Consider the following 48,727-nt stretch of genomic DNA (forward strand, 5'->3'; position numbering starts at 1 on the left):
GCCCAATGCCACCGTGGCCGAAGTGATCACCCTGCCCACGCCCGAACCGGTGGAAGGGGCGCCTGCCTGGCTGCTTGGCCGTATTGCATGGCGTGGCTGGCGCGTGCCGTTGCTGTCGTTCAGCACCCTGGCCGGGGCCAACGACGGCGATAGCGAGCAGGCCGTGCGCGTGGCCGTATTGAAGGCGTTGGGCGGTCATGCCGAACTGCCGTTCGTGGCGGTGATCACCCAGGGTTTTCCGCGCCTGACCACGCTCAACGCCGAGCTGATCATTCCCACCCATGACGGCGTACCGTTGCCGCCGGGCGTGCGCGCGCAGGTGCTGGTGCGTGACGACGTCGCGGTCATCCCCGATCTGGAAGGCATCGAAGCGGAGCTGGTCGAGCTGCTCGACCTGGCCAGCTAGACCGCCTTGGCACACGGCGACTAGACGTCGCCGTGCAGCGCCTGCAGCGCCGCCAGGGCGGCCAGGCCGGCGGTTTCCGTGCGCAGGATGCGCGGGCCCAGCCGCAATCCCTGGAAGCCGGCCTCGGTCAGCGCGGCCACGTCCCGGTTACCCAGTCCCCCTTCCGGGCCAACCACCAGGATGCCCCCGGCCGGTGCGAAACGCAGCTCGCCGGCCCTGTGCGTGCCTTCCGGCAGCAGGGCCAGGCGCAGGGCGCCGTGGTTCTCCAGGGAACCCAGCCACGCATCGAGCGCGATGGCCGGCATGACCTCGGGCAGGCTGGCGCGGCCGCTTTGCTCGCAGGCGCTGGCCACCACGGCGCGCCAGTGGAGCAGGCGTTTCTCGGCGCGTGCCGCATCCAGCCGCACTTCGGAACGCTCGGTGAGCAGCGGCACGATGCGCGCCACGCCAAGCTCGGTGGCCTTCTGCACGATCAGGTCCATCTTCTCGCCCCGCGCCACGCCCTGCGCAAGGGTCAGCCGCAGCGGCGATTCGTTGTCGATGGGCTGCGACGACAGCACCTGTACGCTCACGTCGCGCTTGCCCACCGCCTGGATGACGGCGGGGTAATCGTGGCCGTCACCGTTGAACAGCGTGATGCCATCCCCGGCGACCAGCCGCAGCACGCGCGCCACATGCTCCCCGGCCTGCGCGGGCAGGCCCAATTCAAGGCCGACGGCCAGGGGATGGTCGACATGGATGCGGATGGTGCGCATGGAGCGATTCGTGCCGTCAAAACGGCGAGCATAACGGACGCGCGAAGCGCCGTCCCGCGCGGGTTGCGGGGCAAAAGCTGAACGAACGGGTGAGGCAAAGGTAGGAGCCATTGCCTGAAGGACTACATCGGCGCAGCATGAAGTCAGGCCCGTTCCCTTCCGGAGGCGGAAGTCATGTCCAAGCCCACTCAACCGACCCTGCTCGCCTTGCTCATCGCCCTGGGGGCGACCACCGCAGCCGTGGCGCAGGACACCACGGCGCCCGCCGCCGACGCGTCCCATATGCACGCCTTGCCGGGCGGGCAGATCAGCCCCTATACGCCGACGCAGGCCGATCAGCAGCCGGTGCCCAAGCCGGGCGACCGCAACTGCCTGCAGACCACCGGCAGCCTGATCAAGCCCAAGCCGGGCAACTGCCTGCCGGTACACGGCAACAGCTACAGCAAGGAAGACCTCGATCGCACGGGCCAGCCGAATGTAGGGCCGGCACTGCAGATGCTCGACCCGAGCATCACCGTGCGCGGCGGCCACTGACGACCGCGGCTGACCGTGGCGCGGCCGCTCAGCCCGCCACGGCGCGTTCGATGCCGCTGGTGGCGACGTCCACCAGGTGATCGATGTCCTGCGTGGTGACCACATAGGGCGGCATGAAATAAATCACGTCGCCCAGCGGACGCAGCAGCGCGCCGTTTTCCAATCCGTGCAGGTACACGCGCAGCCCCCGTCGTTCGCCGGGCGGGAAGGGCTGGCGGCGGCGCTTGTCGGCCACCAGTTCCACCGCGGCGATCATGCCGGTCTGGCGTACGTCCGCCACATGCGGGTGATCGCGTAGCGGGGCCAGCCGCGATGCCAGGTGGGCCGCCAAGGCCCGGTTGCGTGCCAACACCGGTTCGTCCCGGAAGATGTGCAGGGTTTCCAGCGCCACCCGGCAGGCCAGCGGATTGCCGGTGTAGCTGTGCGAATGCAGGAACGCCTTGCCGGCGCTGTATTCGGCATAGAACGCCTCGTAGACGTGCGTGGTGGTGAGCACCGCCGACAGCGGCAGGAAGCCACCGGTGAGCCCTTTGGACAGGCACATGAAGTCCGGCGCCACCTTGGCCTGCTCGCAGGCGAACAGCGTGCCGGTGCGGCCGAAGCCCACGGCGATCTCGTCGGCGATGAAATGCACCTGGAACTCGTCGCACAGCGCGCGCAGTCCAGCCAGGTAATCCGGGTGATACATGCGCATGCCACCGGCGCATTGCACCAGTGGCTCGACGATGACCGCGCACACTTCGTGGGCGTGCCGTTGCAGCAGCTGCCGCAGCTCGCCGAGCCGGCGCTGCGCCAGCTGTGCGGCGCTCTCGCCGGGCTCGGCCTCATAGGTATCGGCGGAGGGCGCGAGAATCGGCGTGAGCAGCAAAGGCGCATAGGTCTTGCGATACAGCGCCACATCGCTGACCGACAGCGCGCCCAGCGTCTCGCCGTGATAGCTGCCGGTAAGCGCGATAAACCGCGTCTTCTCGCCATGGCCCTGGTTGAGCCAATAATGGAAGCTCATCTTGAGCGCCACCTCGATCGCCGCCGACCCATTGTCGGCGTAGAACACGCGTTCCAGGCCGGGCGGTGTCACGCGCACCAGCTCCTCGGCCAGCGCCACGGCCGGCTCATGGGTGAAGCCGGCGAATATCACGTGCTCGAGCGTGCGCGCCTGCTCGGCCAGTGCTGCCGCCAGGCGCGGATTGGCATGCCCGAACAGGTTGGTCCACCACGAACTGATGCCGTCCAGGTAACGGCGCCCATCGGTGCCGACCAGCCAGGCGCCATCGCCGCGGGCGACCGGCACCATCGGCACCGTTTCGTGATCGTGCATTTGCGTGCAGGGATGCCACAGGTGTTGCAGGTCGCGGCGCACCAGCGCATCGACGGCGGGGAAGGTATTCATCCGGCTATGATCGGTGCTTGGAGCACCTTCACTCAAGTCCGGGAGTCGTTTTGAAGCGTTGGCGTATGGGGCTGGCCGGCCTGTTGGCCTTGCTGGCGATCGGCTTCCTGCTGCTGTGGTTCCTGCCCGCGCGCTGGGCCATGCCCTGGCTGGCCTCCCGTTTGCCGGGCGTGCGCCTGCAGGCGGTGAGCGGCCTGCTGTGGGATGGCCGTGCCGGCCAGGTGCTTTCCTCCCGCGGCGAGAACCTGGGCCAGGTCAGTTGGCAGCTATCCCGTCGCGCGCTGCTCGGCGATACGTTGTTCAGCGTGAACCTGAGCGGTCCCCGGGTGGATTTCAGCGGGCAAATGGCGGGGCGCAACGGCGCCGATGCGCTGTGGACGGACGTCCATTTGCATGCCGACCTCAATCTGCTGCCGGCGAACATCACGCTTCCCATGGGGCGGCCCCGGGGCACCGTCGAGCTGACGGCATCGCGCATCCAACTGCATGGCGGCTGGCCGTTGGAACTGGAGGCCCAGGTGCAATGGCAGCGCGCCACGCTGCTCACGCCGCGCCATGGCGAGGTATCGCTGGGTACGCTGCAACTGGCCGTGCAGGGCAGTAACGGCGTCATCGGCGGACATCTGCAGGATGACGGACAGGGGCCGCTGCATATCGATGGGGAACTGCAGCTCAGCCCGCTGGCTCGCCGCCTTACGGCGCAGGCATCGACGCGCGGTGCGAATGCGCCGCTGCAACGTTGGCTGACCAGCCTGGGCAGCACCGATGCCGGCGGCATCACGCATATCAACTACAGTGGCGGCCTGGCCGCCGCGATACCCGAGGGGAGACGATGAGCGAACTGAATCTGCCGCATGCCCTGCAGGCCGCGCGCGAAGCCGCCCAGGCGGCGGCCGAAGTGCTGCTGCATTATTGGCGTCGCGGCGTGGACGTGGAGCTCAAGAGTGACGACACGCCGGTGACGGTGGCCGATCGCGAGGCGGAGCTGGCGATCCGCAAGGTGTTGCAGGCCGCGCTGCCGCAGGCCTCCATCTATGGCGAGGAATTCGGCCGCGACGGCGACGGGCACGAACTGCTGTGGCTGGTCGATCCGCTCGACGGCACCAAGAGCTTCGTGCGGCGCACGCCGTTCTTCTCCACGCAGATCGCGTTGATGCATCGCGGCGAGCTGGTGCTTGGCATTTCCAGCGCCCCGGTCTATGGCGAGACGATGTGGGCCAGTGCCGGAGCCGGCAGCTGGTTCGAAGGCGAGCGCGTGCAGGTGGCGGCGACCGCCGAGTTGGCGCAGGCATCGCTGTCTACCGGCAACCTCAAGTCGCTCACCACCGATGCGCGCTGGGACGCGCTGGGTGCGTTGATCCGCGACAGCAACCGCATTCGTGGCTATGGCGATTTCTGCCACTACCACCTGCTGGCGCGCGGCGGCCTGGACCTGGTGCTGGAGTCGGACGTGAATATCCTCGATATCGCCGCGTTGGCGGTGATCGTGCGCGAGGCGGGCGGCGTGTTCACCGATCTGGACGGCCAGGCGTTGACCCTGGACACGCGCAGCGTGCTGGCGGGCGTACCCGCGCTGCATGGCCTGGCCCTTTCCCGGATGGCCGAAGCGCTTAGGCGCTAGAATGCCCGAATGCGCAAACCACCGATCATCCATGCGACCCGGGACGTGCACGACAGCGGCTTCCTGCATGTCGAGCAACTCGACCTCGAATTCTCCAATGGCGAGCGTCGCACCTACGAGCGCCTGAAGGGCAGTGGATTGGGCGCGGTGATCATCGTGCCGATGATCGACGATGAGACCGTGCTGCTCGTGCGCGAATACGGTGCCGGCGTGGGGCGCTACGAACTGAGCCTGCCCAAGGGCCGGCTGGATCAGGACGAGACGGCCGAGCAGGGCGCCGACCGCGAGCTGAAGGAAGAAGTCGGCTACGGCGCGCGCAAGCTGAAAATACTGCACAACCTGTCGTTGTCGCCCTCCTACATGACGCATATGGCGCATGTGGTGCTGGCGCAGGACCTGTACCCCGAGCGCCTTGACGGCGACGAGCCGGAAGAACTTGAAGTGGTGCCGTGGAAGATGGACGAACTGCACAAGCTGATCGCGCGCGACGACGTGACCGAAGGGCGCTCCATCGCCGCGCTGTTCATGGCCCGCGAGTATCTGGCCGGGCGCTTCCAGCCATGAGCGGCGACGCCCCTGTTTCCGCCTTGCTGCAAGCCATCGCCGATATCGCGCGCCGCGCCGGCGCGGCCATCCTGGACATCTACGGCCAGGATTTCGCGGTGGAGCACAAGGCCGATGCCTCGCCGCTGACCGCTGCGGACCTCGCCGCACAACGCGTGATCATGGCTGGGCTGGCCGAGCTCGATCCCGCGCTGCCGGTACTGTCGGAAGAGGCGCGCGCGGCGTCCTGGTCGGAACGTCAGCGCTGGACGCGTTACTGGCTGGTCGATCCGCTCGATGGCACGCGCGAATTCGTCAAGCGCAACGGCGAATTCACCGTGAACATCGCACTGGTGGACGCGCACGAGCCGGTGCTCGGCGTGGTGCTCGCGCCGGTGACCGGTGAGCTATACGCCGCGGCGCGGAACGAGGGTGCATGGCTGCAGGTGACCGAAGACGCACCGTGGCTGGCACTGCACACGCGCGACCTGGCCGAGCCCGCCGTGGCGGCCGGTAGCCGCTCGCATGGCGCCAATACCCACGAGATGCTGCAGGCGCTGCTGGATGCGGAATATCAGCCGCTGCCGATGGGCTCGTCGCTGAAGTTCTGCCTGATCGCCCGGGGCGATGCGGATATCTACCTGCGCCTGGGCGCCACCAGCGAGTGGGATACCGCCGCCGCGCAATGCGTGCTGGAGGAAGCCGGCGGCGCGCTGCTGAACCTGGCGGGCGACCGGTTGCGCTACAACACGCGCGACTCGCTGATCAATCCCGAGTTTCTTGCGGTGGGCGACAGCGCCATCGATTGGTCGGAGCGTCTGCGCCACGTGGTCACGCAAGGCTGACCGGCACGGCGCTCAGTTGAGTGCCGTGCTTACGACGTCTGCGCGGATCTTGCCCGGACTCATGCCGCTGACCCGTTTGAACAGCCGCCGGAATGCCGCTTCGCTGCTGTAGCCCAGTTGCTGGGCGATGCCGGCGACGGATTGTTGTCGATCGCGCAGCAGCTGCGCGGCGATGCTTACCCGCCATTGCGTGACGTACTGCATCGGCGGCATCTTCATCAGTTGGGTAAACCGCTCGGCAAACGCCGAGCGCGACATGCATGCGGTGGCTGCCATCGACTGCATGGTCCAGGCTTGTCCAGGGGCGTCGTGCACCGCGTGCAGCACTTTGCAGATGCGCGGATCGGCAAGGGCGGCAAATAGCCCGCGGCGCTCATCGGTGTAGCGGGCGTAATGACAGATAGCCAGGGTGAATAGCGCATCGGCCAACTTGTTCAGCAGCACCTGACGACCGACCAGTCCCTCTTCGACGATGCCCACCATCATGGAAGAGAGCTGCCGAAAGGTGGGGCCGGCCTCCTGTGAGCGAACGACGAAGCAACTGGGCAGCGCGTGGCTGAGCGGGTGATGCGCGTTGCCGAAGAAGCGCAGTTGGCCGCAGATCATGCTGGTACGGTCGGTGTCGCGTGACGGGCCTTCAGCGCTGGCACTCAGGCAGTGGGGATCGCCGTGCGGCAATACCACCAGATCACCGGCCTCCAAGGCTAGCGCGGACTCCAGGGCTGGGCCTTCGAGCCGGCAGCGACCGGCGCCTACCAGGTGGAACAGACCGCTGGTATAGCGCGGCGCATTGAGGAACCACGAGCCGCAGCGATGCAGTTCGGCGACCACCTCCACGCGTAGCATCGACTGATTCAGCAGGGACTCGAGCGCCGGCTCGATCAGCGAGGGCCGGGGGCGATCGGCCAATGCCGGGTGCGATTCGATGTACATGGCGATCCTTCCGTCGTGATGCGCTATGACATCTATTCGCCGGAAGCCGCCGGGGGTTACATGCCGGGCTAAGACAGCTCCATGCAAGCAATCAATCCATCGTCCAGCCAGCGGTGTAGCAACTGGGCGGCACGAGGCATGGCAGTGGCGGGGCCATGACGGTCGGACAGCCGCTCACAGAGTTGGGAGAACGTCCCGCCCTGGATAAGGGTGGTCAGCGCAAGCCTTTCGTCATCAGCGACAGGCCGATAACGCACCGCCAATGCCTGCCGCCATACCAGTAGATGGCGGCGCTTCGCGTAGCGGCGCAGATGGGGCCTTGGCATGCCGCGGTCGGCGGCACGGCGGAACGCGTCGATATTGCACTCGTATGGCAACAGCTGCAGATGCCCCTGTGTGCGCAGCCGCAGATTGACCCAGGCGTCACCGGGCAGTTCGGCCAGATCGTCCGGGGCAATGACCGCCTCATCGGCCGCATCAAAAACGGTCGATATGGCCCAGTCGAGACGCGCCATATCCGCCAGTGCCGGCTGCCTGCTCCACGGCAGGCCATAGTCGAGAAACGCAGCCAGCCCGGCGCCGTGCCAGCGGATGTTGTAGTGCCCGGACGGATGCGCCTCGATGTAGCCAGTGAGCAGATGCTCGAAGCGCCTCCCCGCCATCAGCGCCAGGCCCGGGAATTCCGAGGCCAGGGCGTCACGCAGGCGGATGCGATAGCCGTGACGATAGACGTCCAGACGGTCGGATGAGCTGGCCAGTCCGTCGCCGGGCCAGCCATCCGGAAGGTGCGACTGGTCGGCCAATACCGCCTGCTGCACCTGTTGCTGTAGCGCCCGCAGATCGCTCACGCGGCCTCCTGCAGCAACGGCTCGGCCAGCTGGCGCGCGTGCGCCAACTCGGCCAGCAATGCGTCGAGCGGCGGAATATGGTCGTCGCGCTCGATCATGGTGGATACGCGGCCGAAGCGGCGCACCGCCTCCACGTAGAGCTGCCATACCGGGTCGACGATGGGGGCATCGTGCGTGTCGATGATCAATTGACTGGCATGTTCATGCCCGGCCAGATGGAACTGCTGCACGCGCGACGCCGGTATGCCATCGAGATAGGCCAGTGGCGAGAAGCCATGGTTATGTGCGCTGACATAGATGTTGTTGATGTCGAGCAGGATCAGGCAGTCGGCCCGCGTGGCGACTTCGGCGAGAAATTCCCATTCGGTCAGTTGCGACTCGGCAAAGCGCAGGTAGCTGGAGACGTTCTCCAGCAGGATGCGTCGCCCCAGTCGCTCCTGTACGCGCTGCACGCGCTCGACCACATGCGCGAGGGCTTCCTCGGTATAGGGCAGCGGCATCAGGTCGTGAAGATTCACCCCTTGCACGCCGGTCCAGCACAAATGATCGGAGATCCACTTGGGTTGAACGTGGCGCGCCAGTTCGGCCAGTCGTTGGAGATAACCCTCGTCCAACGGATCGGTGCCGCCGATCGACATGGATACACCATGCATAACCAGCGGAAAGCGTTCACGGAAGCGCTCCAGCCACGCCAGCGGCCGTCCGCCGGGGATCATGTAGTTCTCGGAAACAATCTCCAGCCATTGGACCGGGCCGGGGCGTTCGAGCAGGCTCTCGTAGTGATCGACGCGCAGGCCCAGGCCGTAGCCAAGGCAGGGCAACTTGGGAGTGTCGTGAATGTTCATGAGAGGAGGGCGGGGCCTGCAGGTGACAGGCCCCGCCGTGGCGATCAGGAGGCCTGCTTCGCCGCTGCCTGTGCAGCCGTACAGTCCTGCTGGGACTTCTGCATGGTGAAGCCCTGGCCCTTGCACGAGTTCTGGCCCTTGCAGGAGTTGGTGGCCTGCTTGCAGGCACCCTGGCCCTTGCAGGAGGACGAGTTCATGCATTTGACCGAGGCGGTGTCACCGCTGGTGCTGGTCTTGTCGGCTGCCGTGGCGGACAGCGAGGTCATGGCGAACAGACCGGCGACCATGATGGCCATGGCGCCGCCATTGAGCTTGTTGGTCTTCATGAGTGGATTCCTGTAGTCGGTGGCCGCCATCAGGTGCGGCATGGAGGGATGTCTTGCCGGGTCGCGTGATGGTGCCGATCGGAACCCGACCGTTGCATTGTCGATAGCCACGCGCGTCGCTGGCTGCCTCTGTGCATCCCGTTTTTGTGCCCGATCGTCCGGCTTTGCGGGGCCACTGACAGGACTGGACGCGCGGCAAGAAAGCATGGACGAAGAGGCATGGCGAACGCGTGAAACGCGTGAGCATGATGTCGACCACTCAATCTTTCCCGGGACTCCTGCGATGCAACGGTTCATTGCTGACAATGCCACTCGCGTACTGGCCATGCTGCACCGCGTGCGCTGGCTGGGTCCCCTGGTGATGCGCGTAGTGTTCGGCTATTTCTGGCTGGAAACGGGTATCGCCAAGGTGCAGAACATCGCTGGTTTTACGCAGCGCTTCGTGGGCTGGGGCATTCCGTTTCCGGCTTTCAGCGCGACCTTGTCGGCCTGGACCGAACTCATCGGCGGGCTACTGTTGATGCTAGGCCTGTTCACGCGGCTGGTGTGCGTTCCCATGCTCATCAACATGGCGGTGGCTGTCACCTTGGTCGTCTCGAGCAACCTGATGGGCCTGGACGATTACGTCGAGGCGGATGAAGTGGTGTACAGCCTGATCTTCCTCTGGCTGCTGATCGCCGGTCCTGGCAAGGTCAGTGTCGACACGCTGCTGGCGCGCTGGCTGGGCATTCGAACCCAGAGTTGACCGACACGGATGACGCGCGGCAGCACCCTCCCCAGGTAACCCCTGCAGTCACCGCGGCGAAGAACCTGATAGCGGGATAGACCATCATCACAAGGAAATACACCGTCATGAAACCGTTGGCAAAAACGCTTGTTTGCTCGCTGCTGTTGCTGCTGGCCTCCGCTACGCTCGCCGATGAGGTGCCGTTCAACCGGGCGCAGTTCGACCGCGACAAGGCGGCGGGCAAGCCGGTGGTGGTGTACTTCCACGCTGACTGGTGCCCCACCTGTCGAGTGCAGAAACCCATCGTGGACAAGTTGGCGATGGAGCCTTCGCTGCGACCGATCACCATCTTCGTGGCGGATTACGACACGGAAACCGCGCTGGAGAAAACACTGAAGGTCGGCTCGCAGTCGACGTTCGTGGTGTTCAAGCAGGGACATGAGGTCACCCGTTCCACCGGCCAGACGCAGGAGTCGGTCATTCGCTCGGTGCTGCAGCAGGCGCTGTGATGGATTTTGGCGCAGGCACCTATGCGGTGAGTTTTGCGGCAGGCGTGGTGTCGATCCTGTCGCCCTGTGTGTTGCCGATCCTGCCCATCCTGATCGCATCCGCGTTGTCGCGGCATCGCCTTGGCACGGCGGCGCTGGCGCTGGGGCTGGCATTGTCGTTCGCGGTGGTGGGCACGTTTATCGCCACCGTCGGCGCATCGATTGGCCTGGGGGCGGAGACGCTTCGGCGCGCCGCTGCCGTACTGCTGGTGTTGTTTGGCGCGGTGATGCTCTCGACGCGTTTGCAGGGGCTTTTTGCCCGGCTCAGCTCGCGGCTGGGTTCGTCCGGACAGCGGGCCCTTGGCGCGATCAAGGGCGAGGGCCCGGCGAGCCAGTTCCTTATCGGCTTGCTGCTGGGCCTGGTGTGGAGTCCTTGCGTAGGGCCTACGCTGGGTGCGGCCACCACGCTGGCGGCACAGGGACGCGACCTCGGCCAGATCGCCTTGCTGATGGCGGTATTTGGGCTGGGAGCCGGATTACCGCTATTGCTGCTGGGTGGCGTGTCTCACGCCACCATGATGCGGATGCGCGGCTCACTGGCCTCGTTCGGGCACACGGCCAAGGCGGTGATGGGGGGCTTGTTCGTGCTGTTTGGCACGCTGATCCTGAGCGGGCTGGATCGCAAGCTCGAAGCCGTGCTGCTGTCGATCAGCCCGGACTGGCTGACCAGTCTGACCACCTCGCTGTGAACCCGCTTCGCCGGGCAAGGCGTTCTGGGGCATGATCGTGGCTCCCCTCGCCACGCGTAGCCCGACCTTCATGACCCGTCACAGCCTCGATGATCTGCTCGCCATCATGGCCCGTCTGCGTGATCCACAGAACGGCTGCCCGTGGGATGTGAAGCAGAATTTCGCCACCATCGCGCCGTACACCATCGAGGAAGCCTACGAGGTGGCGGACGCGATCGATCGCCAGGATTGGCGCGACCTGCGCGATGAACTGGGCGATCTGCTGCTGCAGGTGGTGTTTCACGCGCAGATGGCGAAGGAAGCCGGCCTGTTCGATTTCGCCGATGTGGCGCACGCCATCAGCGACAAGATGCTGCGCCGTCATCCGCACGTGTTTGGCGACGAAAGTTACGCCGACCTGGAGGCCCAGAAGCGGGGCTGGGAAGACATCAAGCAAGCCGAGCGCGCCGCCAAGGGCGAGCAGCATGACGACAGCGCCCTCGCCGGCGTATCGCGCGGCCTGCCCGAATGGAAGCGTGCGCTCAAATTGCAGGAGCGTGCGGCCAGGGTCGGTTTCGACTGGCCCGATGAACGTCCCGTGCTCGACAAGCTGCTGGAAGAAGTGGACGAAGTGCGCGCCGAGTTCGCCGATGGCCGCGATCCGCAGCGCTTGCAGGACGAGATCGGCGATGTGCTGTTCGTGGTGGTGAATCTGGCGCGCCACGCCGGCGTCGATTTCTCGCAGGCGCTGCGTCACGCCAACGCAAAGTTCGAGCGGCGCTTCCGCCGGATGGAACAGCTGGCGCGCGACGATGGCCAGCCTTTGCCGCAGCGCAATCTGGTGGAGCAGGAGGCGCTGTGGCAACGCGTCAAGCGCGTGGACGAAGCGGCCACCTGAAAAAGGAGGCACGGGCTCTGGGGTTCCCGTGCCTCAGGACAGGGCGCTGCCGGACGGCAGTGCCGATTCTTCTTCTGGTTATGGCTGGGCGGCCGGCGCCGGAGCCGGCTTGATCGGGCCGCGGTGCTGCTCCCAATCGCTGCGCATCTTGTCGAACTCGGCGCGCTGCCTGGCCTCGTTCGCCAGGTTCTCGTCGAGACTCTTGCGCAGCGTGGCAATCGCCTGATCCGGATTGGCCGGTGCCGACTGCGCGCGGGCGAGCTGGTGGTAGACGTAGGTGCGCACGCGCGGATCCTGCGACTTGGACAACACCTCGTTGTACAGGGCCGGCAGCTCCTTGCTGCGGCCGCTTACCTTGTACAGATGCTCCAGGGCGCGCAGGTCATCGATGACGGCCGAGCCCGGCCCGCCAAAGCCGGGACCAAAGCCCGGGCCACCCCGGAAACCGTCGCCGCCGTGACCCGGTGCCGGTGCCGCCTTGGGGGCCGCCGCCGGCGCGTTCGGGGCCGCGTCCTGGGCGACGGCGAGTGCGGCCGTGCCGGCAATCAACAGGGCGAACGTGGAAGCGAGCAAGGTCTTGCGCTGCATGGTCGTGGCTCTCACGATGGATGTCCTGCCTCAAACGTATTTTCGTCGTGCCGGTTGACCATGCAGGACATCGCGGGTGGTTTTTCAACCTTTTGCCCGCCTGGCACATCCCATGTGGGACTGATGACCCCAAGGAGTTCTCCATGCGCCGCCTTCTTCTCGCCGCTCTTCTGCTCGCACCGCTGGTCGCGCAGGCCGACAATTGCAAATACCAGGCGCCACGCAATCTCACGCTCGACCTCAATGGCGTGCGCGAAGTGGAAGTGGATATACACAGCTACGACCTGCACCTCAGCGGCAGCGACAGCGCCAAGGGCGGTACGTTGACGGGGCGGGCCTGTGCCTCCGATCCCAAATTGCTGGATGACCTGGTGGTGACGCAGCGGCGCGAGGGTGATCGACTCATCGTCGAGGCCGGCGGCAAGAGCCACCTCGTGTTCGGCTTTTTTGTCTACACCAGTCTCGACCTGAACCTGCAACTGCCCACGCAGATGCCGGTGGTGCTCAATGTCGGCTCGGGCGATGCATGGGTGACCGGGCTGCAGCGGTTGAACACCCAGGTTGGCTCGGGTGATCTGCATGTGAGCAAGATCGGTGGGGCGTTTGCCAGCAGCGTGGGCTCGGGCGATGTGGACGCGAATGACGTGGGTAGCCTCGACCTGGGTTCCGTGGGTTCGGGCGACGTCAAGGTGAATGGCATCCGTGGCGACGCGCGTGTCGGCAGTGTGGGTTCCGGTGATGTCACCCTGACCCAGGTTGGCGGCAGCGTGCGTGTCGATACGCTGGGTTCGGGTGATCTGCGCGTGCGCGATGTGCGCGGCGATTTCAGCGTGGGTGCCAAGGGTAGTGGCGATATCAGTCACTCGGGCGTGCAGGGCAAGGTCAGCGTACCGCACGATCGCGATGACTGAATCTGGGCAAGCGCGAGGCGCGCTCGCTCTTGGCCCGTCGTCCCTGCGGAAGCGGGGACCCAGTGGCTGTGCGCTTGATGGTGGCGTTATCGCCGCAGGCGAGTCCAATCGCCATATCGCGACAACCCGGCACACAGCCACTGCTGAATGACCCGCTACGCTCGCCCCTTCGGGCATTCCGCACGCTATCCAAGCCAGCGCCACACCCCATAGACCAGCGGTGCGCACACCAGCAGAAAAGGCACCGACACCAGATGGAACAACCACCCACCGCGCGGCTGTTTCGCCAGGCGCAAGGCGATGAGATTGGCCAGTGAGCCGATGGCCATGCCAAAGCCGCCTACGTTGACCGCCACGGCCAGCGCCGCGGCATCCGGCGCGTGGCGCAGCAGCAATACGGTGGCCGGTACGTTGCTGATCAGCTGCGAGGCGACGATACCGCTCACGTATAGCGTGAGCGGGTTGTCCAGGTTCAGATCATCCAGAGCGTGTTGCACCGGTGCCAGCTCGGCAAAATGGCCCAGGCCAACGAAGATGGCGGCGAACGTGGCCAGCAGCAGCCAGTCCACGCGCAGCAGCGTGCCGCGCTCCAGCAGCGCGAACGGCACCAGCAGGAGCATCGCACCCAGCACCGCGTGACCGTGCTCCATCATCAGCACCATGCTGGCCAGCGCGCCCACCGACAGCATGGCCTGCGCAATCGATACCGGATGGCCGTCCACATCTTCCGCATGCAGCTGCACACGCCCGCGCGGCATCCACAGCACGGTCAGTGCGACCACCAGCACGAACATGGCGGCGAACACGGGCAGCATGGCGCGGGTGAAAGCGAGGAAGGGCAGCTGGCCGTACTGCCATAGCAACAGGTTCTGCGGATTGCCGATGGGGCTGAGCGTGGAGCCGGCGTTGACCGCCAGCGCTTCCAGGATCACTGCGCGCAGCACCGGCAGGTTGGACATGCCGCCGATCGCCAGCGTCAACGGCACCAGCAGGAACAGGCTCACGTCGTTGGTCAGCACCATCGACAGCAGGGCGGCGCTGCTGACCAGCAGCAGGCCCAGCCCGCGCAGCGAATGCACGCGAGCCACCAGCGCGGCGGCGGCGCGCTGCACCAGGCCGCTGTCGCGGATGCCCTGGATGCAGATGAGCAGGCCCAGCAGGCCGGCCAGCGTGGGCAACTGCAGCCAGCGCCGGTAGTCGCTTACCGGGCGTGGATCGGCCACGGCGAGTATCAGCGCCAGCAGCGCGAAGCCGAGCAGCAGGCGTTCCTGCGCGAGACGTTTGATCCCAGCCAGCGCCGGCAAAGCTCAGTTTTCCCGCAGCAGGCGCATGGGCGAGGTATGGCTGACGCGATAGGTGCCGGCCAGGCCCAGCAACATCACCACCACGGCGGCGGCAAAGGCGGCCAGCAACAGCGCGCCCAGCGGCGGCACGAAATGCTCGATATGGAAAATCGCATGCCCCAGCCACATCCCGGTGCCGGCCGCACCGAAGGCGGCGGTGAGTCCGGCCACGAGTCCGAGCAGCGCGAATTCGCATGCCGCCGCCGCGCGCAATTGCGAGCGGCGCGCGCCCAGGGTGCGCAGCAGGGCGGCCTCGTGGCGGCGCTCCTGCGCGCTGGCCGCGAGTGCCGCCGCCAGCACCAGGGCGCCAGCCAGCAGGCTGAAGCCCAGTACCCAGCGCACCGCGGCGCTGACCTGGTCCACGATCTCGCGCACGCGGTCGAGCATGGCATCCACGTCGATCAGGCTGAGGTTGCTGTAATCGCGCGAGAGCTGCGCCAGCGCTTCCGCATGCCCACGCGGCAGGTAGAAGCTGGCGATCCAGGTATGCGGCAGGTCGCTGGCATGGGCCGGGTCGAGCACCAGGAAGAAATTGACCCGGAACGAACTCCAGTCGACCTTGCGAATGCTGCCCACGCGCGCGTCCAGGCTGCCTTCGCCCACGTTGAAGCGCAGGATGTCGCCCACCTTCAGCGCAAACATGTCGCGCCACATGGTGTCGATCGACACTTCGGCCTGCGCCGGATGCTCGCCCGGCCAGCGGCCGGCGACCACTTCGTTGCTCGGCGGCAGCTCGCCGGCCCAGGACAGGCGCAGCTGGCGGTCGGCCCAGTCCTTGGCGCGTTCGTCCTGGAAGCTCAGCTGGTCGATCGGCTGCCCATTGATGGCGGTGAGCTTGCCCACCGCCAGCGGCAGCATGTTCAGCCGCTGCCCGCCCATGTGCGCAAGCGCTTGTTCGAAGCCATCGCGCTGGTCGTCCTGCAGGTTGAGCACGAACCAGTTGGGGGTGTCGGCCGGCAGCTCCTGGCGCCAGCCCTGCAGCAGCGCCGGTGCCACGATGGCCAGCAGAAGCAGGGCGACCAGGCCCAGGCTCAGCGCGGTGGCCTGCAGCAGGCTCATGCCCCGGCGCCGCGCCAGCGCGGCCAGGCCCAGCCGCAGTGCCGGGTGCGCACCGGGCGCCACCCGACGTGCAATCCACAGCAGCAATGCTGATAGCAGGGCCGCGATCACGGCCACGCCAAGCAGGCTCACGGCCAGCACGCCGGCCAGCCTGGCCGAGCCGCTCTGGCTCCAGATCAGCAACAAGGCGACCAGGGCGGGCACCAGGTACAGCGCATCGAAGCGCCGTACGCGCCGCGCCGCGCTTTCGCGGAACACCGCCACTGGCGGCACCTCGGCCAGCCGGGTCAGCGGTGGCAGCGCGAAGCCGGCCAGCACGGCCAGCCCCATCAGCGTGGCGGCGCAGGCGGGGCCGAGCGGCAGCACCGTCGGAACGGTGGCGAACAGCTGGCTGGCGAAGCCCCACACCAGTTGGGACAGCGCCAGCGCCACCAGCGCGCCGACGATCACCGCGGGCAGCGCCAGCAGTCCCAGCGTACCGACCAGCAGGCCCAGCACCTGCCGGCGCGGCGTGCCCAGGGCACGCAACAGGGCCACTTCGTTGGTCTTGCGGCGCGCATAGCGTTGCGCGGCAAGGGCGATGGCCACGCCGGAAAGCAGCGCGGAGAGCAGGGCGGTGAGGCGCAGGAAGGCGCTGGCCCGGTCGAAGGCGCTGCGCATGCGCTCCTGCGTCTGCTCCGGCGTGATCAGTTCGGCACCCTGTGGCAGGGTTTGCGCTTGTACCCAGTCGCGCCAGCCTTGCACCTCCGTCGGCTCGCCAGCGACCAGCAGGCGATGGCGCGCGCGGCTGCCCACGCCGAGCAGGCCCGCCTGTTCGGCGTCGCCGATATTCATCAAGGCGCGCGGCGCCATCGCCACCAGCTCGCCGCCATCGGGCTGGCGTACCAGCTCGCCGGTGACGCGCAGTTCGCGGCCGCCCAGTTGCACGGTGTCGCCCAGGCGCAGCTTCAGCGCGACCAGGGCGCGGTGATCCAGATAGGCGGCGCCGGCGGGCGGCCCGTTGCCGATGACGCTGTGGCCTTGCGTATCGAGCAATTCCAGCGTGCCGCGCAGCGGATAGGCGCGGTCGGTGGCCTGCACGTCCAGCAACTGGCTCTGGCCGTTGGCGAAGGCCACGCTGGGGAAGCTGGCGCCGGTGGTGAGCTTGAGCCCGCGTTGCGCGGCCTGGCTGGCGTAGGTGGCTGGCAACGCCTGCGGCGAGCTGATGCCCACGTCGCCGCCGATCAGTTCGGCCGCGCTGGCCAGCACGCCGCGTTCCATGCGGGTGGACAGCGTGGCGACCACGCCCAGCGCCACCACCGCCAGCAGCAGCGAAGCGCCCAGCGTGCGCAGCTCGGGCAGATGCCATTCGCGGCGCAGGCTGCGCAGGGACAGCGCGAGCAGCTTCATGGGGCCACCGCCGCCGAGGTGCGCGATGGTGTCACCACGCGGCCGTTTTCCAGTTCCACCTGGCGGTTGCAGCGCGCTGCCAGCTTGGCGTCGTGGGTCACCAGCACCAGGGTGGTGCGGTGATCGTGGTTGAGCGCGAACATCAGGTCGCTGATGTGGTGGCCGGTGCGCTGGTCGAGGTTGCCGGTGGGCTCATCGGCAAACAGCAGGCGCGGGCTGTGCACGAACGCCCGCGCGATCGCCACGCGCTGCTGCTCGCCGCCGGACAACTGGGCCGGATAGTGGCGGCGCCGCGCCGTCAGCCCGACCGCCTCCAGCGCTTCGCGGGCGCGGGCGCGGGCATCGTCGCGGCCTTCCAGCTCCAGCGGCAGCATCACGTTTTCCTCGGCGGTAAGCGCCGGCAGCAGATGGAACGACTGGAACACGAAGCCCACCAGGCGGCGTCGCAGATCCGCTCGGGCCTCCTCGTCGAGTTGTTCGAGCGCATGTCCATCCAGCGCGATATGGCCGCTGGTGGGCGTATCCAGGCCGGCCAGCAGGCCGAGCAGGGTGGTCTTGCCCGAGCCGGAGGCGCCCACGATGGCGAAGCTTTCGCCCTCGCGCACCTGCAGGGACACGCCGCTGAGGATGTCCAGCCGTCCTTCGGGGCCCTGGACCGACTTGCTAACATCGACCGCGTCCAGAAGGACGTGGCTGGAAAAACCGGAGGCATTGCCACTCATGCGTCGTTTCCTTTGCTGGCTGCTGCTGGCTGCCGTCGGTACGGCCCATGCGGCCCCGCCGAAAACCGTACTGGTGTTGGGCGACTCGCTGTCCGCCGCGCACAACATTCCGGTCGAGTCCGGTTGGGTGCATCTGCTCGGCGACCGTCTAGCCAAGATGGAGCCGCCCTGGTCGGTGGTCAATGCCAGCATCAGCGGAGAAACCTCGCTGAGCGGCCGCAACCGGCTTCCGGCGCTGTTGGCGAAGGTCCACCCGGCCGTGCTGGTGATCGAGCTGGGCGCCAACGATGGCCTGCGCGGCCTGCCGCTGGCGCCCTTGCAGGACAACCTGGCCGCCATGATCGACGCGGGCCGGCAGGCCGGGGCCAAGGTGCTGCTGCTGGGCATCGAGCTGCCGGTGAACTACGGCCCGCAATATCGCGATGGGCTGCGCGCCGTCTACGCCGACCTGGCACGCGACAAGCAGGCCGCGCTGGTGCCGTTCCTGCTCGATGGCGTCGCACTGAAGCCTGAGCTGATGCAGGAGGACGGCCTCCATCCGGTCGCCTCCGCCGAGCCGCAAGTCCTGGAAAACGTGTGGAAAGGACTGCAGCCGCTATTGCACTAGACGTGAAGCCGATCACAACTTACCGTGAACCGGTGATCGTCATTTCACATGACGCTCACGATGCGGATCGTTAGCTGTTCACCTTTGTGAAGTCTGCTTCAGGAGGTAAGGATGAGCTCACGCGACGAACAATCAGGATTGATTCTGCTGGTGGAAGACAACCGCCAGATCGCGGAAATGGTCGGCGAGTTTCTGGAGCGGCGGGGTTATTCGGTGGACTATGCCGCCGATGGCGTCAGCGGTTTGCACCTGGCCGTGTCCAACAGTTATGACGTGGTGGTGCTCGATCTGATGATGCCGGGCATGGATGGCCTGGACGTGTGCCGCAAGCTCCGCCGCGACGCCAAGAAATCCACCCCGGTACTCATGCTCACCGCCCGCGACACGCTGGAAGACAAGCTGGTGGGGCTGGAAGCGGGCGCGGATGACTACCTGGTCAAGCCCTTCGAAGTGCGTGAGCTGGAAGCGCGCCTGCGTGCGCTGATCCGCCGTGACCGCCGGCAGGTATCCACCGAGATCCTCACCGTGGGCGACATGACGCTGGACACCGCCACGTTGCGCCTGGTGCGCGGCGGGCAGGAACTGACCGTGTCGCCGATCGGCCTGAAGTTGCTGGCCATCCTCATGCGCGAATCGCCGCGCGTGGTGAGTCGCCGCGACATCGAGCGGGAGATCTGGGGCGACACGCTGCCCGATTCGGACACGTTGCGCTCGCACCTCTACAACCTGCGGCGGGTGATCGACAAACCGTTCGAGCGCCCGCTGCTGCATACCATTCACTCCGCCGGTTATCGCCTTGCCGATCTTGAATCGGAGGTAGCTTCTGCCTCGCAGCCGGCATGATCGCGCCCGTATGAGTTGACTATGGCCAGCAGGGGTAGTGCGCAGCCCGCGCGGATGTTTCGTCGCGGGCTGTTCCATCGGCGCTTGGCGATCATCTTCGGCCTGCAGTTGCTGGCTCTGGTGATCGCGTGCCTGATGGGTTTTTATGATGTGGCGCCCGTCAGCGCCGTGCTCGTGCTGATCGTGATCATCAGCGTGCTCGCGTGGCTGGCCGCCCGGCGGCAGTGGGCGCCAGTCAGCCGGCTGGCGCAGGCGGTCAGCGACTGGGACGAACAATCGCCCGACCTGATCGGCTGGCGTCCGGACGAACTGCCGCGCCGTACCGATGCCGATGTCGCCACGCTGGCCAGCAGCCTTTACGGTTTTGCCAACCGCATCGCCGGATACAACCAGCGCGAGCGCAACTTCACCCGCGACGCCAGCCACGAGCTGCGCAGCCCGCTCACCGTCATCAAGATGTCCGCCGACATGCTGGCGGACGATCCGATGCTGGGTGAATTCGGCCAGCGCTCCGTGCAGCGCATCAAGCGCTCGACACGTGAAATGGAGGCGCTGGTCGAGGCATTGCTGATACTTGCGCGCGAGTCCGACAACGGGCTTACCGAGGAAGACTTCATCGTCAACGACGTGATTCGTCACGAGCTGCCCGACGTGCTGGACATGCTCGAGGGGCGTCCCATCACGCTGGAGCTGGAAGAGCCCGCGCGCTTCATGCTGCATGGTTCGCCGCGCGTGTTCGCGGTGCTGTGCTGGCAGCTGATCCGCAACGCCTGCCAGCAGGCCGAGGGTGGCACGGTGGTGGTCGCGGTGATGCCCGGCGTGGTGACGGTGACCCATCGCGGCGAGATGATGGCCCCATCGGCGGCAGTGAACCGCCACGGCTTCGAGCTGGCCATCGCCCAGCGCATCAGTGAGCGGTTCCATTGGCCGCTGGAATTGCAGACGCGCGAAGGCCGCCGGCACATCGCGCGTATCCGTTTCCCGGATTCGACGCCGGTGGCGGCCTAAAGCCTGGACGTGCATGGCTTCGCGCAGTCATGCATGCTGCGAGGCCACGTGAGGCATGCTGGCGTTGCGATGTAGCCGCTTCGTTGGCCGTTCGATGCAGCAAGGTGATGAACCTACAAGGTTCGCCGGTTCCGGCCAATTGAGCGCCGGGTCGAAAGCGACGTAAAACCCTGAGACCTTGTATTCCCCATGGTTAGCACGTTGGTACCCGGTGAGTACGGGGCATAGCGCGTGGCCGCATGGCGCGCGCTTCCATCGGTATCCATTGACCAGCCGGCAGTTGGGTGCCTTCGCTTGAGAGACCGGGTATCGCCATGGAACAACGCAAGCTCATCACCTGCTGCGCCAGCACCGACCATGACGGCTATGTCATGGAGGGCTACGCCACCATGCGCGAGAAAGGGCATCGCGTGGCCGGCAAAGGCCATCGCGTGTTCTGCCCCCGATGCAAGGGCATCTACCCCATTACCGACGGCATCGGCCTGGTGTTTGGCTACGCCCCGGCGGTGGAGGAGAAGCGTTTGCTGAGTCGCCGCCACCTGCACCAGTCCGCGCACTGGACGCGGATGGGCTGGCAACCCACCTACACAGAACCCGCCACCCGCAATGCATCGACCAAGGCTACGTTGCCTGAACCTGGGGCTGGCCCCGGGCTGATCTTTCCCATGCGCCCCGCGAACCGGCGTGAGCGTCTGGTGTTCGAGCCCAAGCCGGACCATTGAGCAAGGAAGAAACTCCCTATGGATTGGCGTTATTTCGGCGCGTTGCTGCTGTTGGTGTCGCTGTCTGTGTGTGCTGGCCCGTCACCTGATGCTATGGATGGCAAGTCTGAATTCTGTCCGCAATGGACGGTAGGCGTTGTCACCCCCGCGTACATGGAGACCTGGGTGGAGGCGCTGGAGGTGCGTGATGACCGCGGAGGTGTCTTCAATATTCCGCAAGGCATGGCGGAAGAACTGGATCAGACCGTTGGCTGGGGACGTATCGGCCCCGGTGCCAACACCGGTGTGTATATCCGCAAGAGCGCGCCGGAGGAGATCTATGTGCGTTGGCAATCGCTGGTCGAACCGCAAACCTATACCTGGCGTTTCATCGTGCCCGATAGTTTGCGAAAGGCGCTGACAACCGAAGTCCCCATGGTGTGGCAGGGCAAAAGCGTGCAGGGCTGCCGTACCAACATCGCCATTGGCGTAGCTCCCGGTGGACATGTCGTCGTGTGGAACGCGGGACTGGGCTTCGAGCCCGTGGAAGTCATGCGCGGTCAGGCGGACGTGGAGCCGCTAGGCCCCGACCAAGGAAAGTATGGCGGGCGCTATGTACGTATAGGTGGCAAGGCCAAGCAGTACATCGCAGAACATGGCATCCCCTACGATTCCTGGGCTCCCCCGGCCTCCGCCACCATCGTCACCAATGCAGACGCGCTTGCCCACCCCGCGCCTGAGCCGCCGCTGATCGATATCGCCGCGCACCCGGAAGGCACTTATGTGCTGAGCGACCTGATGGAAGTGGCTTCCCGCGTGGTGCTGAAGGCGGACGGCAGCTTTCAGGCCGGCATCGAGCTGGGTGCTGCCTACGGTACGGCAACGGGCCGCTGGATAAAGCAAGGCAACACCATCACCTTGCAGCGCACATCACCGGGTCAGCCGCGCCCCACCCGTGGAGGCGCGGACGATCTCTCGCCGCTCTTTGATCGCATGCAGCTGACCATTGACGGTCCATGCCTGCGTACCGGACTCATGGGCGCTTCCGCCTGTTACCTGCGCCGTTGATGAATCAGGGAAGAGGGCGAACTTGTGGGGATGCCTCCGGGAGCGGTTAATCAGGGCCTGTCGTTGCATCGGAAAGTGCGGCCTCCGGCATGCGCCGGAAGGCCGCGCTGCGGATTTACGCCTTCAGTGAAGGGCTTACGGCGAACGCGCAACCGGTCTTGGCCTTGACGTCGTCCAGCGTCACGCCATCCTGCAGCTCGATCAGGGTGAGGCCCTTGCCCTTCTCGACCGCGAACACGCACAGGTCGGTGATGATCAGGTCCACGCACTCCTTGCCGGTGATAGGCAGGTCGCACTGGTCCTTGATCTTGGGCGAGCCGTCCTTCGCGTTGTGTTCCATCAGCACCACCACGCGCTTCACGCCGCTGACCAGGTCCATCGCGCCGCCCGGGCCCTTCACCATCTTGCCCGGCACCATCCAGTTGGCGAGGTCGCCATGGCAGGAAACTTCCAGGCCGCCCAGGATCGACAGGTCGATATGGCCACCGCGGATCATGGCGAACGATTCGGCACTGGAGAAGAAGCTCGAGCCCGGCAGTTCGGTGATGGTCTGCTTGCCGGCATTGATCAGGTCCGGATCCACTTCCCGCTCCTGCGGGAACGGGCCGATGCCGAGCAGACCGTTTTCCGACTGCAAGGTAACGTCCATGCCCGGCGGAATGTAGTTGGCCACCAGCGTCGGGATGCCGATGCCGAGATTCACGTAGAAGCCGTCCCGCAATTCCTTCGCGGCGCGCTGCGCCATGGCGGTGCGGATCGGGCTTTCCTTGCCGGTGTTGGCGCCGGCCACGGTGCGGAATTCGATACGCTTCTCGTACGCGGGGCCTTGGATGAGGCGGTCGACGTAGATGCCCGGCACATGGATGGTGTCCGGATCGAGTTCGCCCACGTCGACCAGTTCTTCCACCTCGGCCACGCAGACCTTGCCGCAGGTGGCGATCATCGGATTGAAGTTGCGCGCGGTCTTGCGGAACACCAGGTTGCCCAGGCGATCGCCCTTCCATGCCTTCACGATGGATACGTCCGCGTGGATGGCTTCCTCCAGCACATATTCCTTGCCGTCGAACAGCTTGGTTTCCTTGCCCTCGGCCAGCTTGGTGCCGAACGCGGTGCGCGTGTAGAAGCCGGGGATGCCGGCGCCGCCGGCGCGCAGTTTCTCGGCCAGCGTGCCTTGCGGCACCAGGTGCAGTTCCAGTTCGCCGGCCAGCACCTGCCGCTCGAATTCCTTGTTCTCGCCCACGTAGGAGGCGTACACGCGCTTGACCTGGCGGGTCTTGAGCAGCGGACCCATGCCGAAGTCGTCCACGCCGGCGTTGTTGCCGACGATGGTCAGCCCCTTGGTGCCCGCCGCCAGCAGCGCCGCGATCAGGTTCTCGGGGATGCCGCACAGGCCGAAGCCGCCGGCGGCGATGGTCATGTCGTCGAACAGCAGCCCGTCGAGAGCTTGCGCTGCGCTTGCATAAACCTTGTCCATTGCGATGCCTTCTTGCAGGGGAGAGCCAGCTGCCAAGGATACGACGGATTGGCGGCGGCTCGTGCTGTACGAAGGTCTGAGAGGCCCATCTGGATGCCACCATCCGGATGAGCATGGTCGGGCGGCTGGCTATACTCGGTGCCAGTGCCCCGGGGAGTATCGTCAGTGAAGCTGTGCCGTCTTTTCGCCGCGATTGCGGTGTTGGGAATCGCATCCGTGAGCCATGCCGCCTCGCCGATACTGGTCATCCACGGCGGTGCGGGCGTGATCAAGCGCGAGATGAGCCCGGCCAAGGAGAAGGCCGTGCGCGCCGCACTCGCCCAGGCCCTGCAGAACGGCTACGCGCAGCTGAAGGCGGGCAAGACGGCGGTCGATGCGGTCGCCGCGGCGATCACCGTGCTGGAGGACGATCCGAACTTCAACGCAGGCAAGGGCTCGGTGTTCACCCATGACGGCAAGAACGAGCTGGACGCCGCCATCATGGATGGTTCGACGCTGGAGGCCGGCGCGGTCGCTGGTGTGCATCGCGTGAAGAATCCGATCCTGCTGGCCCGCGCGGTGATGGAAAAGTCGCAGCATGTGATGCTGGTGGGCGATGGTGCGGAAGAGTTCGCCAAGTCGGTGGGCATCGAACTGGTCGACCCGGCCTATTTCCGCACCGAGGAGCGCTGGCAGCAGTTGCAGAAGGCATTGAAGGAAGATGCCGATCACGCGAAGCATTCGGACGTAGAGACGGCCAAGCACTTCGGTACGGTCGGCGCGGTGGCGCTGGATGCGCAAGGTCATCTTGCCGCAGGCACTTCCACCGGTGGCATGACCGACAAGCGCTGGGGCAGGGTGGGCGACTCGCCTATCATCGGTGCTGGCACCTATGCCAATGCCGGCTGTGCGGTGTCGGGCACCGGCTGGGGCGAGTACTACATTCGTACCGTGGCCGCGCACGAGATCTGCATGCGCGTGACGCAGATGCGTGTGCCGCTCAAGCGCGCGGCGGCCGAAGTGATCAACCAGGAAATTCCGTCGATGGGCGGCAACGGCGGCGCCATCGCCCTGGATGGCGACGGCAATGTGGCCATGCCTTTCAACACCGATGGCATGTACCGGGGCTGGATCGGCGCGGACGGCGTGCCACACGTAGCCATCTACGGTGATGAGAACGACGGCACGGCCGATCCGCTGCCGGCGGCGGCCGATTCGTCAGGGCAACCCTGACGAATCGACTTGAGCGGGCCGTTTGGGCGCGACCCGCGGCACGATGCGGGTCAATCTTCGCTATCGGGCCGTTCCCGCACCGGATGCTTGCTCAGCTTGCGCTGCAGCGTACGGCGATGCATGCCGAGGCGGCGTGCCGTTTCGGAGATATTGCCGTCGCACTCGGTAAGCACGCGCTGGATGTGCTCCCATTCCAGGCGCCGCAGCGCCAGGGGCGCTTCCGGGGCGTCGATGAGTTCGTCGTCGCCTGCATTGGTGTCGCCATCGAGCAGGGCGCGCACCACGGCGTCGGCGTCCACGGGCTTGGACAGGTAGTCGTGGGCGCCACGCTTGATCGCTTCCACGGCGGTAGCGATCGACGCGTAGCCGGTGAGCAGCAGCACGCGGATTTCCGGAACCAGCGCCTGCAGTTCCGGGATCAGCCGCAGGCCGTTTTCCTCGCCCAGCTTCAGGTCGAGCACGCAATAGCGAGGCTGGTGCCGACGGGTCAGGGCGCGGGCCTCGTCGGCGTTGCTGGCGGTGATCACCTCGAAGCCGCGCGAGCCCAAGGCGCGTGCAAGCACGCGGGCAAAGGTGGCGTCGTCATCGATGATCAGGAGTTGCTGGTCGCTCATGTAGTTCTCCACCGGCCTGTGGCCGAATGCGCCCATTGTTCCGGATGCGGCAACGCATGCACATGCGTCCATGCATCCCTGTGGCTATCTGCCGCAGGTGATTATGGCGCCGCGATGACCGCCAGGGGCAGGCGCAGACTCATCTGTGCGCCGTTGTCGGTGTTGTCGGCGGTCAGTTCGCCTTCCAGCCGTTCAGCGGTGGCTTCGGCCAGGGCCAGTCCAATGCCCAGCCCGGTCTGCTTGAGGGACTGGCCCAGCGCCGCCGGCTCGCCGGTTACGGTAAAGCCCGGGCCATAGTCGCGCACGATCAGTTCCAGCCAGCCCTGGTCGCATCGGGCCGTCAGCGCGACGGCCTGCGAGCCGTTCACGGCGGACGCATCCACGGCGTTGTTGAGCAGGTTGATCAGGGCATGCCGCAGGCCACGGGGCGTGCGCAGCAGCGTGCGTGCGTCGTCCTCACTCATGCTGAGTTGCAGGTCTGCTTCCGGACGCAGCAGCTGGAAGCGCTCCAGGCAGCCATGGATGAAGCTGGCCAGCGTGAGCTGTTCCGGCACCTGCGAAAGCTGTGCCTTGCCGAAGGCGACCATCTCGCGAAGGATGGTGCGGCAGCGATCCACCTGGCCCTCCAGCAGCGCGAGATCCTCCGCCAGCGGTGCGTCGCCCGCATGTTCGCGCCGGATTTCGGGCAGCAGCGTGCGCATGGTCGACAGCGGCGTATTGAGCTCGTGCGCCGCGCCAGCGGCTTGCGTGGCAATGGCCAGAATGCCCTCGTCGCGCAGGCCGCGCTCGCGCACGCGCTGGATTTCCAGCTGCTGCAGGCGCACCGCGCGCGCCAGCCGATTGATGAAGAATGCCAGCAGCAGCGCCATGATCACGAAATTCACGCCCATGCCCAGCACGTGCAGCGAAAAGCCGCTGGCGGTGGTGCCCTGCATGGGCGTTGGCAGCGGCACATACCAGAACAGCAAGATGAGATAGGCCACGCCCACCAGCGCCGCCACGGCGAACACCGCGCCCACCGACAGCGCCGCCGCACTGAGGGCAATGGGCACCAGCAGCAGCGTGATGAAGGGGTTGCTGGCGCCACCGGTGAAATGCAGCAGATAGCCCAGGATCAGCGTGTCCACCGCCACGTGCAGGATGGTTTCCCATTGCCGTATCGGCCAGGGCTGGGCCAGCCGCCAGGCGGCAAACACGGCGAACACGGCCAGCAGGCCGATGCCCACCAGCAAGGGCAGCAGCGGTATGTCCAGCCTCATCCACAGCGCACAGACCAGCACGGCGGCGCTCTGTCCGGCGATGGCGCAGATGCGCAGCCAGGCCAGGCTGCGGAAAAGGGTGCGAGGGCCGATGCGTTGCTGGGAGGTGGGGCGTTTCATGGGCTTCCCTTCCTCTCCCCAGGGGGAGAGGAGCGAGGTGAGGGGCGGATGCTCGCGACAAGGCTGCAACAAGGCGGCCTTCGAATAAAGCTTTATCGCAAGACCGCCCCTTCGACCCCAGCCTCTCCCCCGAAGGGGAGAGGGCGGTGAAGCATCAAGCCTCTTCGCTATGCACGGCCGGCAGCGGCGTGTGCGCTTCGGCGTGGCTGCGCGACAGGCGGCTCATCAGCGGCAGCATCACCACGGCGACGAGCGTGCAGGCGATGCCCACGAAGCCGAGCTTGTTGAACAGGCTGATGTAGATGTTCAGCGACTCGACCGGGTTGCTGATGTTCTCCGGCATGGCGGCGAGGTTGGCCACCACGCTGCCCAGGTATTGCGAAATGCCCACGGCCACGTAGTAGGCGCCCATCATGAAGCCGCCCATGCGCGCCGGCACGTAGCGGGCGATCATGGCCAGGCCCAGGCCGCTTACCAGCAGTTCGCCCAGTGAGTACAGGCCATAGCCCCACACCATCGTCCACGACGACACCTGGCCGTCGACGGCGTTGATCGCGCCAAAGCCGTACATGAAGAAGCCCAATGCCACGGCGCCAAAGCCCAGTGCGAACTTGAAGGCGACGGACGGATCCTTGCCGAGGCGACCCAGCGAGTTGTAGATGAGCACCAGCACGGGGCTGAGGATCACGATCCAGATCGCGTTGAGGTTCTGGTACTGCTCGGGGATCCAGTTGAACAGGTGAGTGCCAAACACGTCGAACGAGAGGTTCACGTTCTTCTGCGCGAACAGGTTCAGCGAGGTCGCCATCTGCGCATAGAAGATGAAGAAGAAGATCGTCTGCACGGTGAGTACCAGCGCGGCGATCAGGCCGGCGCGCTCGCTTTTCTCGGCGCCGCGGATCAGGTGGGCGAAGATGCCCAGGATCACCAGGCCGGCCAGGTACACGCAGATCTTCGCCGCCAGCAGGCTTTGCAGGATGAAGGCGGCCACCGCGACCAGCACCAGCGATGCGGCCACCAGGGCGAGCACGCGCTTGCCCTGCACGGGCTGTTCGTCGGACGGCGAGCCGATGTGCGCCAGCGTGCGATGCATCAGCGAGTAGTTGATCAGGCCCAGCGCCAGGCCCACGGCGCAGGCGCCGAACGCGGTGTGCCAGCCCATCGCGTCACCGTAGTGCTCGCCCACGTAGTTGCGGATCCACGGCGTCGCCGTCATCGAGACCATCGAGCCGATGTTCACCGCCATGTAGTAGATGGTGAAGGCGCTGTCGATGCGCACGTCGTCGCCCTCGTAGATCTTGCGCACGAGGTTGCCGGCATTGGGCTTGAAGAAGCCGTTGCCCACGATGATCACGCCCAGCGCGGTGTACAGCAGTGTCGGGTTGTTGGACGGAATCCACAGCATCGCGTAGCCGAGCGCGAGCACGACGGCGCCGGTGACCATGGTGCGGCGTGTGCCGATAAGCTTGTCGCCCACCCAGCCGCCGATGGCGGGCGTGGCGTAGATGAGCGCGGCGGCCGCGCCCCAAACCAGGTTGGCCTTGCTATCGACAAAGCCGAGCTTCTTCATCATGTAGGTGACCATCAACACCTGCATGCCGTAGAAGCCGAATCGCTCCCACATCTCGATCAGGAAGACGGTGCTGAACGAGCGGGTCTGGGAGACCGGTGGATTCTGGATTGCCATTCAATTGTCCGTACACGTTTTCATACAACGACCGCGGGGCGGCCGGCTCGCGCAACCCGGAACCGGGTCACAAAGGCCCGAAGGGTAACCCATCCGTCATTCAGGCGGCATTGCACCGCCGCACGCAGGAACCTGCGATCCCGCCGGCTGTGGCATCATTGCCGGCTTGTTGCCCGCGCTTGCGGGCGCGGCTGTGCCGCAGGCTCAAGAGGACGACGACACCATGGCCGCCAACGGTTTTCGCGGGCCCAGACAGATATGGAATGCCTTCAGGTGGTCCATGAAGGGGTTGCGCGCCGGCTGGCGCCACGAGGCGTCGTTCCGGCTGGAGGTCTGCCTGGCGGTGGTGCTGGTGCCGCTGGGGCTTTGGCTGGGCAACGGCCCGCTGGAAAAGATCGCCCTGGTGCTGCCGCCCGTGCTGGTGCTGTCGGCCGAGCTGCTCAATTCGGCGGTGGAGGCGGTGGTGGACAAGGTCAGCCCGGAATTTCACGAGCTGGCCGGCCGGGCCAAGGACATGGGCTCGGCGGCGGTCTTCCTGCTGCTGATGATGACGGCGCTGAGCTGGGGCCTGATCCTGGCGCCCCGCCTGTTTCCCTAGATTGACGGGAGCCGCATTGCGCCGGTCACGGCGGGATGCTGCAATGGTGCATCCACCGGATCGGAGCACCCCCATGAAATTCCTTCGCGCGCTTGCATTGCTGCTGGTCGTTACTGGCCTCTCAGGCTGCGGCTATAACGCCATCCAGCGCCAGGATGAGGCCGTCAAGGCAGCCTGGTCCGAAGTGCTCAACCAGTACCAGCGGCGCGCCGACCTGGTGCCCAACCTGGTCAATACGGTGAAGGGCTATGCCCAGCACGAGGAGCGGGTGCTTACCGAGGTGACCAACGCGCGCGCCAAGGTGGGCAGCATGCAGCTGTCCACCGACGACTTGAACAACCCGCAGAAGCTGCAGCAGTTCCAGGCGGCGCAGGGTGAGCTGTCCAGCGCGCTGTCGCGCCTGATGGTGGTCAGCGAGAACTATCCGCAGCTCAAGGCGGACGGGCTGTTCCAGAACCTGCAGGCGCAGCTGGAAGGCACCGAGAACCGCATCACCGTGGCCCGCAATCGTTATGTGCAGGCCGTGCAGCAGTACAACTCGATGATCCGCACCTTCCCCAACAATCTCACCGCCAAGATCTTCGGCTACCAGGTCAAGCCGAATTTCTCGGTGGAAAACGAGAAGGCCATCTCCACCGCGCCGACGGTCGATTTCGGCAACACGCCGGCGCCTGCCGCCTCGGCACACTGACATGACCCGGCGCTTCACGCGCCTGCTGCTGATGCTGGCGGTGGCCCTGCTGCCGCTGGCATGGCTGCATGCCCAGGACCACACCGTGGCGGTGCCGACGCTCACGCGTCATGTCACCGACCTTACCGGCACGCTTACGCCGCAACAGGTCGACCAGCTCGATGCCCAGCTGGTGGCGCTGGAAAAAAGCAAAGGCGCCCAGCTGGTCGTGCTGATGGTGCCCACCACCCAGCCGCAGGACATCGCCGAATATTCCCTCGCGGTGGCGGAGGCCAACAAGATCGGCCGCAAGGGCACGGATGACGGCCTGCTGCTGCTGATCGCCAAGAACGACCGGCGCGTGCGCATGGAAGTGGGATACGGGCTGGAGGGGGCGGTGCCGGACGCCGCCACCGCACGCATCACCCGCGAATACATCGCGCCGAAATTCCGCACCAATGACTATTACGGCGGCATCAGCGACGCGGTCGGGGCCTTGACGCAGCTGATCAACGGCGAGGCACTGCCACCACCGGTGGAAAGCGCCAACCATCAGCAGCATGGTTTCAATTTCGGCAATGTGCTGCTGATCGGCGTCTTCGCCGCCTTCTTTCTGCGCGGCATCTTCGGTCGTTCGTCCGTGTGGTTCCGTACGCCGCTGGGCGCGGCGATCACCGGTGGCCTGCTATGGCTGCTCGCCGCTTCGGCGGGGGCGGGCATCATGGGTGCCCTGATCGGCGGCGTGCTGATGTTGTTGCCTGCCGGCGCCGGACGCTCGATTGGTGGTGGTGGCTGGGGTGGCTTCGGCGGCTGGGGCGGCGGCGGTGGTTTTGGCGGCGGCGGCCTGGGTGGCGGTGGCGGTTTCAGTGGCGGCGGTGGCAGTTTCGGTGGTGGCGGTTCATCAGGGAGCTGGTGACATGGCGCGTATGCAACGTCTGCTGATGAACCTCTTCGACGGCTGGTTCCAGCTGCGCCGCCGCTTTCCCAAGAGCCTGCTCGACGAGATGGCCGTGGCCATCGCCAGCGGCGAGCGCGAGCATCGTGGCGAAATCTGCTTCGCCATCGAATCACGCCTGGCACCGATGGCCGTACTGGAGGGGCTGGACGCGCAAGCGCGCGCGCGGCAGGTATTTGCCCAACTGCATGTGTGGGATACCGAGCACAACAGCGGCGTACTGTTCTATGTGCTGATGGCCGAGCATCGCGTGGTGATCATGGCCGACCGCGGCGTCGCCGCGGCGGTCAGCCGGCAGGAGTGGGACACGATTCGCGACCACATGCTCAGCAGTTTTGCCAGGGGGGCGTGGCGCGAGGGTTGCCTGGATGGCATCGCCGAGGCGCATGCGCTGCTACTGCGGCACTTCCCCGGCAACGACAAGGATCAGCCGGACGAGCTGCCTGATCGACCGGTGTTGCTGTAAGACGCTTGCGCCGCAAAAAAAGCGCACATAAAAAAAGGCGGGCCCGAAGGCCCGCCCATCAGAAAGCCAAACGCTTGCGCGCTTAGAACTTCTGGTTGTACGAGATGTACCAGTAACGGTCGATGTCGAACGCCGGGTTGTACGGCGAGCTGCCGGTGCCCGAGGTGGTCACCGAGTAGTAGTACGGGCCCTTCTTGTTGAAGATGTTGTTCACGCCGACGGTGAACACGCCCTTCCACGGCGCCGTGTAACGGAACTGGGCGTCGTTGAACGCCACCGAACCCTTCTGGCTCATGCCCGGGCCGTAGCTCCACCAGGGATTGGTGTAGTTCGGCGAGCTGCACTCGTCCAGTTCACCCGGGATGTTGTCGTAGCACATGTCCTTCAGACCCGAGTAGTAACGGATCGTCCAGCTGGCGCCGAACTGCTTGTAGTCCCAGTCGACCTGCAGGTTCGAACGCAGGCGATACATGCCGTCTTCGCCATACATGAAGCCGACCGGGGTCTTGGCGACCGCGCCCGGACCGCTGACGATCTCGTACTTGGTCAGGTAGGTGCTGTCCGATGCGATGCGGAAGCGGCCGAACGAGGTTTCCGGCAGGCGGTAGTGGATACCGACGTCGTAGCCTTCGGTCTTCAGGGTGCCCAGGTTGTACAGGCTTTCCGTCAGGGTGGCGACCGAGCCCGCGGCCAGGCCGGTAGCGGCATTGGCGGTGGGGGAGCGGGTGAAGTCACCGCAGAACGACGGATCGTTCTGGACGTAGCAGTAGTTCAGCGTGTCCTGTGCGTCCACCGACGTGATGATGTTCTTCACGTAGATGTTGTAGTAGTCGACCGTGAAGTCGAGACCTTCCACCTGATGCGGGCTGTAGACCAGGCCCAGCGTGCGGGTGATCGACGTTTCCGGCTTCAGGTTCGCGTTCGAGGAAGACAGGAACGCAACCGGGGTCTGGCTGCCGTTGTTGTTGGTGATCGGCTTGCCGGTGGTGCTGTTGACCTGCTGATAGCCAGCCGGCACGCCGGAGGTGGCGCAGCGCTGCGCAACGGCCGCATTGTTCGCGGCGGCACCGAACACGGAATCGCACGGATCCAGGAAGGTCTCGAAGCTCTGGCCGCTACCGCCGTACAGGTCGCTGATGGTCGGCGCACGGAAGCCTTCGGCGTAGGTGCCACGGACCAGCAGGTCCGCGAACGGACGCCAGCGGAAGCTGTACTTGTTGTTGGTGGTGCTGCCGAAGTTGCTGTAGTGCGAGTAGCGGCTGGCAACGTTCAGGCCGAGTTCCTGCGCACCCGGCAGGTCACGCAGCAGCGGCACGTCCAACTCGGCGTAGGCTTCGTTGGTGTTGTAGGCGCCGCTGGTCGGGGCTGCCGCGAGGTCGGTGGTCAGGCCGGCCGAGACATTGGCATCCGGGCGGAAGTTGCCCTTTTCGCCACGATGCTCGACGCCCACGGCGAGGTTCACCGTACCGGCCGGCAGATCGAACAGGCCACCGGACACATTGGCCGTGTAGTCGTCGGTCGAACTGGTCTGGCGGTTGGTTTCGATGTAGTTGATGTAGTTCAGCACCGACTGCGGCGTGGCGCCCGGACCGGCCAGGATGTTCCACGGTACGCAGCCCGCGGCACGTGCGGCGGCGTTGGCGCAGACGAGCTGGCCGTTCAGCATTTCGGTCGGGCCCAGGGCGTTCTGGGCGTTTTCAAGGTTCAGGTTGCCCGAGCCGACCTGGCGGATCTTGTTCTGCGAGTAGGTATAGCCCGCATCCCAGTTCCAGTCATGACCGAGGAACTGGAAGTAGCCTTCCACGCCGACGTCGATATGGGCCAGCTTGGAGTTGCCCCAGGTGATACGCGGCAGCTCGGTGGTGCGGCGGTAGAACGACACGTCCTGACCCGGGAACGGGTTGTAGGCGTTGTCGCCGCTCAGCACCACGCCGGTACCGCCCGTCGAGAACGGGTAGCCGGCGAGCTGCGACGAGGTATCGCGCGTGCTGTAGCTGGCCAGGCCGTGCAGGGTGATGTTGTCGGTCAGCTTGTAGCGATCCTGCACGAACAGGTTCTTCAGCTTCGAACCCGCACGGAAGGTCATGTCCTGCTGCGAGTTGTAGGAGTCAGCAACGGAGCCATCGTACAAGTGGTAATTGGCGAGGTTGCTGGAGTCGGTGGCGCCGTGATTGATCACGTACTGATTGGGCACCCACTTGCCGGCGGCATTGTAGGAGCCCGCGCCCGGCGTGCCATCGGCACGCGGATCGATGATGCGGCCATACGGGCCGGTGCCGCTGAAGCCATCTTCCGGATGACGCGGGCCATCGGCATAGCTGGTCTCGCTACGCTCGCTGTTCCACATCGGGTCGGTGTTCTGATACGAGGCGCCGATGATGAGCGAGTTCTTCTCGGTGCTATGGCCCCAGGTGAAGTCGTAATTGGTCGTGGTGCCGTCGCCTTCGCCGTTCTGGCCGTAGTAGACGTTGGCTTCGGCGCCGTCGAACTTTTCCTTGGTGATGATGTTGACCACGCCGCCGATGGCGTCGGAGCCATAGATGGACGAGGCGCCGTCCTTGAGGACGTCGATGCGGTCGATCATCGAGACGGGGATGGTCGACAGGTCGGTCAGGCCCGAGAGGCTGGTGCTCCAGCGACGTCCATTGACCAGCACCAGGGTACGGTTCGAACCCAGGTTGCGGATGTTGACGTAGCGGCCGCCGACGTCAGCACCGGAGGACAGCGTGTCCTGCGGGGTGATGTCCGGAGTGCCCGCGGACGGCATGCGGGCGATGATGTCGTTGACGTTGGTCAGGCCGGTGGCCTGGATCGCGGCACGGTCCATGGTGAACACCGGCTGCGAGGTTTCCACATCCACGCTGCGAATGCGCGAACCGGTCACCGTAACGGTTTCGAGGCTCTTGGCCGAGCTCTGGTCAGCCTGAGCGGGGGCAGCATCCTGTGCAGCCACCGACCACGTCTGCAGCACGAGCGCTGCGGCGATGGCAGTAGCCAGCAGTGTCTTTTGCTTCATTGTTGGAACTCCGAACAAAAAATAGCCATCAGCCAGCGCGCGAGGGCTGGGCAGCTGGATATGGGGATGGCGCGTAACGCCCTGGGGAAGGGCCTCCGTGCCGTGGCATCGCCGGGCTTGGGGGACAGGCGATGTAATCCCGAAGTTAAAACAAAGTGACGTGTAGGTGCAAGCCGGTTGTCACGTTCAGGTGGTAGCCATTTGATCAGTGGGTTTCGATCAAATAAGCGCCCGGTTTGGGATGACTGCCGGAGCAGTCCCGGGCATGGCGCGAGATGGGAATGCTTTCATCGGAGGCATGTCTGACAAGGCGTGGCCCGTTACACTGTCGCTTTGTTGCCGCCTTAGTTGCCCATGACGCAGCCCTACACCGTCGCTTTCGACCCTGTTGCCTTCCACGTGGGGCCGCTTCAGATCCACTGGTATGGCCTGATGTATCTATGCGGATTTCTGGGCGCATGGCTGCTGGCGGAATACCGCCGCCGAAAAGGCCGCCTGCCGGTTACCAGCGAAGCGCTGGGTGATCTTGCCTTCTACGTGATGATGGGTGTGATCGTTGGCGGGCGCGTCTGGTACATGCTGTTCTACGCGGATATCCATTGGATCTGGACCGACCCGCTTGCGCTGTTCCGCGTATGGGACGGCGGCATGAGCTTCCACGGGGGCCTGCTTGGCGTGCTGGTGGCGGGGCTGTGGTGGTCGCGCCGGAACGGGGTGCATTTTTTCGACACCATCGATTTCGTGGCGCCGATGGTGCCGATCGGCCTTGGCCTGGGCCGGCTGGGCAACTTCATCAATGGCGAGTTGTGGGGCAAGCCGTCGGACGTGCCCTGGGCGATGATCTTTCCCAACGCGCCCGATCGCCTGCCACGCCATCCCTCGCAGCTGTACGAGCTGTTGCTGGAAGGCGTGGTCATGTTCACGGTGCTGTTCCTGGTGTCGATGAAGCCCCGGCCGCGCTACCTGATCTCGGGCCTGTTCGGGCTGATGTATGGCTGCTTCCGTTTCGCGGTGGAGTTCGTGCGCGTGCCTGACCCCCAGCTCGGCTACCTGGCGTGGGGCTGGCTGACCATGGGGCAGATCCAGTCGCTGCCGTTGATCATCATCGGCATCGTGCTGCTGGTGCTGTCGCGCAAGGCGCCCACGCTGCGGCCGTACACGGTTTCGCTTCCGGGCAAGGAGTAAGCGCATGCGTGCCTATCTGGACCTGTTGCAGCATGTGCTCGATCACGGCACCGAGAAGGCCGATCGCACCGGCACCGGCACGCGCAGCGTGTTCGGCTGGCAGATGCGCTTTGACCTGTCCAAGGGGTTCCCGCTGGTCACCACCAAGAAGCTGCATCTGAAGTCGATCATCCACGAGCTGATCTGGTTCCTGCAGGGCGACACCAACACGGCGTACCTGAAGCAGCACGGCGTCAGCATCTGGGACGAATGGGCCGACGAGCATGGCGAGCTGGGCCCGGTCTACGGCAAGCAGTGGCGTGCCTGGCCAACGGCCGATGGCGGTGTGGTGGACCAGATCCGCTGGGTGGTGGACGAGATCAAGCGCAATCCTGATTCGCGTCGCCTGGTGGTAAGCGCCTGGAACGTCGGCGAGCTGCCCAAGATGGCGCTGATGCCGTGCCATGCGCTGTTCCAGTTCTACGTGGCGGACGGCAAGCTGAGTTGCCAGCTGTACCAGCGCTCGGGCGATATCTTCCTGGGCGTGCCGTTCAATATCGCCAGCTATGCGCTGCTTACCCACATGATCGCGCAGGTCTGCGACCTGGACGTGGGCGATTTCGTGCATACGCTGGGCGACGCCCATTTGTACAACAACCATGTGGAGCAGGCGCACCTGCAACTGTCGCGCGAACCGCGGCCGTTGCCCCGGTTGCAGCTCAACCCGCAGGTGCGCTCGCTGTTCGATTTCCGCTTCGAGGACGTCGCCATCGTCGGCTACGAACCCCATGGGGCGATCAAGGCGCCAGTGGCGGTTTAACGCAATTGGCAAGGTATCAAACGGACGTGGATGCGTCGGCGCATCCTGTTAAGATCTGTCGGCGCGACGCCGTCGGCCGGCGGCGCGAGCCGCCCTGACGCCGATGACTCAAGGATTTACATGGCTATTTCGCTAATCGCCGCGCTGGATGAGAACTTTGCCATCGGCCGTAAGGGACAGCTTCCCTGGCACCTGCCGGACGACCTGCGCTGGTTCAAGCAACTGACCCTCGGCAAGTACGTGCTGATGGGCTACAACACCGCCGTTGCCGTGGGGCGCGCGCTGCCGGATCGCACCAACCTCGTGCTGAGCCGCAAGCATGAAGCGCCGTTCCCGGGCCAGGTCACCGTGCGCTCCCTGGCCGAAGGGCATGCGCGCGCCGGCGGCACGGGCCTGATGGTGATCGGCGGTGGCGAGGTGTATTCCGAGGCGTTGCCGCACGCCAGGCGCCTGTATCTCACCTGGGTCAATGCCGCGGTGGATGGCGCCGATACGTTCTTCCCGGGCGTGCATTTCAGCGATTGGACCGAAGTGGCGCGTACGCACCACAAGAAAGATGCCGAGCACGCGTACGATTTCGATATGGTCGAGTACATCCGCAACGACTGACGGGGCGCTGCGCCGTTGTCTCCCTGCCTGGACCAGCCGATGCACGTCATGGCCGGCGTCATGCTCGACGCGCGTAGCCGCGTGCTGCTGGCGCAGCGGCCACCGGGCAAGCATCTGGCCGGTCTGTGGGAGTTTCCCGGTGGCAAGCTGGAGGCCGGCGAATCCCCCGAGGGTGGCCTGGTTCGCGAATTGCGCGAGGAGCTGGGCGTCGAGGCGGTGATCGCCGAGCCGCTGATCCGGGTGCCTTGGCGCTATGGTGAGCGATCGCTGCTGCTCGATGCCCGGGTGATACGACACTGGCAGGGCGAGCCGCATTCGCTGGAAGGGCAGGCGTTGCAGTGGTGCGCGCCAGATAGCGTCGACCTGTCCATCCTGACGCCAGCCGACCGTCCCATCCTGCGCGCGCTGCAGCTGCCGTCGCTTTACCCCATCACTCCCGCTGACGTGCCGCCCGAGGCGTTCGCCGCCTGGCAGCAGCGCCTTGGCACCGCTATCGAAAACGGCCAGCGCCTGATGCTGTTGCGATTCCCCCTATGGCCAGTGGAGCGCGTGCGCGAGCTGGCCGCGGGGCTGCTGCCGCTGGCGCGGGCACGCGGCGCACAGTTGTTGCTGAGTGGCGACATAGCGGGGGCGTTGATGCTGGGTGCGGGCGTGGGGGTGCAGCTCAAGGCACGCCAGCTCGCCTCTCTGGATGAACGGCCGTTGCCACTGCAGCAGTGGGTCGGGGCCAGTTGCCACGATGACACGGAACTGGCCCGTGCCTTGCCGCTGGCCGATTTCGCCACGTTGTCGCCGGTGTCTGCCACGGCATCCCACCCGGATGCCGCCCCCTTGGGCTGGCCGGCGTTTCAGGCGATGGTGGAAGCCGCTGCCGTGCCGGTCTACGCGCTGGGCGGCATGCGTGCTGCCGATGCGTCGGTGGCAAGGCAGGCCGGCGGGCAGGGCGTGGCCGGTATTCGCGGGTTCTGGTGACGCGGGCTTAGCCCCTGGCTTCGGCCAGTGCCAGATAGCGCGCATGCAGGTGGGCGACGGCCCGATCGAGCTCGGCCTCGTCACCGCTGTTTTCGATAACGTCGTGGGCGATGGTCAGTCGTTCGGTGCGGCTGGCCTGGCGTTCGATCATGCGTCGCGCCAAGGCTTCATCAATGCCGTCGCGTCGTACCAGGCGATCGAGCTGGACGGCTTCGGGGGCATCGACTACCAGGACCCGGTCCACCCAGCGATAGTGCCCCAGGTTTTCGGCCAGCAACGGAATCGCCAGCAGGCAGTAGGGGCCGCGATCGGCCATCACGCGTTCATGCAGCCAGGCACGCACACGGGGATGGATGATGGTCTCCAATGCACGCCGCGCCTCGTCGTCACCGAAAACGCGCTGGCGCATGGCGGCGCGATCGAGCTGGCCACTGGCGTCGAGCACTTCGGCGCCGAAGCGCTCGATCACAGCGTGCCATCCTTCCGTGCCAGCGGCGATCACCTCGCGCGCGGCGACGTCGGCGTCATAGACATGGATGCCCAGCGATTCGAAGCGACGCGATACGGCGCTTTTGCCAGCGGCGATGCCACCGGTCAAGGCGACCACATAGCTATGCCGCTTCGCGTTCATCGCAGCCCTGTCAGCTGGGCGTAGTGCAGCCACAGCCAGTCACCGGCGACAAACCACACCCAACCTGCCGCGGTGATAAACGGACCGAACGGCATGGGAATGTCGCGCTGATGCTTGCGCAACAGAATCAACGAACCGCCGGTCAACGCGCCAATCAGCGAGGACAGCAGGATCACCGGCAACAGCGCGCTCGGCCCCATCCATGCCCCCAGCGCGGCCAGCAGCTTGAAGTCGCCATAGCCCATGCCTTCCTTGCCGGTGAGCAGCTTGAACAGCCAGTACACGCTCCACAGGCTTAGGTAACCGATGGCGGCGCCAAGGATGGCTGCCGGCGGCAACACGAACATCGGTAGCAGGGAGAGCAGCAGGCCCAGCCACAACAGCGGGTAGTTGAGCTGATCGGGCAGATACTGCGTGCGGAAATCGATACCCGACAACGCAATCAGCATCCAGGTAAACACCAGCCCGGCCAGCGCCGGCCACGTCGGCCCGAACTTCCACACGATGATGGCGCTGAGTACACCGCTGAGCAGTTCGACCAGCGGGTACTGAATGGAAATGGGCGTCTTGCAGTAACGGCAACGCCCACCCAGCAGCAGCCAGCCGAACAACGGGATATTGTCCCGAGCCGACAGCGGGTGCTTGCAATGCGGGCAATGCGAGGGCTCACGCACGATGCCGGGCGGCAGCGGCTGCTCATCCGGCTGCATCTCCAGCGTGTCGAGCGCATCCAGCCGCCACTCCGCCTTCATCCGTTCCGGCAGGCGCAGGATCACCACGTTGAGAAAGCTGCCCACCAGCAAGCCAAGCACGCCAGCAGCAAGGATCCAGGCCCACAGCGGAAGTTCGAACATGCGCGGTTCCAAAGGCTATAAAAAAAGCCCCCCTCCCATAGGGAGAGGGGCTTGGATTCGAGAGCTTACACCGTGCCGGCGAGCTTGAAGATGGGTAGGTACAGCGCTACCACCATGCCACCGACCAGTACGCCGAGGATCACCATGATCAGCGGTTCAAGCAGGCTGGAAAGCGTGTCGACGGCGTTGTTCACTTCCTCTTCGTAGAATTCGGCCACCTTGAACAGCATGTGGTCCAGCGCGCCCGATTCCTCACCGATGCCGACCATCTGGATCATCATGTTGGGGAACAGGCCGGTTTGCCGCATCGACAGCTGCAGTTGGTGGCCCACGGCGACGTCGTCGCGCATCTGTTTCACGGCATCGCCATAGACGATGCTGCCCGTGGCGCCGGCCACCGCATCCATCGCTTCCACCAGCGGCACGCCCGCGCGGAAGGTGACGCCCAGCGTGCGTCCGAAACGGGCCAGAGCGGACTGCCGCAAGATGTTGCCGATGACCGGCAGTTTCAACATGACGCGATCAAGAAAATGGGCGAACTTGGGCGAGCGCTTCTTGCCCATGACGAGGGCGATGATGCTGCCGGCAATGCCGATGAGAAGCACCCACCAGTAGGACTTCATGAACTCGGAGGCGGCAACTACCACCTGGGTGGGCGCCGGCAGCTCGGTGCCGGCGTCCTTGAAGGTCTGCGCGAAGACCGGCACCACGAATAGCAGCATGATGACGCAGACCAGGAAAGCCACTGCCATCACCATCACAGGATAGAACAGGGCCTTCTTGATCTTGGCCTTGATGCTCTCCGTGCGCTCCTTGTACGTCGCCACCGTATCGAGCACGGTATCGAGCACACCCGCCGATTCACCCGCGTGGACCAGGTTGCGGTAGAGCTCGTCGAACTGGACCGGATACTTGGCCAGCGCCTCATGCAAGGCCGAGCCGCCCTCGATGCCTTGCTTGACATCGTTGAGCATGTTCTTGAAGCGGACGTTCTTCTGGCCGTCCGCGATGATTTCAAACGACTGCACCATCGGCACGCCCGAGGCCATCATGGTGGCGATCTGGCGACTGAAGATGGCCACGTCGCGGGGCTTGACCGTGCTGCCGCTGGCGCCGAACAGCGGCTTGCCGCGCTCGCGCACCGTCTGCGGATTCATGCCTTGCCGGCGCAGCTCGGCCTTGACGAGCGAGGCATTCTTTGCCGACATCTCGCCTTTCATACGCTTGCCGCGCTTGTCCAGCGCGACCCAGTCGTACATGGTCAGCTTGCTCACCTCGGCACGCTGGGCACCAAGCGACTTGACGTTTTTAGCGGTGGCGGTGGCCGTGGCCATTGCGATTCCCCCTGCTGGTACGGTCGGGTTGCCTCAAATAAGGCGCCCCCTGAATTTTTGCAGCGTAAATCATTATGTTGGAGCAATTCGTGGAGCCAGGCGCAACTTTGATGTGACGGGGCGCCCTATCTGGATGGCCAGGGCGTTTTCCCATCCAACTCAATCCTTGGTGACGCGGTCGATCTCCGCCAGGCTAGTCAGGCCCTTCTTGACCTTGAGCAAGGCCGACGCCCGCAAATCATTCACGCCAGCCTTGCGAGCGGCCTCGGCGATCTGCAAGGCATTGCCACCCTGCAGGATGATCTTCTGAATGTCTTCCAGCATCGGCATTACCTGGTAGATACCCACGCGGCCCTTGTAACCCTCATTGCAGCTATCGCAACCCACAGCCTCGTAGACGGTAAGGCCGGCGTCGATGTCTTCCTGGGTGAAGCCTGCCGCGAGCAGGGTCTGCGGCGGCAGATCCATGGCCTTCTTGCAGTCATGGAGACGGCGCGCGAGGCGCTGCGCAATGATCAGGGTTACCGACGAGGTGATGTTGTAGGGCGCGATGCCCATGTTCATCAGGCGGGAAATGGTCTGTGCTGCGTCGTTGGTATGCAGGGTGGACAGCACCATGTGGCCGGTCTGCGCAGCCTTGATGGCGATCTCGGCGGTTTCCAGGTCGCGGATTTCGCCGACCATGATCACGTCCGGGTCCTGGCGCAGGAACGAGCGCAGCGCCGCGGCAAAGGTCATGCCGCGCTTCACGTTCTGCTGGACCTGGTTGATGCCCTCGACGCGGATTTCCACCGGGTCCTCGACCGTCGAGATATTGCGTTCGGCGGTATTTAGGATATTGAGCGCGGTATACAGCGACACCGTCTTGCCCGAGCCGGTGGGGCCGGTCACCAGCACCATGCCGTAGGGCTTGTGGATGGCGTCCAGGTAGAGCTGCTTTTGCACCTCTTCATAGCCGAGCGCATCGATGCCGAGCTTGGCGGCCGAACCGTCGAGGATACGCAGCACGATCTTCTCGCCGAACAGCGTCGGCAGCGTGCTCACGCGAAAGTCCACCGCGCGGCTCTTGGACAGGTTGAGCTTGATGCGGCCGTCCTGAGGCACGCGGCGCTCGGCGATATCGAGGCCGGACATTACCTTGATACGCGAGGAGATGCGCGAGGCCAGCTTCATTGGCGGGCTGGCCACCGCGCGCAGCATGCCGTCCATGCGCAGGCGGACCCGGTACTGGGTCTCGAACGGCTCGAAATGGATATCCGATGCACCGCGCTTGATCGCATCGACCAGGATCTTGTTGACGAATTTCACCACCGGCGCGTCGTCGTTGGCGTTGGCGTCGATGCCGGTCATCTCGGCTTCTTCGTCGCCGCTTTCCAGCGCCAGATCGTCCAGATCACCACCGCCCATGTCGGGGACAGCGTTGCTCATCGTCGTGAGGACGTTCTCGATGGTGCGCAGCAGCTGGCCGCGCTCCACCAGGATCGGCTCCACCATGCAATTGGAGTGGAACTTGATCTCGTCCAGCGCGTGCGACTGCATGGGGTCGGCGATGCCGACAAACAGCCGCTTGCCGCGCTTGAACAGAGGCAGCGCATGGTGCTTGTTGATCAGCGCCTCGCTGATCAGGTTCACCGGCATTTGCGTGGGCGCCAAGGCGCTCACATCCATTACCGGCATGCCGAACTCGTCCGAGGCGATACGGGTGAGACGGGCGCTGTCGACCAGGTTGTGGTCCAGCAACCAGGCGGCGAGGGTGGTCTTGTGCTGTAGCGAATCGGCCATCGCCTTGCGCACGTCGGCCTCGGGCAGCACATCTTCCGACACCAACCTGCGCGCCATGCCTGATAGGCCCGCGAGCGAGGGTTGCATTAGCGTTGACATAGCGATACTGGCTCAGCCCCCTGATTGGCGAGGAATTTACCCGAGTTGGGCGGGTTGGTCACGCAGCGATCACGGTGAATGACTCCGAGGGTGATGGGGTGCACAGATCCCCAGAGGCTCAAACCCGCCCCCATTGTCATGCAACAGGCGTGCCCTGCCTGGCAAGAAGGACATGGACGTTCCGGCGGGCTTGGGATAGAAAGGCCGTTTTTACCCAGAAGTCTTGCCCGTGTCGAACCCTGATTCCCAGCCCCCTTTCCTGGTTTTTGGCGCCCCGCGTATCGAGGAGGCTGAGATCGCCGAGGTGGAGGCTTGCCTGCGTTCGGGCTGGCTGGGCACCGGGCCCCGCGTGGCCCAGTTCGAGCGCGATTTCGCCGCCTGGCGGCGCGTAAGCCCCTCCCAGGTGGCCGCCGTCAACTCCTGCACGGCGGCCTTGCACGTAAGCATGGTGGCGGCTGGGCTGGAGCCAGGCAGTGAGGTCATCACCACGCCGCTGACCTTTTGCGCCACGGTCAATGCCATCCTGCATGCCGGGCTCACCCCCGTCCTGGCCGACGTGGATCCGGTGACCCAGAACATCGACCCCGATGCCATCGAGGCGGCCATCACCCCGCGTACCCGGGCGATCCTGCCGGTTCATTTCGCCGGCCGCCCCTGCGCGATGGACCGAATTATGGCCATCGCCGACAAATATGGGCTGATGGTGATCGAGGATTGCGCCCATGCCATCGAAACGGAATACCACGGCCGCCCGGTCGGTACCTTTGGCGATTTTGGCTGCTACAGCTTCTACGTCACCAAGAATGTGGTGACGGGGGAGGGCGGCATGATCCTGGGGCGCGATGAAGAGCATATCGCCCGTGCCCGTATCCTCGCCTTGCATGGCATGAGCAAGGATGCCTGGCACCGCTTCAGCGACCAGGGTTACAAGCACTATCAGGTGGTGGAGTGCGGTTTCAAATACAACATGATGGACCTGCAGGCGGCCATCGGCATTCACCAACTGGCCCGGGTGGAGCAGAACTGGGCGCGTCGGCGCGAGCTGTGGCAGCGCTACGACGAGGCCTTTGCGGGGCTACCCATTGGCCTTCCGGCACTGCCCGAGGCCGATACGCGTCATGGGTATCACCTTTACACCGTGATGATCGACGTCGAGCGCTGCGGCATCAGCCGCGACGGCTTCCTGGAAGCCATGAACGCCGGGCGCATCGGAACCGGCGTGCACTACCTTTCGGTACCCGAGCATCCGTACTACCAGCAACGCTTTGGCTGGCGCCCGGAGCAATGGCCCCACGCCATGCGGCTGGGGCGCCAGACCGTCAGCTTACCGTTGTCGCCAGCGATGTCCGATGAGGATGCCGAGAGGGTGATCGATGCCGTCCAGTCCTTGATCGGTCGCTGAGGTTGCCATCGTCCCTGCCTAGGGGCAGGAGCAGGGCAAAACCCTGCGATCTCGATCAGGCAGGGTGTCGACAGCCCCAGTTGCAGTAAAAGGCCGTGCGCCACAGCCGCAGCGCTATCTGCGGGTTATCATGCCGCGTCAACTCCGGGAATGCCCCTTTGAACCGTCTCAGCATCATCCTGCCAGCGAAAAATGAAGGCGCGGCATTGAAGGCTCTCTTGCCCCGCCTGCGCACCGCCCAACCGGACGCGGAAATCATCGTGGTTGATGATGGCTCCACCGACGACACCCGGACGATCTGCGAGGCCAGCGGCGTTCTATGTCTTTCCTCACCCTACTCGATGGGCAACGGCGCCGCCATCAAGCGGGGCGCGCGTGCCGCCACCGGTGACATCCTGGTCTTTATGGACGGCGACGGCCAGCACGATCCTGCGGATATCGCCCGGTTGCTGGAGAAACTCGATCAAGGCTACGACATGGTCGTCGGCGCGCGCGACTGGGAAAGCCAGGCTGGCGTTGGGCGTGGCGTCGCCAATACCATCTACAACTGGTTGGCGACTCGGATGACAGGTCATGTCGTCGCTGATCTGACATCGGGCTATCGTGCTGTTCGCGCGGATAAGTTTCGCGAGTTTCTGCACCTGCTTCCCAATGGGTTTTCCTACCCGACTACCAGCACCATGGCGTTTTTCCGCAGTGCCTACCCGGTGGCTTATGTGCCGATCAAGGCGGCGCAGCGGGTGGGCAAGAGTCACATCAAACCGATTCGCGATGGCATCCGGTTTTTGTTGATCATCTTCAAGATTGCGACGTTGTACTCGCCGCTCAAGTTGTTCGCGCCGGCTAGCGTCGTGTTCTTTCTGCTCGGGTGTATCAACTATGCGTGGACGTTCACGCAAAACGGTCGGCTCACCAATGGAAGCACTCTGATGTGGAGCGCCGGCGTTATCGTGTTTCTCATCGGGTTGGTTTCCGAGCAGATATGCATGCTTACCTATAGCTCATCGCGTAACCAGGAGCATGTGTGAATACAAAGGGGGTTCGTGCGTGGTTACATCCTCTGCGTAAAAGTCCCTTGCATCCGCAGTGGTTCATGTTCCGACATCAGCGGCGCGATAGGCGATGGATTTACGATCGTGCTCAAGGGAGAGTATTGGACATTGGATGCGCTGATGGTTGGGCGCGCGAGATTCTCTCGCATTGTGATTACGTGGGATTGGACTATCCCACTACCGCTAGCGGCATGTATGGGACGCGGCCGCAAGTTTATGCTGATGGAGCAAGCCTTCCTTTCTTATCGGAAAGCTTTGACACGGTACTTCTACTCGAAGTGCTCGAGCACGTTTTAGACGCAGAGCGTGTGTTGACCGAAATTAGCCGGGTTCTCAAACCGAAAGGAAGGCTTCTGGTTAGCATGCCATTCCTCTACCCATTGCATGACGCCCCACACGATTATCGGCGCTACACCGCTCCAGGATTGATTCAAGTGCTGTCCAGCGCGGGGCTTCAGGCCGAGCATGTGACGCCAAGGAATCGGGGGCTTAAAGTTGCTGCGCTTTTGAGCGCAATCGCGTGCGGGGAATTCATGATGGACGCATTGAACAGGCGGCGTTGGCGGTTGGTTTTCGCCCCTTTGGTTGTCGCGGCAATTCCTCTGATCAATATTCTTGGCTGGATGTTCGGATGGATAGGCGATGGACAAATGCTGGCCTCCGGTCATTCAGCGGAGGCACGAAAATCGCAATGAAGCTTCGGCGTCAGAATCGTGGCCTCCGACAAGTGCGGTTATTAGATGCATCAGGGGCAACATTATTGTGTGGACACTGGATGTTTGTCATTTGACCTTTATAAGGATGTGCCGCACTGTGACAGCTTGGTGGTCAGTGTCCAAGTGAACTAGTTTGAGGGGAATGATGCGTGTCCTTTTGGTCAGTACGTCTTATCCGAGTGATGCATCGGATTGGCGCGGTGTGTTTATACGACACATGGTCGCTGCGCTAGCTCGGGTGCCGGGTATTACGCTTGGTGTGTGGGCGCCGCCGGGAGAGCTGCCGGGCACGGTCAAGGCAGTTATGACTCCTGATGAGGCAAGCTGGCTGACCCAGTTGATGGTGGCTGGAGGCATTTCGCATTTAATGCGGAGCAGGGGATGGAAGACCCTATTGGCCCCCTTTAAACTTGCCCGCATGATCGCGGCTGCATATCGACGCCACCCTGAAGTCGATATCTATCACGTCAATTGGCTGCAATGCGCGCTTCCACTGCCGGCCAATGGGAAACCCGCATTGATTGCAGTGCTCGGTAACGACATGAAGTTGCTGAGACTGCCCCTGATGGGGTGGGCGCTGCGGCGGACAATGCGGAAGCGAAAAGTCGCTATCTGTCCAAATGCCGAATGGATGTACGAGCCTCTTAGGGCTGTCTTCGGTAGCGTTGCCGAAATAATCCCTATTTCATTTGGCATCGATCCATGTTGGTATGCCATGGAACGCAAGTCGGTAGCCCAAGAACCTAGGCGTTGGCTCGTCGTCACGCGCCTGACCGGCGATAAGCTTGGCCCTCTGTTCGAATGGTCACAGGATTTCTTTTGTCAGCAGGGGTATGAGTTGCACTTGTTTGGCCCAATGCAGGAGCAGGTCAGTATACCGGACTGGGTGCACTATCACGGCGCTGCTACCCCGCAGCAACTCGTTGAAGAATGGTTTCCTGGCGCTTGTGGCTTGATTACGCTTAGTCGCCACGCGGAAGGACGTCCGCAAGTCATGCTGGAAGCCATGGCGGCTGGACTACCTATCATTGCATCCCGCATGCCGGCGCATGCATCCATCGTCACGCATGGGCGGACTGGCATGCTGTGCGATACGGCGGATACCTACCTTGCTGCATTGGAATGCCTCCAGGATGTTGACATCAATGCGCGATATGGCAGAGCGGCAAGGGAGTGGGCTATTGAGAATCTTGGAACGTGGGATGACTGCGCTCAGCGCTACACGCGTATCTATCGAAGCTTGTTAGGGTGTGATTCGAGTGAGTAACGAGATACTGGTTCTGGGTGCGGGCGGTTTTATCGGTCGGCATCTCGTGCGCGCGTTAGTGCGCAGTGGCGAGCGCGTAATAGCCGTCACTCGAAGCCCAGTCGATTTCGGCGATGTCGCCGTGGAGCAAATCACCGGTGAGTTGGGTCGTTCCCAAGATTTCATTCCGTTGGTCGCGCGAAGTAGAGTTGTGGTGCATTTGGCGACATCTTCTACGCCTGGCAGCACAGCAGGGCAGCCGATGGCGGAATTGGATGGCAACCTTCGTCCCATGCTGGCGTTGCTGGAGGCGATGCAACAATACCCGCACAGCGAGATGCTTTATTTGTCTTCCGGTGGAAGTCTATATGTGGGGGGGGGCGAGATCGGAGCTACTGAAACGTTCGCGGTGAATCCTCGTTCATACCATGGTGCTGGGAAAGTAGCATCGGAATGCTTCATCGGAGCTTGGTGCGCCCAGTATGACGGCGCAGCCACACTAGTGCGACCCTCCAATCTTTATGGGCCTGGTCAGCCGGAGCGGAAGGGATTCGGCATTGTCCCCACGGCATTTGGAAAGATGGTGCGGGGTGAGACGCTGAGCGTTTGGGGCGATGGCTCGGCTGTGCGCGACTATTTGTATGTTGATGATTTCATCGCTTTATGCCTTGCGATCATAGGGACGGCCATGCCAAGAGGCACCCGTGTCATCAACGCATCGAGTGGGATTGGTATCTCATTGAACGAGTTGTTTGATGTGATGGAGGACATTGCTGGAAGGCCGTTGAGGCGAAGTTACGACTGCAGTCGTGCCATCGATGCCACGCGAATCGTGATAGATAGCGGTTTGGCGCGTCAGGCTTATGGTTGGGGGGCCAATACGTCTTTGGCGGAAGGCCTGCTTCGCACCTGGCATTCTTTCACGTCATCCGTGGGTTGAGCGATATGTATGGATTGGCTGATTTCAACGGCAAATTCGTTTCCAATAACCCCGGGCTTGCCTGATGACTGATCGCGGCTACCAGTATGGCTATTCCGACATCAGTTCCGAGATGCACTCGATGGAGGGGCGCAGACGGAAGGCAATGACCATGGCTGCCGTGTTGGGTCACGCTTTCGGCGATTGCTTGCGCAATGTGCGGTTGCTCAACGTGGGGTGTTCGACTGGCATCATTGATGAATGCTTGGCGCTGCATGTGAAGAGTGTTGTCGGCATTGACATTGATGCCCCCGCTATTGAGACGGCGCGCGCGCGCTGCACGTCGAATAACGTTGAGTTTCGCATCGGTGATGCCATGAACATCGACTTTCCGGATGCGAGCTTTGACGTAGTAATCTGTTCGCAGGTGTATGAGCACGTGCCTGATCCTGCAAAAATGATGGATGAGATCTATCGTGTGCTCGTACCCGGCGGTATTTGCTACTTTGCAGCTACGAACAGATTCTGCGTTATGGAGCAGCATTACCATTTGCCGTTCCTGTCCATTATTCCGGTATCGGTGGCACACTGGTATTTAAGGTTGTCCGGTAAGGGGCAGTACTATTATGAGCGCCACAGGAGCCTGGGAGGGCTGCGTGGCCTAGTGCGACGATTCAATGTCGATGATTATACGCAGCGAATTCTTTCAGATCCTGGGATGTTTGCCGCGAGTTATATGTTCAGTGGTCGCATAAAGCTTGGTATAGCGCGTGTATTGGCTCGTTTCGCATACCCGGTATTTCCTGGCTATGTATGGCTTCTCAGGCGACCTTAAGGGGCGGAACGCTCAATCAGTCTTGGTCGTTGGGTAATCCCCCCGCTTTTAGCGGACGTAAAAAGTGGAGCTAAGCAGCCAAGGCCAATTTCTGC

50 protein-coding genes (1 of these 50 only partly in view) are annotated in these 48,727 nt (G+C 64.4%); 31 read left to right on the forward strand and 19 right to left on the reverse strand.

From position 1 onward, the window contains the following. Positions 1 to 406 carry the 3' portion of a chemotaxis protein CheW gene (locus MJ606_RS16720; RefSeq protein ID WP_243050686.1) on the forward strand. The gene continues 71 nt to the left of window position 1, outside the view, so 406 of the gene's 477 nt are visible here — the last part of the coding sequence; its start codon lies off the left edge, out of view; the stop codon is at positions 404 to 406. Positions 407 to 426: 20 nt separating this feature from the next. Here MJ606_RS16720 and MJ606_RS16725 read toward each other — a convergent pair whose 3' ends face one another. Next, entirely contained in the window at positions 427 to 1,161 is a 735-nt protein-coding gene (locus MJ606_RS16725; protein WP_243050687.1) for a 16S rRNA (uracil(1498)-N(3))-methyltransferase, read from the reverse strand. A 174-nt stretch (positions 1,162 to 1,335) separates the two neighbouring features. Here MJ606_RS16725 and MJ606_RS16730 point away from each other — a divergent pair, with 174 nt between their 5' ends. Beyond that, on the forward strand, positions 1,336 to 1,695 hold the full coding sequence (locus MJ606_RS16730; protein ID WP_243050688.1) for a hypothetical protein: 360 nt from the start codon (positions 1,336 to 1,338) through the stop codon (positions 1,693 to 1,695). 28 nt (positions 1,696 to 1,723) lie between these two features. Here the strand turns inward: MJ606_RS16730 and MJ606_RS16735 are convergent, their stop codons facing one another. Then, entirely contained in the window at positions 1,724 to 3,085 is a 1,362-nt protein-coding gene (locus MJ606_RS16735) for an adenosylmethionine--8-amino-7-oxononanoate transaminase (RefSeq protein ID WP_243050689.1), read from the reverse strand. A gap of 50 nt (positions 3,086 to 3,135) precedes the next feature. On the opposite strand from MJ606_RS16735, the gene gspN reads away from it, so the two are divergent. The 4 genes from gspN to cysQ are packed head-to-tail and all read left to right on the forward strand — an operon-like array spanning position 3,136 to position 6,094. Further along, on the forward strand, positions 3,136 to 3,921 hold the full coding sequence (gene gspN, locus MJ606_RS16740) for a type II secretion system protein N (RefSeq protein ID WP_243050690.1): 786 nt from the start codon (positions 3,136 to 3,138) through the stop codon (positions 3,919 to 3,921). Then, positions 3,918 to 4,706: an inositol monophosphatase family protein gene (locus MJ606_RS16745; protein WP_243050691.1), complete on the forward strand. Its 789-nt coding sequence runs from the start codon at positions 3,918 to 3,920 to the stop codon at positions 4,704 to 4,706. Before gspN ends, MJ606_RS16745 begins: the two co-directional genes overlap by 4 nt. 9 nt (positions 4,707 to 4,715) lie before the next feature. Continuing rightward, positions 4,716 to 5,270: an ADP compounds hydrolase NudE gene (gene nudE / locus MJ606_RS16750; RefSeq protein WP_243050692.1), complete on the forward strand. Its 555-nt coding sequence runs from the start codon at positions 4,716 to 4,718 to the stop codon at positions 5,268 to 5,270. Continuing rightward, a complete protein-coding gene (gene cysQ / locus MJ606_RS16755; protein WP_243050693.1) occupies positions 5,267 to 6,094 on the forward strand; it encodes a 3'(2'),5'-bisphosphate nucleotidase CysQ in 828 nt (275 codons plus the stop codon). The genes nudE and cysQ overlap by 4 nt, the downstream gene beginning before the upstream one ends. Before the next feature lie 12 nt (positions 6,095 to 6,106). Here the strand turns inward: cysQ and MJ606_RS16760 are convergent, their stop codons facing one another. From MJ606_RS16760 to MJ606_RS16775, 4 genes are read right to left on the reverse strand one after another with little or no spacing between them, the layout of a single operon-like run. Continuing rightward, on the reverse strand, positions 6,107 to 7,114 hold the full coding sequence (locus MJ606_RS16760) for an AraC family transcriptional regulator (protein ID WP_243050694.1): 1,008 nt from the start codon (positions 7,112 to 7,114) through the stop codon (positions 6,107 to 6,109). Next, on the reverse strand, positions 7,096 to 7,875 hold the full coding sequence (locus tag MJ606_RS16765; RefSeq protein ID WP_243050695.1) for a DNA-binding domain-containing protein: 780 nt from the start codon (positions 7,873 to 7,875) through the stop codon (positions 7,096 to 7,098). The genes MJ606_RS16760 and MJ606_RS16765 overlap by 19 nt, the downstream gene beginning before the upstream one ends. Further along, on the reverse strand, positions 7,872 to 8,720 hold the full coding sequence (locus tag MJ606_RS16770) for a DUF692 domain-containing protein (protein WP_243050696.1): 849 nt from the start codon (positions 8,718 to 8,720) through the stop codon (positions 7,872 to 7,874). Before MJ606_RS16770 ends, MJ606_RS16765 begins: the two co-directional genes overlap by 4 nt. Positions 8,721 to 8,764: 44 nt before the next feature. After that, the gene (locus tag MJ606_RS16775; RefSeq protein WP_243050697.1) at positions 8,765 to 9,046 is read right to left on the reverse strand and encodes a hypothetical protein; all 282 of its coding nucleotides are present in this window, start codon (positions 9,044 to 9,046) and stop codon (positions 8,765 to 8,767) included. A gap of 205 nt (positions 9,047 to 9,251) precedes the next feature. Here MJ606_RS16775 and MJ606_RS16780 point away from each other — a divergent pair, with 205 nt between their 5' ends. The 4 genes from MJ606_RS16780 to mazG all read left to right on the forward strand — a co-directional run bounded on the left by MJ606_RS16780 (position 9,252) and on the right by mazG (position 11,887). After that, positions 9,252 to 9,791, forward strand: a complete 540-nt coding sequence (locus MJ606_RS16780; RefSeq protein WP_243050698.1) for a DoxX family protein — start codon at positions 9,252 to 9,254, stop codon at positions 9,789 to 9,791. Positions 9,792 to 9,898: 107 nt separating this feature from the next. Next, positions 9,899 to 10,282 (forward strand): thioredoxin family protein, encoded by a 384-nt coding sequence (locus MJ606_RS16785; protein ID WP_243050699.1) that lies wholly within the window; start codon positions 9,899 to 9,901, stop codon positions 10,280 to 10,282. After that, complete coding sequence (locus MJ606_RS16790) at positions 10,282 to 11,010, forward strand: cytochrome c biogenesis CcdA family protein (RefSeq protein WP_243050700.1); 729 nt, start codon at positions 10,282 to 10,284, stop codon at positions 11,008 to 11,010. The genes MJ606_RS16785 and MJ606_RS16790 overlap by 1 nt, the downstream gene beginning before the upstream one ends. Positions 11,011 to 11,080: 70 nt before the next feature. Then, positions 11,081 to 11,887, forward strand: a complete 807-nt coding sequence (gene mazG / locus MJ606_RS16795) for a nucleoside triphosphate pyrophosphohydrolase (RefSeq protein WP_279236953.1) — start codon at positions 11,081 to 11,083, stop codon at positions 11,885 to 11,887. 78 nt (positions 11,888 to 11,965) lie between these two features. Here mazG and MJ606_RS16800 read toward each other — a convergent pair whose 3' ends face one another. Continuing rightward, complete coding sequence (locus MJ606_RS16800) at positions 11,966 to 12,490, reverse strand: hypothetical protein (RefSeq protein WP_343214827.1); 525 nt, start codon at positions 12,488 to 12,490, stop codon at positions 11,966 to 11,968. A gap of 128 nt (positions 12,491 to 12,618) precedes the next feature. On the opposite strand from MJ606_RS16800, the gene MJ606_RS16805 reads away from it, so the two are divergent. Next, positions 12,619 to 13,386: a DUF4097 family beta strand repeat-containing protein gene (locus MJ606_RS16805; protein WP_243050701.1), complete on the forward strand. Its 768-nt coding sequence runs from the start codon at positions 12,619 to 12,621 to the stop codon at positions 13,384 to 13,386. Positions 13,387 to 13,571: 185 nt separating this feature from the next. On the opposite strand, the gene MJ606_RS16810 is transcribed toward MJ606_RS16805, so the two are convergent. From MJ606_RS16810 to MJ606_RS16820, 3 genes are read right to left on the reverse strand one after another with little or no spacing between them, the layout of a single operon-like run. Further along, a complete protein-coding gene (locus MJ606_RS16810) occupies positions 13,572 to 14,681 on the reverse strand; it encodes an SLC13 family permease (RefSeq protein WP_243050737.1) in 1,110 nt (369 codons plus the stop codon). Between the two features lie 12 nt (positions 14,682 to 14,693). After that, positions 14,694 to 17,177: an FtsX-like permease family protein gene (locus MJ606_RS16815; RefSeq protein ID WP_243050702.1), complete on the reverse strand. Its 2,484-nt coding sequence runs from the start codon at positions 17,175 to 17,177 to the stop codon at positions 14,694 to 14,696. Next, positions 17,174 to 17,899, reverse strand: a complete 726-nt coding sequence (locus MJ606_RS16820) for an ATP-binding cassette domain-containing protein (protein ID WP_243050703.1) — start codon at positions 17,897 to 17,899, stop codon at positions 17,174 to 17,176. Before MJ606_RS16820 ends, MJ606_RS16815 begins: the two co-directional genes overlap by 4 nt. Between MJ606_RS16820 and MJ606_RS16825 the strand changes: the two genes are divergently transcribed. From MJ606_RS16825 to MJ606_RS16845, 5 genes are all read left to right on the forward strand, one after another. Further along, positions 17,898 to 18,506: an arylesterase gene (locus tag MJ606_RS16825; RefSeq protein ID WP_243050704.1), complete on the forward strand. Its 609-nt coding sequence runs from the start codon at positions 17,898 to 17,900 to the stop codon at positions 18,504 to 18,506. The two genes, MJ606_RS16820 and MJ606_RS16825, sit on opposite strands and share 2 nt — an antisense overlap. A gap of 111 nt (positions 18,507 to 18,617) precedes the next feature. Then, positions 18,618 to 19,349 (forward strand): response regulator transcription factor, encoded by a 732-nt coding sequence (locus MJ606_RS16830; RefSeq protein WP_243050705.1) that lies wholly within the window; start codon positions 18,618 to 18,620, stop codon positions 19,347 to 19,349. Between the two features lie 21 nt (positions 19,350 to 19,370). Next, positions 19,371 to 20,357: a HAMP domain-containing sensor histidine kinase gene (locus MJ606_RS16835; protein WP_243050706.1), complete on the forward strand. Its 987-nt coding sequence runs from the start codon at positions 19,371 to 19,373 to the stop codon at positions 20,355 to 20,357. A gap of 314 nt (positions 20,358 to 20,671) precedes the next feature. Next, positions 20,672 to 21,079 carry a PAAR domain-containing protein gene (locus MJ606_RS16840; protein ID WP_243050707.1) on the forward strand — a complete coding sequence of 136 codons (408 nt, stop codon included), beginning with the start codon at positions 20,672 to 20,674 and terminating at the stop codon, positions 21,077 to 21,079. A gap of 18 nt (positions 21,080 to 21,097) precedes the next feature. Continuing rightward, positions 21,098 to 22,126 carry a DUF2931 family protein gene (locus MJ606_RS16845; protein ID WP_243050708.1) on the forward strand — a complete coding sequence of 343 codons (1,029 nt, stop codon included), beginning with the start codon at positions 21,098 to 21,100 and terminating at the stop codon, positions 22,124 to 22,126. A 115-nt stretch (positions 22,127 to 22,241) separates the two neighbouring features. Here MJ606_RS16845 and MJ606_RS18355 read toward each other — a convergent pair whose 3' ends face one another. After that, positions 22,242 to 23,600 carry a 3-oxoacid CoA-transferase gene (locus tag MJ606_RS18355; RefSeq protein ID WP_279236944.1) on the reverse strand — a complete coding sequence of 453 codons (1,359 nt, stop codon included), beginning with the start codon at positions 23,598 to 23,600 and terminating at the stop codon, positions 22,242 to 22,244. A gap of 165 nt (positions 23,601 to 23,765) precedes the next feature. On the opposite strand from MJ606_RS18355, the gene MJ606_RS16860 reads away from it, so the two are divergent. Next, positions 23,766 to 24,812 (forward strand): isoaspartyl peptidase/L-asparaginase, encoded by a 1,047-nt coding sequence (locus MJ606_RS16860; protein ID WP_243050709.1) that lies wholly within the window; start codon positions 23,766 to 23,768, stop codon positions 24,810 to 24,812. A gap of 50 nt (positions 24,813 to 24,862) precedes the next feature. Here MJ606_RS16860 and MJ606_RS16865 read toward each other — a convergent pair whose 3' ends face one another. The 3 genes from MJ606_RS16865 to MJ606_RS16875 all read right to left on the reverse strand — a co-directional run bounded on the left by MJ606_RS16865 (position 24,863) and on the right by MJ606_RS16875 (position 28,492). Continuing rightward, positions 24,863 to 25,426, reverse strand: coding sequence for a response regulator transcription factor (locus tag MJ606_RS16865; protein WP_243050710.1), 564 nt, complete (start codon positions 25,424 to 25,426; stop codon positions 24,863 to 24,865). A gap of 101 nt (positions 25,427 to 25,527) precedes the next feature. After that, positions 25,528 to 26,805 (reverse strand): ATP-binding protein, encoded by a 1,278-nt coding sequence (locus tag MJ606_RS16870; protein WP_243050711.1) that lies wholly within the window; start codon positions 26,803 to 26,805, stop codon positions 25,528 to 25,530. 154 nt (positions 26,806 to 26,959) lie between these two features. Beyond that, positions 26,960 to 28,492: an oligopeptide:H+ symporter gene (locus tag MJ606_RS16875; protein ID WP_243050712.1), complete on the reverse strand. Its 1,533-nt coding sequence runs from the start codon at positions 28,490 to 28,492 to the stop codon at positions 26,960 to 26,962. Positions 28,493 to 28,715: 223 nt separating this feature from the next. Here MJ606_RS16875 and MJ606_RS16880 point away from each other — a divergent pair, with 223 nt between their 5' ends. The 4 genes from MJ606_RS16880 to MJ606_RS16895 all read left to right on the forward strand — a co-directional run bounded on the left by MJ606_RS16880 (position 28,716) and on the right by MJ606_RS16895 (position 31,181). Further along, complete coding sequence (locus tag MJ606_RS16880) at positions 28,716 to 29,090, forward strand: diacylglycerol kinase (protein WP_243050739.1); 375 nt, start codon at positions 28,716 to 28,718, stop codon at positions 29,088 to 29,090. A gap of 73 nt (positions 29,091 to 29,163) precedes the next feature. Continuing rightward, entirely contained in the window at positions 29,164 to 29,781 is a 618-nt protein-coding gene (locus MJ606_RS16885) for a LemA family protein (protein WP_243050713.1), read from the forward strand. 1 nt (position 29,782) lies between these two features. Further along, complete coding sequence (locus MJ606_RS16890; protein ID WP_243050714.1) at positions 29,783 to 30,676, forward strand: TPM domain-containing protein; 894 nt, start codon at positions 29,783 to 29,785, stop codon at positions 30,674 to 30,676. Position 30,677: 1 nt separating this feature from the next. After that, positions 30,678 to 31,181: a TPM domain-containing protein gene (locus tag MJ606_RS16895; RefSeq protein ID WP_243050715.1), complete on the forward strand. Its 504-nt coding sequence runs from the start codon at positions 30,678 to 30,680 to the stop codon at positions 31,179 to 31,181. Positions 31,182 to 31,263: 82 nt separating this feature from the next. On the opposite strand, the gene MJ606_RS16900 is transcribed toward MJ606_RS16895, so the two are convergent. Beyond that, complete coding sequence (locus tag MJ606_RS16900; protein WP_243050716.1) at positions 31,264 to 34,197, reverse strand: TonB-dependent receptor; 2,934 nt, start codon at positions 34,195 to 34,197, stop codon at positions 31,264 to 31,266. A gap of 354 nt (positions 34,198 to 34,551) precedes the next feature. Here MJ606_RS16900 and lgt point away from each other — a divergent pair, with 354 nt between their 5' ends. From lgt to MJ606_RS16920, 4 genes are all read left to right on the forward strand, one after another. Next, the gene (lgt, locus tag MJ606_RS16905) at positions 34,552 to 35,382 is read left to right on the forward strand and encodes a prolipoprotein diacylglyceryl transferase (RefSeq protein ID WP_243050717.1); all 831 of its coding nucleotides are present in this window, start codon (positions 34,552 to 34,554) and stop codon (positions 35,380 to 35,382) included. Positions 35,383 to 35,386: 4 nt separating this feature from the next. Further along, positions 35,387 to 36,181, forward strand: coding sequence for a thymidylate synthase (locus MJ606_RS16910; protein WP_243050718.1), 795 nt, complete (start codon positions 35,387 to 35,389; stop codon positions 36,179 to 36,181). A gap of 120 nt (positions 36,182 to 36,301) precedes the next feature. Beyond that, positions 36,302 to 36,790 carry a dihydrofolate reductase gene (locus tag MJ606_RS16915; protein ID WP_243050719.1) on the forward strand — a complete coding sequence of 163 codons (489 nt, stop codon included), beginning with the start codon at positions 36,302 to 36,304 and terminating at the stop codon, positions 36,788 to 36,790. Between the two features lie 39 nt (positions 36,791 to 36,829). After that, positions 36,830 to 37,762 carry a Nudix family hydrolase gene (locus MJ606_RS16920; RefSeq protein WP_243050720.1) on the forward strand — a complete coding sequence of 311 codons (933 nt, stop codon included), beginning with the start codon at positions 36,830 to 36,832 and terminating at the stop codon, positions 37,760 to 37,762. Positions 37,763 to 37,769: 7 nt separating this feature from the next. Here the strand turns inward: MJ606_RS16920 and coaE are convergent, their stop codons facing one another. From coaE to pilB, 4 genes are all read right to left on the reverse strand, one after another. Continuing rightward, positions 37,770 to 38,393: a dephospho-CoA kinase gene (coaE, locus tag MJ606_RS16925; RefSeq protein WP_243050721.1), complete on the reverse strand. Its 624-nt coding sequence runs from the start codon at positions 38,391 to 38,393 to the stop codon at positions 37,770 to 37,772. Then, positions 38,390 to 39,247, reverse strand: coding sequence for an A24 family peptidase (locus MJ606_RS16930; RefSeq protein WP_243050722.1), 858 nt, complete (start codon positions 39,245 to 39,247; stop codon positions 38,390 to 38,392). The genes coaE and MJ606_RS16930 overlap by 4 nt, the downstream gene beginning before the upstream one ends. A gap of 65 nt (positions 39,248 to 39,312) precedes the next feature. Next, entirely contained in the window at positions 39,313 to 40,581 is a 1,269-nt protein-coding gene (locus MJ606_RS16935) for a type II secretion system F family protein (protein WP_243050723.1), read from the reverse strand. Between the two features lie 159 nt (positions 40,582 to 40,740). Beyond that, a complete protein-coding gene (pilB, locus tag MJ606_RS16940; protein WP_243050724.1) occupies positions 40,741 to 42,462 on the reverse strand; it encodes a type IV-A pilus assembly ATPase PilB in 1,722 nt (573 codons plus the stop codon). Positions 42,463 to 42,691: 229 nt separating this feature from the next. On the opposite strand from pilB, the gene MJ606_RS16945 reads away from it, so the two are divergent. From MJ606_RS16945 to MJ606_RS16970, 6 genes are all read left to right on the forward strand, one after another. Continuing rightward, a complete protein-coding gene (locus tag MJ606_RS16945) occupies positions 42,692 to 43,864 on the forward strand; it encodes a DegT/DnrJ/EryC1/StrS family aminotransferase (protein WP_243050725.1) in 1,173 nt (390 codons plus the stop codon). Between the two features lie 158 nt (positions 43,865 to 44,022). Next, positions 44,023 to 44,892, forward strand: a complete 870-nt coding sequence (locus MJ606_RS16950; RefSeq protein ID WP_243050726.1) for a glycosyltransferase family 2 protein — start codon at positions 44,023 to 44,025, stop codon at positions 44,890 to 44,892. A gap of 65 nt (positions 44,893 to 44,957) precedes the next feature. Beyond that, positions 44,958 to 45,611 carry a methyltransferase domain-containing protein gene (locus tag MJ606_RS18430; RefSeq protein ID WP_343214828.1) on the forward strand — a complete coding sequence of 218 codons (654 nt, stop codon included), beginning with the start codon at positions 44,958 to 44,960 and terminating at the stop codon, positions 45,609 to 45,611. Between the two features lie 325 nt (positions 45,612 to 45,936). Next, on the forward strand, positions 45,937 to 46,899 hold the full coding sequence (locus tag MJ606_RS16960) for a glycosyltransferase family 4 protein (protein ID WP_243050728.1): 963 nt from the start codon (positions 45,937 to 45,939) through the stop codon (positions 46,897 to 46,899). Continuing rightward, a complete protein-coding gene (locus MJ606_RS16965; protein WP_243050729.1) occupies positions 46,892 to 47,818 on the forward strand; it encodes an NAD-dependent epimerase/dehydratase family protein in 927 nt (308 codons plus the stop codon). Before MJ606_RS16960 ends, MJ606_RS16965 begins: the two co-directional genes overlap by 8 nt. Before the next feature lie 64 nt (positions 47,819 to 47,882). Beyond that, the gene (locus MJ606_RS16970; protein WP_243050730.1) at positions 47,883 to 48,632 is read left to right on the forward strand and encodes a class I SAM-dependent methyltransferase; all 750 of its coding nucleotides are present in this window, start codon (positions 47,883 to 47,885) and stop codon (positions 48,630 to 48,632) included. The last annotated feature ends 95 nt before the right edge of the window (positions 48,633 to 48,727 follow it).

The organism is Dyella sp. RRB7 (assembly GCF_022761115.1).
Lineage (GTDB): Bacteria > Pseudomonadota > Gammaproteobacteria > Xanthomonadales > Rhodanobacteraceae > Dyella.

What these genes read in the sequence shown, in the direction of transcription:
- MJ606_RS16900 (WP_243050716.1), bottom strand. Translation starts at nt 34,197, where the DNA reads ATGAAGCAAAAGACACTGCTGGCTACTGCCATCGCCGCAGCGCTCGTG.
- MJ606_RS16880 (WP_243050739.1), top strand. Translation starts at nt 28,716, where the DNA reads ATGGCCGCCAACGGTTTTCGCGGGCCCAGACAGATATGGAATGCCTTC.
- MJ606_RS16910 (WP_243050718.1), top strand. Translation starts at nt 35,387, where the DNA reads ATGCGTGCCTATCTGGACCTGTTGCAGCATGTGCTCGATCACGGCACC.
- MJ606_RS16770 (WP_243050696.1), bottom strand. Translation starts at nt 8,720, where the DNA reads ATGAACATTCACGACACTCCCAAGTTGCCCTGCCTTGGCTACGGCCTG.
- lgt (WP_243050717.1), top strand. Translation starts at nt 34,552, where the DNA reads ATGACGCAGCCCTACACCGTCGCTTTCGACCCTGTTGCCTTCCACGTG.
- MJ606_RS16930 (WP_243050722.1), bottom strand. Translation starts at nt 39,247, where the DNA reads ATGTTCGAACTTCCGCTGTGGGCCTGGATCCTTGCTGCTGGCGTGCTT.
- mazG (WP_279236953.1), top strand. Translation starts at nt 11,081, where the DNA reads ATGACCCGTCACAGCCTCGATGATCTGCTCGCCATCATGGCCCGTCTG.
- MJ606_RS16735 (WP_243050689.1), bottom strand. Translation starts at nt 3,085, where the DNA reads ATGAATACCTTCCCCGCCGTCGATGCGCTGGTGCGCCGCGACCTGCAA.
- MJ606_RS16920 (WP_243050720.1), top strand. Translation starts at nt 36,830, where the DNA reads ATGCACGTCATGGCCGGCGTCATGCTCGACGCGCGTAGCCGCGTGCTG.
- MJ606_RS16960 (WP_243050728.1), top strand. Translation starts at nt 45,937, where the DNA reads ATGACTCCTGATGAGGCAAGCTGGCTGACCCAGTTGATGGTGGCTGGA.
- MJ606_RS16865 (WP_243050710.1), bottom strand. Translation starts at nt 25,426, where the DNA reads ATGAGCGACCAGCAACTCCTGATCATCGATGACGACGCCACCTTTGCC.
- MJ606_RS16785 (WP_243050699.1), top strand. Translation starts at nt 9,899, where the DNA reads ATGAAACCGTTGGCAAAAACGCTTGTTTGCTCGCTGCTGTTGCTGCTG.
- MJ606_RS16885 (WP_243050713.1), top strand. Translation starts at nt 29,164, where the DNA reads ATGAAATTCCTTCGCGCGCTTGCATTGCTGCTGGTCGTTACTGGCCTC.
- MJ606_RS16845 (WP_243050708.1), top strand. Translation starts at nt 21,098, where the DNA reads ATGGATTGGCGTTATTTCGGCGCGTTGCTGCTGTTGGTGTCGCTGTCT.
- MJ606_RS16970 (WP_243050730.1), top strand. Translation starts at nt 47,883, where the DNA reads ATGACTGATCGCGGCTACCAGTATGGCTATTCCGACATCAGTTCCGAG.
- pilB (WP_243050724.1), bottom strand. Translation starts at nt 42,462, where the DNA reads ATGTCAACGCTAATGCAACCCTCGCTCGCGGGCCTATCAGGCATGGCG.
- MJ606_RS18355 (WP_279236944.1), bottom strand. Translation starts at nt 23,600, where the DNA reads ATGGACAAGGTTTATGCAAGCGCAGCGCAAGCTCTCGACGGGCTGCTG.
- MJ606_RS16790 (WP_243050700.1), top strand. Translation starts at nt 10,282, where the DNA reads ATGGATTTTGGCGCAGGCACCTATGCGGTGAGTTTTGCGGCAGGCGTG.
- MJ606_RS16915 (WP_243050719.1), top strand. Translation starts at nt 36,302, where the DNA reads ATGGCTATTTCGCTAATCGCCGCGCTGGATGAGAACTTTGCCATCGGC.
- MJ606_RS16875 (WP_243050712.1), bottom strand. Translation starts at nt 28,492, where the DNA reads ATGGCAATCCAGAATCCACCGGTCTCCCAGACCCGCTCGTTCAGCACC.
- MJ606_RS16820 (WP_243050703.1), bottom strand. Translation starts at nt 17,899, where the DNA reads ATGAGTGGCAATGCCTCCGGTTTTTCCAGCCACGTCCTTCTGGACGCG.
- cysQ (WP_243050693.1), top strand. Translation starts at nt 5,267, where the DNA reads ATGAGCGGCGACGCCCCTGTTTCCGCCTTGCTGCAAGCCATCGCCGAT.
- MJ606_RS16805 (WP_243050701.1), top strand. Translation starts at nt 12,619, where the DNA reads ATGCGCCGCCTTCTTCTCGCCGCTCTTCTGCTCGCACCGCTGGTCGCG.
- MJ606_RS16935 (WP_243050723.1), bottom strand. Translation starts at nt 40,581, where the DNA reads ATGGCCACGGCCACCGCCACCGCTAAAAACGTCAAGTCGCTTGGTGCC.
- nudE (WP_243050692.1), top strand. Translation starts at nt 4,716, where the DNA reads ATGCGCAAACCACCGATCATCCATGCGACCCGGGACGTGCACGACAGC.
- MJ606_RS16745 (WP_243050691.1), top strand. Translation starts at nt 3,918, where the DNA reads ATGAGCGAACTGAATCTGCCGCATGCCCTGCAGGCCGCGCGCGAAGCC.
- MJ606_RS16840 (WP_243050707.1), top strand. Translation starts at nt 20,672, where the DNA reads ATGGAACAACGCAAGCTCATCACCTGCTGCGCCAGCACCGACCATGAC.
- MJ606_RS16870 (WP_243050711.1), bottom strand. Translation starts at nt 26,805, where the DNA reads ATGAAACGCCCCACCTCCCAGCAACGCATCGGCCCTCGCACCCTTTTC.
- MJ606_RS16775 (WP_243050697.1), bottom strand. Translation starts at nt 9,046, where the DNA reads ATGAAGACCAACAAGCTCAATGGCGGCGCCATGGCCATCATGGTCGCC.
- MJ606_RS16890 (WP_243050714.1), top strand. Translation starts at nt 29,783, where the DNA reads ATGACCCGGCGCTTCACGCGCCTGCTGCTGATGCTGGCGGTGGCCCTG.
- MJ606_RS16730 (WP_243050688.1), top strand. Translation starts at nt 1,336, where the DNA reads ATGTCCAAGCCCACTCAACCGACCCTGCTCGCCTTGCTCATCGCCCTG.
- coaE (WP_243050721.1), bottom strand. Translation starts at nt 38,393, where the DNA reads ATGAACGCGAAGCGGCATAGCTATGTGGTCGCCTTGACCGGTGGCATC.
- MJ606_RS16825 (WP_243050704.1), top strand. Translation starts at nt 17,898, where the DNA reads ATGCGTCGTTTCCTTTGCTGGCTGCTGCTGGCTGCCGTCGGTACGGCC.
- MJ606_RS18430 (WP_343214828.1), top strand. Translation starts at nt 44,958, where the DNA reads ATGTTCCGACATCAGCGGCGCGATAGGCGATGGATTTACGATCGTGCT.
- MJ606_RS16835 (WP_243050706.1), top strand. Translation starts at nt 19,371, where the DNA reads ATGGCCAGCAGGGGTAGTGCGCAGCCCGCGCGGATGTTTCGTCGCGGG.
- MJ606_RS16895 (WP_243050715.1), top strand. Translation starts at nt 30,678, where the DNA reads ATGGCGCGTATGCAACGTCTGCTGATGAACCTCTTCGACGGCTGGTTC.
- MJ606_RS16725 (WP_243050687.1), bottom strand. Translation starts at nt 1,161, where the DNA reads ATGCGCACCATCCGCATCCATGTCGACCATCCCCTGGCCGTCGGCCTT.
- MJ606_RS16815 (WP_243050702.1), bottom strand. Translation starts at nt 17,177, where the DNA reads ATGAAGCTGCTCGCGCTGTCCCTGCGCAGCCTGCGCCGCGAATGGCAT.
- MJ606_RS16830 (WP_243050705.1), top strand. Translation starts at nt 18,618, where the DNA reads ATGAGCTCACGCGACGAACAATCAGGATTGATTCTGCTGGTGGAAGAC.
- MJ606_RS16780 (WP_243050698.1), top strand. Translation starts at nt 9,252, where the DNA reads ATGGACGAAGAGGCATGGCGAACGCGTGAAACGCGTGAGCATGATGTC.